This window comes from Halomonas sp. AOP25-F1-15, assembly GCF_052378675.1.
GTDB classification, from domain to species: Bacteria; Pseudomonadota; Gammaproteobacteria; order Pseudomonadales; family Halomonadaceae; genus Vreelandella; species Vreelandella casei.
The window spans coordinates 57672-114127 of the sequence record NZ_JBQSXV010000009.1 but is presented as its reverse complement, the minus strand read 5'-3'; the positions used below and the strand labels follow the sequence as shown (position 1 = coordinate 114127).

Here is a 56456-nt window from a genome sequence, read left to right as displayed (position 1 = left end):
CTAATTAAAAAGAAACAGGCATGACTGGGCGCGACGTCCAACCCTAGTTGAGCCAGCGCTTGAGCCATGCGCGGATGCTCACTGGCAAGCCATCGCTGAGTGCGTCGTGCAAAGGCATCGTCTGCGAGCAGCGGCGCTACCAGCTCGGCTGCCAAATGATTAACACTCCAGGGTGGCTGATGAGCCTCTGCCGCGCTAATGGTGGCTTCATCCGCCAGCAGATAGCCCATACGAAGTCCTGGCAAGGTATAAAACTTGGTCATTGAGTGCAGCAATATCAGATGCGGAAAGCGCGCTAACAAAGGTGCCAGCGAGGCCGTTTGCTGGGTGTCATCAACCATATCGATAAACGCTTCATCAACCACCACGCGACAACCAAGCGCCGCGGTGCGCTCCAACAAACTCAGCATGGTCGGGGTATCTATAAGCGTTGCTGTCGGATTATTAGGTCGACAAAGGAACAGCACATCGTGGTCGGCTAACGCCTCTAGAAGCGTATCACACGCCAGCGTAAAGTTCGGCGCGGCCAGTGGGAACGCTGTGACAGAAAGCCGATGAGCGCGACAAGCGCGGTCATACTCGCCAAAGGTGGGCGTAATGATGGCGGCTCGCTGGCCGGCATGCAGCGCGGCAGCGAGAAAAATTGCCTCGGCTCCGCCGTTGGTCAACAGCACTTGTTCGGGCTGAAGCTGATGATGTGTGGCAATCGCCTGACGGGCAGCGTGGTAATCGGGTGCTGGGTAGCATTCAACACCGGCCAGTTGCTCCATCAACCAATCGCGAGCCCACGCGGGCGGGCCCATGGGGTTAAGGTTGGCACTAAAATCTTCCAGGCGATGATCTGCGGGCAAATTGAAATGTGCTAACAGTGCCTCGGCTTGGCCGCCGTGGCTGGGCCATTCAAGCTCATTCATATTACCCCCGAGAAGATAGCCATCTTCATCGCTATCGGTACGATCATTAGAAGAACAAAGAGTAGCGTAAACAACAGCCACGCACCGTGCATTAAACGCACCGTGGCGCTGATGTGTGCAACCCGCAGCACGTTAATGGGTTCGCCTAGCGTCGCGCGGTGCGATGCTAGGCCTTGGTAGAAGCTCGTGCCGCCCAACTGCACACCCAGCAAGTGGGCAACCATTGCCTCCGGCCAGCCAGCGTTTGGGCTTAGGTGGCGCGGCGCATCGTGGCAGGTACTGCGCAGCGCACCTTTCCAGCGCACAGATAACACACCTGCAGTGCTTAATAGCAGGCCTGCAAGCCACAGACACAGCGCCGTTAAGCGCGCCGGTAGCCAGTTGGCGATATCGTCTAGCTTGGCAGAAAAAAATCCAAAATCGCTGTAGCGCTGGTTTCGATAGCCGACCATCGAATCCAAGGTGTTCACCGCCTTGTAAGCCAGCGCTAACGGTGCGCCGCCAATGAAAGCAAAAAATAACGGTGCAACAATGCCGTCTACGGTATTTTCTGCCACGGTTTCCACCGTGGCGCGAGTAATATCGGCTTCATTTAGCGGGTGGGTATCGCGCCCCACAATCATACTCAGCGCTTGACGCGCTGCGGGTAAATCACCGTTAGTCAACGGCACGACAACGGCGCGCGCCGCATCACCCAAGCCCTTAATAGCGAGCGTGGTGGAAAGCAGCAAAAGCTCAGCGATAAGCGCCAAGCCTGGGTGCAGCTGTGCTAATGCCCAAAGCAACAGCCAGCTGACACCCAATACGCCGCCCACCACGCTGACCGTTAGTAGCAATCCGCTAAATCTTCGCGCAGCAGCAGAGCCACGGTTCCAGCGCCGCTCAAATACGCTAATGAAGCGCCCGATCAACACCACCGGATGCGGCCACGAGCGCGGATCGCCGACGATTAAATCAATCATAATGGCCAGCATGATCAAACCTGCCCCACCGAGCGTGGCGTCAGCAATCATGGCTTCGCCTTGTCACTAACGCCCGCCGCGTCAAACGTGGCCATTTCGCGCATCATGGCGGTTGCCGCCTGTAGTAGCGGATACGCCAGCGCCGCACCGCTGCCTTCGCCTAGCCGCATGTTCATATCCAGTAGGGGCTTTGCTGCTAAGGCCGCTAACGCAATATCGTGCCCCGGCTCTTGGGAACGATGACCAAAAATGAGATAGCCACGCACTGCGGGGCAGAGTCGGCAAGCGGTCAGCGCGGCAACGGTTGCAATAAAGCCATCGACAATCGCCGGTAGCCGCTGGGCAGCCGCCGCCAAGTAAGCCCCCGTCATGGCGGCAATTTCCAGCCCACCCAGTTTAGCCAACACGTCAAAAGGTGCCTTAGGGTCAGCGCGACGTGCGGCAATAGCACGCTCAATCACTGTGATTTTATGCGCTTGCTGGACGCTGTTAATCCCCGTACCCGCGCCTACTAGGCCTGCCACTGATTCGCCGGTCAAGGCCGCTAACATCGCGCTACTGGCGGTGGTATTCGCAATGCCCATTTCGCCAATAATCAGGCAATGGGTGCCGGCGTTTTGGGCTCGTTCAACGGCCGCAATGCCCGCATCAATCGCGGCCAAGGCCTCATACGCTTGCATCGCGTCTTCCACCAGCATATTCCCGGTGCCATGGCGTACCTTGGCATTGACCACGCTGGGTTCAGTTAGATGGCTTGCCACACCAACATCGACTATCTCAACACGGGCGCCAATCTGCCGGGCGAAGACATTAATCGCCGCGCCGCCGTGTACAAAGTTGGCTACCATCTGCGCGGTTACCGCTTGAGGAAAAGCCGAGACGCCTTCCGCGGCGACGCCGTGGTCTGCCGCAAAGACAATCACTGCTGGTGCTGCAACGTTGGGCCTTAGCTCGCCCGTCATGGCGCTAAGCTGAATCGCCAGCGCTTCCAGCGCACCCAGGCTGCCGGCAGGCTTAGTCAGCGTATCTAAATAGCGACGCGTTTCCTCACCCGCTAAGAAATTAACGGGCTGAATGCGGTTAACAGTGGCATGCATGCGGGCTCCAGCTCAGGGATGGCTCATTCAATAATCAAATGCGAGGTATAAAAGGGTAGCAAAAGCCCGAGTGCTATACTTGCTATTTCACGGGCGGCGCTCACACTCCGTCTGGATTTTATGACGTCATGGAGGCCATTGCTGGCGATGTACTCCGGCCTAATTTGAGGTAATAAAACTACAAACAGTGTTTTTATTGCCGTAAAGTCTCTTATATCGACACCAAAGAATGTAAAATAACTACAAGTCTCACACACCGTCTCTATCATGCAGAGGTCACTATGCCGAGTTCAACACCTGCCCCATTAAACCCCATTGTTGCCGAAGTCACCCAGCGCATTCGTGAGCGTTCTGCCGAACGTCGTGCTCTCTATGAGCAGCGCATGGCTGACCAGCACAAGCGTGGTGTGCATCGAGGCGAGCTTAGCTGCGGTAATCTGGCTCACGGTTTCGCCGCCTGCAACCCGCGTGATAAGGGCGAGCTTAAGCTGATGAACAGCGCGAACCTGGGCATTATTTCGTCTTACAACGACATGCTCTCAGCGCACCAGCCGTTTGAAACTTTTCCTGAAACTATTAAAGCCGCCGCGCGTGACATGGGCTCGACCGCTCAATTTGCCGGCGGCGTGCCGGCGATGTGTGACGGCGTTACCCAGGGCCAGCCAGGTATGGAGCTGTCGCTGTTCTCCCGCGACGTGATTGCGATGTCTGCAGCCATTGGCCTGTCACACAATATGTTTGATGCCGCTCTTTATTTAGGCGTGTGCGACAAAATTGTCCCTGGGTTATTTATTAGCGCGGCGCGCTTTGGGCATCTGCCTGCCATGTTTGTGCCCGCAGGCCCAATGCCCAGCGGCTTGCCCAACAAAGAGAAGGCGCGTATCCGCCAGCTTTACGCAGAAGGTAAAGTGGGCCGAGCGGAGCTGCTTGAAGCCGAGTCCGACTCTTACCATAGCCCCGGCACCTGCACCTTTTACGGCACCGCAAACTCCAATCAGCTAATGATGGAAATGATGGGGCTACACCTGCCGGGCACGTCGTTCGTTAATCCTGGCAGCGACATGCGCGAAGCATTGACCCGCTACGCCACCGAGCAAGCCATTCGCAATACTGAGCCCGGCGGCAACTATCGTCCGTTCTATAAACAGATTGATGAACGCGCTATCGTTAACGCCCTGGTGGGATTGCTGGTCTCGGGCGGCTCGACCAACCATACGCTGCACCTGATCGCGATGGCCGCTGCTGCTGGAATCACCCTTAACTGGGACGACTTCACGGCGCTTTCCGCAGTGACGCCCAGCCTGATGCAGGTTTATCCCAACGGCCAAGCGGATATCAACCACTTCCAGGCCGCGGGCGGCATGAGCTACCTGTTCCGCGAACTGTTAGCGGCAGGCCTTATTCATGGCGATATTCCTACTGTCTTCGGCACCGATTTAACCGCCTATACCCAAGAGCCTTTCATTGATAACGGCAAAATTGTCTGGCGCGAAGGCCCTGAGAAGAGCCTTGACGAAGACGTTCTTCGCCCTGTCGCAACGCCGTTCGCACCCACTGGTGGCCTGACGGTAATGAAAGGCAACCTGGGTCGCGGAGTGATCAAAGTGTCGGCGGTGGCAGAAGAGCATCGCATTGTAGAAGCACCGGTCAAAATATTTGAAGACCAAAACGATTTGAAAGGTGCATTTGAGTCAGGCGAACTGGATCGTGACGTTATTGCCGTAGTACGTTTCCAAGGCCCCAAAGCCAACGGCATGCCAGAGCTTCATAAACTGACGCCGTTCTTAGGCGTGCTGCAAGACCGCGGCCACAAAGTAGCGTTGGTGACCGACGGACGAATGTCAGGCGCATCGGGCAAAGTACCTGCCGCTATTCACATTAGCCCTGAAGCCTTGGATGGCGGCCCGCTGGCCAAGCTGCGCGATGGCGACATCGTGCGCTTAGATGCGAATGCAGGCACGTTAGAAGCAAAGGTTGATCCCGCTATCTGGGCGAAACGTGAGCTGGTGGTCGCCAATTTAGATCATTACCACGTAGGCATGGGTCGTGAGTTGTTTGGCGGCTTCCGCCATTTGGCCATGCGCGGCGAAGAAGGCGCCGGGGTATTTGGTGGGTTTGAAGCCGATGATCTCGCTCGCCAGCAGGAGCACATTTCACAAGAGGATGCTTGATGCGACCGGCATTAATCGGCGACATCGGCGGCACCAACGCACGCTTTGCGCTGGTGCCGCCGGGTGAAATGGCCCCACGCGATATTTTAAACCTGCCCTGCGCCGATTACCCCGGCGTAGTAGACGCGATTCAAGACTACCTGAATCGCGTAGGCGTTAGCGCTGCAGGCGCACCTCAAGAAGCATGCTTAGCCTTCGCCTGCCCGGTTCACGCTGAGCGGGTCAAAATGACGAACAACCACTGGGACTTTATGAAAGGTGACGTTCAGCAAGCGCTGAACTTATCGCTATTTAAAGTCATTAACGACTTCACTGCTCAGGCGCTGGGCGTGCCCCACGTGGCGGCAGGTGATTTGGTAGAGATCCAGCCTGGGAACCCCCAAGCGCATTCAACCCGCTTAGTCATCGGGCCAGGCACAGGGTTAGGCGTTGCTGGCGTGTTTCCCGGTCAACATGCCTGGATTCCTCTGCCAACAGAGGGCGGTCACATTACCTTCGCCCCCACTGACGATACAGAACGCGCGATTTTAGATATTTTTAAGCAACGCCGTTCGCGTATTAGCGTTGAGCGCCTACTTTGCGGTCAGGGCTTATTAGAGCTTTATCAAGCCTACTGCGTTATTGAAGGTGTCGAGCCGCGCCTGACGACCCCTGCCGACGTCACAGCAGCTGCCAATGAAGGTGATAGCCTTTCCACCGCTGCCCTGCTGCGTTTTCTTAAGATTTTAGGCGATGTTAGTGGCGATGCCGCGTTAACCATGGGCGCGCGCGGCGGGGTTTATCTGTGTGGCGGCATTCTTCCACGGCTGCTGGAATGGCTGCCGAAAAGCGAGCTACGTACAGCCTTTGCGAACAAAGGCCGCATAGGTGCTTATAATGCGGATATCCCCATATGGGTGGTTACCGCCCCCTGGACAGGTCTGCTGGGCGCCGCAGAAGCGCTATATAACGAAGAAGTTTTCTAACAAATTCAATAAGAGGCAGCTTATGACGCCAGTCATCGCATTTGGAGAAGCGCTCGTTGATATGCTCTCCAATCGCTTAGGGGTTTCAACGGCTTCCCAGGAAACCTTCACACCCTATGCCGGTGGTGCCCCCGCTAATGTCGCCGTCGCCTGCGCACGTTTAGGTGTGCCCAGCCAGTTTTTAGGCATGCTGGGCGATGATACGTTTGGCCATTTTCTGGTGAGAGAGCTTAATAGCCACGGCGTAGACACGGGCGGCGTAGTATTCACAAAGCAAGCACGCACGGCGCTGGCTTTTGTTTCCCGTGATGAGGCTGGCGAGCGCACGTTTGATTTTTACCGCCCGCCCGCCGCGGACTTGCTTTACCGCCTTGAGCACCTACCCGCGGGCATTTTCGAGAACCCCGCCATTTTGCATCTCTGCAGTAACAGCCTTACCGACCCCGACATCGCCGCCGTCACCCTTGCGATAGCCACCATGGCTAAGCGGGCAGGCTGTTTGGTCAGCGTAGACGCCAACTTACGCCACAACCTGTGGCCTGAGGGGTCGGCGGATATCAGCCTTGTCACACAGCTGCTCGACAGCGCCGAGCTACTCAAGCTCTCCCAGGAAGAGCTTGACTACCTGCGTGCCGATCATGACGCTGAAGCGTGGCTAGCCCAACGGCTAGCGGCGGGAGTGAAAATTGTTTTGATCACCGATGGTCCCAACGACGTCGTACTCAAGGGCATCGATATTGATCAGCGCATTGCGCCACCCAACGTTGTCGCCATTGACACTACCGCCGGGGGCGACGCCTTTATCGGTGGTCTGCTGGCTGAACTCTCCGCTCACGGCATTCACGAAAACTGGCAGCGCGATAGCAACTTTCTTGCCCAAGCAGTCGATACCGCATGCCGCTGTGGTGCCTTTGCCGTGACCCGGCCAGGCTCCTATGCAGCGCTACCCACCCGGGCGGATATTATCTAGCATCCCTATCCAAGCATTAACCTATCGGCGCACCTGCATCAGGTGCGCCGTTTTACTGTTGCTAACACCCATGCTCTTACGCGCTCTTCCCCGTGGTGCCTAGCGCCCAGTCAACTAGGACTTATGTCTAAAGCCGTTTGGTTGTGGAAATGTCAGACATTTAATAAACTGGGCTAAATACGGTTATTAACGAGACGCGCCATGACGCTGGACACCCTGCCGCCCCACCCAGGTGGTGCCGAACATTTAGCACGCCTACTGGCGCAGGCATTGCTAGCAGGCCGTTGGCAGCCGGGCGACGCCTTTCCCCGCGAACTGGATATCGCTAGGCACTTTGCGGTTAGCCGTAATCAGGTGCGCAACGCACTAGCCACTCTCACCTCGGCGGGGCTATTAGAGCGCACGGCAGGCCGTGGCACGTTGGTTCGCGAAATGGGTGACTGGCACCTGCTCGATCCGCTAATGAGCAAGTGGATGACAGGCCTGGTCAACATTGACCCGCAGTTAGTACGCGCCATCTATGCCTTTCGCTACTCAGCCGAACCCATGGTGGCTGGGCTAGCGGCTCAGGCAGCCCTACCTGAAGATCTTGAACGCCTTGAAAGCGCCTTTGCCGGTATGGAAAAAACCGCTGCCAGCACTGATTTACGTGGCCAGCATGCCGAGTACGACGTCGCCTTTCACGATGCGACCTACCGGGCTACTCACAATCTCGTCTGGCGGCAAATGGGGCATCTGCTGCGCCCTTCTATCATGGCCCTTGTTTGGGGCTCGCAAGACCGCACAGGTACCTTAGACGACAGCCTTTCACGCCATCGCCAGGTGCTTGAAGCGATACGCAACCGAGACATCAACGCCGCAGAGTCCGCAGCGCGCGAAGTCCTTCGCCGTACGGCTATCGATCTTGGCATCGTCAGTTAATCATTAAGAGGAAGATTGAATATGAAAATCACCCGTCTCAAGACCTGGCAGGTTCCGCCGCGCTGGTTATTTCTGAAGATCGAGACTGACGAAGGCTGCTACGGGTGGGGCGAACCCGTCGTAGAAGGTCGCGCCGCCACGGTTGAAGCCGCCGTGCATGAGCTTTCTGACTATCTGATTGGCCAAGACCCACACCGCATCGAACATCTCTGGAACATGATGTATCGCGCTGGTTTTTATCGCGGCGGCCCGATTCTAATGAGTGCGATCGCGGGGATCGACCAGGCGCTATGGGATCTTAAAGGTCGCAATCTGGGTGTGCCTGTTCACCAGCTACTCGGTGGTGCCGTGCGCGACAAGATGCGCATGTACGCCTGGACCGGTGGCGATCGCCCAAGCGATGTAGGTGCGGGTGCTAAAGCGCTGGTCGAAAAAGGCTTTACCGCGTTCAAAATGAACGGCACACCAGAGATGCAGATTGTTGACTCGCACCGCAAGGTCGACGAAGCCGTGGCCCGGGTCGCAGAAGCCCGCAATGCCGTGGGCCCTGATGTAGGCATTGGTATCGACTTTCACGGCCGCGTACATCGGCCAATGGCCAAAGCGCTGCTACGCGAATTAGAGCCCTTCCACCCGATGTTTGTGGAAGAACCGGTTGCCCCGGAACACCTGCCCTGCTTGAAAGATATTGCAGGAGGTTTGGGTTATCCGCTGGCGACGGGTGAGCGCCTGCACACGCGTTTTCAGTTTCGCGACCTGCTCGCTGATGGCATGATTGATATCATTCAGCCCGATATCTCGCACTGTGGTGGCATCAGCGAAGGTCTTAAAATTGCCGCCCTGGCATCCGCCTACGATGTGGCGCTAGCGCCACACTGCCCGCTTGGCCCGCTGACATTAGCCGCCTCGCTCCAGCTGGACGCGGTGAGCCACAACGCTTTTATTCAAGAACAAAGCATGGGCATTCATTACAACCAGGGCAACGATGTACTCGACTACCTGGTTGATAAATCAGCTCTCGCCATTGAAGACGGTTTCTGCGCGATTCCCCAAGGTCCAGGGCTTGGCGTGGAAATCAACGAAGAGTTCGTTGAGGAGCGCTCCAAGGTTGGCCATCGCTGGCGCAACCCGGTGTGGACGCACGAAGACGGCTCTATTGCAGAGTGGTGAGCATGAGGTTAATTAAATGAAAACAACCGCTGCAGAAATAGCGCCTCAGTTAGCTTGGATTGCCGTGGACTGGGGCTCCAGTAACCTGCGCGCCTGGGGGCTGGATAAGCACGACCACGTGATTGCCCATGCCAGTAGTGAAAAAGGCATGCTGTCGTTAAAGGCCGATGAGTACGAAGCAGAGCTGCACCGACTGGTAGCTGACTGGCTGCCCGACAGCGGCCAGATCAACGTAATGGTGTGCGGTATGGCCGGGGCTCGACAAGGGTGGCGGGAAGCCGCTTATTTGCCGGTGCCCACGCGCCTTGATCAGCTTAGCCAGGGCGCTGTGATCCCTACGCTGTCTAACGACCGGCTGCGCGTGCATCTGCTGCCTGGCTTGAGTCAAACTCGCAGCGCATCCGCTCATTTTGATGTCATGCGCGGCGAAGAAACCCAACTGGCGGGCCTGGTGGCCGATAACGCCAGCTTTTCGGGCCTTGCATGCCTGCCCGGTACTCACGCCAAATGGGCGATGCTGGCATCCGGTGCCGTCACGCAATTTACTACCTATTTAACCGGCGAAACGTATCAGCTGCTGGCACGCCAATCGGTTCTACAGCACTCTATTGGTAGCGACGACTTAAACGATTCGGCTTGCCGCGACGCGTTTATAGCGGCAGTCAGCGAGATCCATAAAGCGCCAGCCACCTTTAGCAGCCGCCTTTTTGGCCTACGCGCGCAAGACTTACTCGACGGCACCTTACCACTAGGCAAGGCGCGCTCGGCAATACTCGCGGCAAGGCTTTCAGGACTGACTATCGGACTGGAGCTTTCAGGCGCTTGTCACGCATGTCCGGCGTCTGAGCCCATTACTCTGATTGGCAATCAGGTGCTTTGTCAGCGCTATACGCTGGCCCTGAATGCTATCGGCTATCAAACACAGTATGTGGATGGCGATACGGCCGTACTCGCAGGTTTACGCCTTGCGCATCAAGCGCTGAAGACTTGATGCACGCGCGAATCGCTTGGACCACTATCGGCATACTTAAGGTTGCAACAATTAACGTAAGGAGAGATTGGCTATGACGCTGCCTCTGATTGGTATTTTACGCGGTGTAACTCCCGATGAAGTCGTTGATATCGCGGCAGCGGTGCTGGCGGCGGGCATTACGCAAATCGAAGTGCCGCTCAACTCCCCCAGCCCGCTGGAAAGCATCCGCCGATTGATCGATGCATTTGGCGATCGCGCGGTGATTGGCGCAGGCACGGTGCTGACGCCGGCACAAGTGCGCGACGTCCACGCCGCTGGGGGGCGCTTGATTGTATCGCCTAACTGCCAGCCAGCGGTCATCGAAGAAACCCATCGGCTTGGCATGGCAAGCTGGCCGGGCATTGTCACGCCCTCCGAAGCCTTCGATGCGTTAGAAGCAGGCGCCACGGGGCTTAAGCTATTCCCCGCCGTTCAGGTAGGTTTAGAGGGCATGAAAGCCGTTCGCGCCGTGCTACCGGCAGGCACTCTGCTATATGCGGTAGGCGGAGTAGGCATCGATAATTTTGCCCAATGGCGCGCCGCTGGCGTTGACGGTGCAGGCCTGGGCAGCGCGCTATACAAGCCTGGCCAAAGCGCTTCCCAGGTGGGGCAACAGGCGCAAGCCCTTGCCGATGCGTGGTTGGCAGGAGAACAATAAGGGGAGCTAACAACAATGGGCGCAGGCATGCATGTTGCAACGTGGCAGGCAGAGTTAGCGGTTGATTGCCGCTGCACATTAGGTGAAGGTCCGCAGTGGGACGCTAAAAATAAGCGCCTTTATTGGTGCGATATTCTTGGAAAACAGCTGCACTGGCTATCCCCTCGCAGCGGGGATAGCGGCTATTATCCGCTTGATCATAGGGTATCGCTAGCCACTCCCCTTGAAGAAGGCGGACTGCTGTTAGTGGGTGAAAATCGCTTAAGCCGCTTCGACCCTAGCAGCGGCAGCGTAGAAACATTTTGTGACTTCGAAGCCGATAACCCACTTACCCGCAGCAACGATGCGCGGGTTGATCGCCATGGCAGCCTGTGGCTTTCCAGCATGGGTAAGGCTGCCGAAAAAGGCGCAGGCAGTCTTTATCGCCTGCATCGCGGCCAGCTCACACTTTTACGCTCGAACCTGACAGTTCCCAACGCCATTTGCTTCTCTGAAAACGGCGAGTTCGCCTGGTTTACCGACACCGCTGCCGGCGTAGTGATGCGCTGGGCGCTAGATCGCGATGGATGGCCAACGGGTGAGCCAGTGCCCTGGGCTGATTTCTCATCTGTACTGGGCAACCCAGACGGCGCCGTAATGGACAGCGAAGGCTGCCTGTGGCTCGCGCTTTGGGGGGCAGGCCAGGTGGTTCGCCTTGATCATGAGGGTCAGATCATTGCTCGCGTTGAGCTTCCCGTCAGCCAGCCCTCCTGCCCCGCGTTTGCAGGTCCTAACCTTACAACGCTATACATCACCACGGCCCAGGAAGGCTTTAGTGCCGCACAGCTTGCCCAGGAACCGACCGCTGGTTCACTTTACGCGGTAGACACCGGCATTGCCGGTTTGGCTGAGCTGCCGCTACGCCTGATATAACGCGAAGGCCCCGCCAGCATATGCTAGCGGGGCCTTGATGTTGCGGCTGAAGTATCTGATTTTCTAGTTACTCGATACCACCATTAACCCGCAAAGCTTATATACATCACGATCACTAACACCACCAAAACGATACCAGCGGGTACCGCGCCTTTCCACGGCGTTAGGTCAACATCACCGGTATGCTCCTGTACCCAGTCAGTCTCACGGGGACGCAGCTTACCAATAATTAGCATCGTCACCACCAATAGCACAAACACCAACGCCACAAAGTGGAACTCGTTCATGACCTGTGGCAGCAAGTTAAAGGGCGGTACAAAGTAGCCGGCAGCAATCAGCAAGCAGCCACCCACCAGCGCGATTTTAGCCGCCATGGGAGGAACGCGTTTCGTCAGTAACCCCACCAGCACGACGGCCAGAATGGGAATAAAATAGATCGCATTCATCTTCTGCAGATAGCCAAACAGACTCTCTTGACCTGCAAGCAGCGGCGCAATGATCATGGTAAGAACCGCCATGATCCAACCAAACACCTTGCCCGATTTTACGATCTGCGCTTCAGTGGCCTCTTTGTTAAACACACCTTTATAGATGCCTAAGCTGAAAATAGTCGTCGTGCTGTTAAGTGCCGAGTTAAACGATGACAAAATCGCCCCTACCATTACCGCGGCGAAAAAACCTGTTAAGTAAGGCGGCAATACGTTAAACACCAAGTGCCCATAGGCTTCATCAGCACGCACGCCCTGATCGGCATAAAGGTGATAAGCAATAATCCCTGGAAGTACCAGATAAAGCGGACCTAGAAGCTTAAATAAGCCGGTGAGCAAAACGCCTTTCTGGCCTTCAGCCAGGTTTTTCGCGGCAAAGGTACGCTGAATAATCTGCTGGTTGGTGCTCCAATAGAACAAGTTAATCAGGAATACGCCGGTAAACAGCGTGAAGAACGGCACCTGCTGATCACCGCCGCCAATCGAATTAAGCTTGTCAGGGTCACTCTCTTTAAGAATGCTCCAGCCTTCCATAATGCCTGTGCCACCGCTCACAGCCTGCAGACCGTAATAGACGATGACAAAACCACCAATTAATAGACCGACCCCGTTAAGAGTGTCAGAGACTGCGACTGTGCGCAGCCCGCCAAACAGTGCATACACGGCCCCGATGATGCCGACGATCCAGACCGTTAACCAAAGCAGCGTCGTGGAAGACTCAATGCCGGTTAACCCCTGCAGATCAAGCATGCCCTGCAGCCCTATCGCCCCCGAATAAAGGATGATTGGCAGTAGAATAACAGCATAAGCAAGCAGGAAAATAATGTTGGTAATCAGCTGTGTATCTTTATCAAAACGAATTTCAAGCAGCTGCGGCAGCGTTGCTATACCGCTTTTCAAAAAGCGTGGCAGGAAAAACAGTGCTAATGCCACCAGCGCGATAACCGCCACGACTTCCCAAGCCATGACGCTCAAGCCATCGGTGAAGGCCGCACCGTTGAGCCCTACCATTTGCTCGGTAGAGAGGTTGGTCATCAGCAATGAACCGGCGATCAGTGGAAACGTTAGGGTACGCCCCGCTAGAAAGTAGCCGTTGGTACTCGAGTGGTCATCTCGGCGGGTGATTCGCCAAGTGATAAAGGCGACAAATCCTGTAAAGAACAGAAAAGACGCCAGGGTCAACGCGTGCATAGGGCTCACCTCATCATCGTTATCAGTGATGCGCACGTCACAATCGATGCGCACTCAAAATGTCAGACATATCGGCTATCATTTTAGACGAGCTAAATATAACTTAGTAATAAGTCTTTGGTCTTAAATCCGCGTCAAAGCGATCAACAGGCGTCACGAAGCCATAAAAAAACCCTAACAGTTATTTAAAACAGTTAGGGCGCGTGTTGCTTCGCTAGCGGCTACCCGCCGAGGCAGCCTGATTAGTGGTGAAAACGCTCGGCCGCTTGACGGGCCAGCTCACGAATACCATCCCAGTCTTCCGCCTCTACCATGGCTTTCGGCGTTAGCCAGGAGCCACCGACACACATTACGTTGGGCAGCGACAGGTAGTCATCGGCGTTATCTACCGTGATACCACCGGTGGGACAAAAACGTGCTTCGGGAATAGGGGCGCCAAACGCTTTGATCGCTTTAGCGCCACCGCTAGATTCTGCCGGGAAGAACTTAAACCGGCGATAGCCGTACTGCCAGCCGGTCATTAGTTCAGACACTGTCGACACACCCGGCAACATTGGCACTGCGCTTTCAATGCCATAACGATACAGCGCTTCTGTCGCGCCCGGCGTCACGATAAAGTCAGCCCCCACCTGCTCGGCTTGGCGATACTGCGCCGGTGTTAGCACCGTGCCAACGCCAATGCTGGCACCCGGTAATGCTTCGCGCATGCGTTTAACCGCTTCTAGCGCGCAGTCGGTACGTAACGTGACTTCAAGTACGGTCAAACCGCCTTCGACCAAAGCACGCCCAAGCGGCACGGCGTCTTCCAAGCGCTCAACGGTAATCACCGGAATAACTTCGGCTTTTAGGCAGATGCTATCAAGCTCAGCGGTGCGGGTTGACGGTAATTGTTTTTCAATGGTCATGTGCGAGTCTCCAAAAAAATCTGTTATTGCCCGGCCGATGGATGGCTAAGCGCGAAGCGTTAAGGCGCCCAGTAAATCGCTAGTGGACAAGACAAAAAGGCTCGGATAGGCAGCTGGCGAACATCATCGCCATTTAAGGCCTTCGCCAGCACGGCTCGCTTATCTTCACCGGTAATGTGCAAGAAATGACGGCGCGCTTGATGTAAGCGATCCGCTGAAAAGGTAATTCGTGGCTGCAACTGGCTTGGCGTCCTTACCGCTACCAGCGGCTCGTCTGTCGCCAACGCTAGCGTAAGCTCAGGGCTGTCGGGGAATAGCGAGGCCGTATGGCCATCGCCGCCCATGCCTAAAATCACCGCGCTAGCTGGCCAAGCAAGCAAAGCAACCTGCTTAGCAACATGCTCCACGCCCTCCTCTGGGGTCTCTGCATCACAGGTTAACGGTAAAAAAGTGGCGGCCGCGGCGTTGCCTTGCAACAAGTGCTCACGCACTAACTTGGCGTTGCTGTCGCTGCTGTGTTCGTCTACCCAGCGCTCATCGGCAAGCGTGATGTCTACGCGCGCCCACGGCAGTGGCTTCGCCGCCAGTGCCGTAAAAAAAGGCAACGGCGTGGAGCCACCCGACACCACCAGCAAGGCCCGCTCGTGATGCGTTAAGTCTTCGTGCAGGGCTTGAGAAACGGCCTCTGCAAGCTGCTCAGCCAGCTGTTGGCGTGCTTGACTCATATCAATAATCCTCGTACCAGCTGCGGCCGTCTTGGGTAATCATCGCAATAGAAGCGACTGGCCCCCACGAACCCGCGGGGTAGCGGCGAGGCGGTGTTTCACGTTTTTTCCAACCGTCGATGAGCTGATCACACCAACGCCACGAATGCTCAATCTCATCGCGACGCACAAACAGATATTGCTGCCCTTTCATGACTTCTAATAGTAGACGCTCGTAGGCGTCGGGAATCCGCGATTTGGGAAAGGCGCTATTGAAATCAAGATGCAAAGGCCCGGGACGTAGGCGCATGCCCTTATCTAGGCCACTGTCTTTGGTCAGCACTTGCAGAGCGATGCCTTCTTCGGGCTGCAGGCGAATAATGAGCTTGTTTGATGCGATACCGCGCTGGTCTGGATCAAAGATATAGTGCGGCTGCTGGCGAAAGTGAATGACAATTTGTGAGAGTTTCTCCGGCATACGCTTACCCGTACGCAGATAGAAAGGCACCCCAGCCCAACGCCAATTAGCCACTTCCGTTTTCATGGCTACAAAGGTTTCTGTCTGGCTTTGTGTATTGGCATCCTCTTCTTCCAAATATCCGGGCACTGACTTGCCGTCGGTGTTACCGGCGATATATTGGCCGCGCACAACGTCACGCCCAAGCGCTTCGCCAACAAAGGGTTTAAGCGCTTTCAGCACCTTCACCTTCTCATCCCGAATCGCATCGGCATCCAAATTGGACGGCGGGTCCATGGCGATTAAGCACAGCAGTTGCAGCAAATGGTTTTGCACCATATCGCGCAGCTGTCCTGCCTCATCAAAGTAGCCCCAGCGCCCCTCAATGCCGACTTTTTCTGCCACCGTAATCTCGACGTGAGAGATATTATTCTGATTCCACTGGGTGCCAAACAGAGGATTGGCAAAGCGAAGTGCAATCAGATTCTGTACGGTTTCTTTACCTAAATAGTGATCGATGCGGTAAATCCGCGACTCGGGAAAAACGTCGCCAATGGCGTCGTTAATCTCAATCGACGACTGCAGATCGTATCCAATAGGCTTTTCAACGATGATCCGTGAGTTTTCGCTCACACTGTTACTGGCCTGAAGATTGCGACAGATATCGCCGTAAATACGCGCCGCTACCGAAAGATAAACCACCATCGGCTGCGACGAACCCTCCCGCCACTGACGGATTGCTTCAAAACCATCAACCTTGGTGAAATCCAGCTGCCGATAATCCAGGCGATTAAGAAAACGCTTTAGGCTCTCATCGTCCTGCTCATCTTTTTTAAGTCGTTTCTGTAGCGCGAGGTTAACCAGCTCGCGAAACTCAGCAACATCGTGCTCCTGGCGAGCCAGCCCCATAATGCGGGTGCTTTCAGGCATCAAGCCTTCGCGGTCTAGATGGTATAAGGCAGGGAACAGCTTGCGCATGGCAAGGTCGCCCAGCGCCCCGAACAGCGCCAGATCAATGGCGTGATCGGGGTCACCGAGGGGAATACTTTGTGAAGCACTAGACTGGCTCATCGTTGCTCCTATTAATATCTAAACAGCTACTTGTAGTTAGATTACCTAAAATTTACCGTAAAGCAGGCATTGTACGCAATAATTCATGTAATTTTACTACAAAAAACACAGTGACTGACAATCAACACCTGCCAGCCCCACGTTATCTGTTAATAGCCTTACATTTTTACAGACTTTTTATGGAAGGCCATGATCTCTTAGCGCATGCTTAAGGGTACTAAATGGCGAGCTGGGTATATGACATCGATGACACCGTGGTTTTATCGTAGCAGGGATGTGTACCGGCACTGGGCACCTGTTTTTAAAATCATTTCGATTCTGTGGGTGGTGCTAGCGCTGTTTATGCTGGTGCCGCTTGTCTTATTGCTCATAGAGAATGATCCCGATGCCATGGCCTTTGGTATTTCGGTACTGATCATACTAGGCGCTGCGGCGCTGATTTGGCTATTGACGTACCGCGTATCGTTGGAGCTAAAGCCGTGGCAGATGTTTATTCTCACTGCCGCCAGCTGGGTCAGTATTAGCGGCTTTGCCAGCCTACCGCTAGTGCTTGGCGCACCTCAGTTAACGCTCACAAATGCGGTGTTTGAATCAGTCTCGGCAATCACTACCACCGGGTCGACCATTCTGGTCGGCATTGAACATTTTTCCGATGGTTTGAAGCTTTGGCGCGGCCTGATGCAGTGGATAGGGGGCATCGGCATTATTGTGATGGGCATTGCGATTTTACCGTTTTTGAAGGTAGGCGGTATGCGCCTTTTTCATACCGAGTCATCCGACTGGTCCGATAAAGTGATGCCCCGCACGGGTGGAATTGCCAAAGCGACGCTAACGATTTATGTCAGCCTCACCCTTATCGCTAGCGTTAGCTATTGGTTTGGCGGAATGACGCCGCTGGACGCCATCGTGCACAGCATGTCATCACTTTCGACTGGCGGGTTTGCTAATTCTGATGCCTCTTTTGGCGCCTACGCCGACCGGCCGTGGCTGCTGTGGATGGCCAGTTTATTCATGCTCAGCGGTGCGCTGCCCTTTGTACTTTATATCCGCTTCATCCGCGGTTCAGGCAGTGCTTTATGGCAAGACCAGCAGGTGCGTGGCCTGCTTAAACTACTGCTGGTGGCGATCGTTATTTTGAGCGCATGGCGCGTGACTCACGGCAGCGCCCCTTTTGAAGCGGTCACTCACGTGACGTTTAATATTGTGTCAGTAGTGACCACCACTGGCTACGCCTCAGATGACTACACTCTTTGGGGCGCCCTACCGGTGGTAGCCTTCTTCTATCTTACGTTTATCGGTGGCTGTAGCGGCTCGACCAGCGGAGGGATGAAAATCTTCCGCTTTCAAATTGCCACTTTGATGCTGCGCAATCAGCTACGCTACTTAATCCATGCTAACGGGATCTTCACCACTCGCTATAATCAACAGCCGGTGACGAACGATATTTCGCGCAGCGTGGTGGCTTTCTCGTTCTTCTTTTTCATTACCATTGCCGTGTTGGCACTTTGCTTATCCGCGCTGGGGCTGGACTTAGTAACCGCCCTTTCAGGTGCCGCCACGGCGGTAACCAACGTGGGCCCCGGGCTTGGTGACATCATTGGCCCTGCTGGTAACTTTGCCCCGCTGCCTGACGCCGCAAAATGGCTGCTGTGCATTGGCATGCTGATGGGCCGATTAGAAATACTCACCGTAGTGGTACTAATGACCCCGATGTTTTGGCGACGTTAGCCGTTCACATATATTTACTCTTCTCTGCTGGTTACCGGATAACTATCATGCGCCTGTTAAAAATCGACTTAACATTCTTTTAACAGGCACATAGATACAGACTAAATCTCGACCGAGCGGCCGATGAATTCGATAGGCCCGGTTGGAAGTCCGGTAGATGAGCCCTTTTCATCTTCAAGCGTTAGCTCAAACAGCTGATTATCTTGCAGTGGTGGCAGCTCATCCAGGCGTAGCCGAATCGGCTTGCCGGGTTCGACTAAACCAAGCGAGACCGGTGCTTGCCATTCATCTGCTTTGGTCCAGAACTGAAGCGCTTTGCCTTCAGGCACTGTAAAGGTACCGAGAGGAATTAGCTCTATTTCTTGGCGTGATGATGCCTGCACCACCCAGCCAGCCGACTGAGTTTGCGGGGCTAGCAGCACCACCATGTACTCGGGAGTGGTTGGCGAATTTACTTGGTTTGTCAGCAGCACGCCCATAACCAGTGCAGCAGCTAACCCAAGCCCTGCAGCGCCGCGCCAAAGTGGCAGGCTGCGTAAAAAAGGACGCCGTGGTGAAGAAGCCAGCGGACGAGCAGCGATTGACGGTTTTTTTGATGCCGTCATGCTGCGCTCAATGCGAGGCCACAAATAGTCAGAAGGCGTTACTGGCGTCGTAATAGCGGTATAGGGCAAGAAACGCTCTTCCCATACCATAACGGCTTTTTGCAATTCAGGCTCATTGGGTAGCCGTGCTTCAAATGCTTGGCGTTGCGCTAACGACAGCGTGCCCAGCACGTATTCACCCGCCAAGGCATAGTCGTCTTCGTATTCATTTTGGCTGGGACGAGTCATGCCATACACTCCCTTAGACGCAGCAAGCTGCGTTTAATCCAAGCTTTCACGGTACCAAGCGGCGCGCCCGTATGGGCGGAAATTTCAGCGTGACTGAGGCCATCAACATAGGCATGGAGTACGCAGTTACGTCGCTCCGGCTCAAGTTGTTTTAAACAGTGATCCATTTGTTGACCGGTCTGCCAATCAAAGGCTTCTTCTGCAACAGAGGCGAGTTGGAAATGCTCATCGTGGGCTAATTCGGTCGGATCGTTGCTATCAAAGGTAATTTCACGATCACGATAGCGGATGGCATTTAATGCCAGGTGACGCGCTACGCTAAATATCCATGCTCGCGCGGATCCTTTATCAGGATCATAACTTCCGGCGCGCTGCCAAATATTAAGACAGGCATCGTGGACAATATCTTCAGCCATGCCGCGATCTTTGACGATTCTAAAAACTACGCCTAAAAGTCTTGCACCTTCATGAGCATAGAGTTGATGCAAAGCGTCATGATCGCCGCGAGCACACTTAATTAATGCGGCATCATGATCAAATTCATTAGCTATATCGGACACACCTTCGCTCCCTGATGACGCGTCGATCCCACTCGTCGCACGTCCAGACAGCATAGCGGCTAAGGGGTCGCGATACGACCCCTTAGCCTTACTGAACTCTAGCTTTGCTAAACTTAATTAGCAGTCCAGAAGATGTAATCGGCTTGATAAGTAACTACTGCAGTTGCGCCGTCGTGATCTGCATCACAAGTGACGTCAGGTGCCACGCCGCCTTCGGTGTTCAAGCGCTGAATGTAGCTAACGTCCATCATCGCGCCTTCGCCTTCAGCTGGGTTGGCTTCTACTAACTGAAGAGGAATGTTGCCATCACCGTTGGCAGCGGTGGCTAGCTGAGTACCGGTGATTTTAGAACCATCCAGCGCTTCCCAAGTAGCTGGGGGACCATAATAGCTACCTACTTGAGTGCCGTCGGTGTCATTAAGTGCAGCGTGTGGGCCTTTGAAAACCCAAGCCATGTCACCAGAGTCATTGGTTTCACACATATAAGTGATAGCGCCAACGCCAACGGTTTCAAGCGCTACGGTGTTGCCGTCTGGTACTTGTACGTCCGCTGGCGTTTCAGCCAAAGCGGCGTGACTGAAGGATGCAATCAGGGCTGCGGCCAGTGTAGTACGCGTCAGGTTTTGAATGGTCATTTCAGTCTCCTAAAAGGGTTGTTATCAACCACCTCAAATAGCGGCTGTATAGGGAATACCCGCGAGACCCTCTTTTGGATGCAGTGATGTTAAAAAAATGTAAAAAAAAGCCCTGAGCAGATTCTCAGGGCATTATTTAGGGGTAATACGTAAGCATTCAAAGCCTAACAATAACGATTAGGCCGTTGCCTGCATCGCAAGCGTGGTATCCAACATCCGGTTAGAAAAGCCCCACTCGTTGTCATACCAAGCCATCACTTTGACCAAACGGCCATTCACGCGAGTGTGATTGGCATCAAAGGTCGAGGAGTTGGCATCATGGTTGAAATCGATAGAGACCAGCGGCTCAGCGTTCACGGCCAATACCGGCGAGTTAGCGGCGGCTTTCTCAACAATGGCGTTGATCTCTTCCTTCGTCGTATCGCGGCTCGCGGTGAACGTGAGATCTACCAGCGAAACGTTAATGACCGGCACGCGCACCGCTAGGCCATCCAATTTGCCTGCCAGCTCTGGCAGCACCAACCCTACTGCCGCCGCTGCACCGGTTTTGGTTGGGATCATTGAATGGGTTGCGCTACGAGCCCGGTAGGGGTCGGTGTGATAAACATCCGACAAATTCTGATCATTAGTGTAGGCATGAACCGTGGTCATCAAACCGTTCTCAATCCCCACGGCATCGTTCAATGCTTTCGCAACCGGCGCTAGGCAGTTAGTCGTGCAGGAAGCGTTGGAGACCACTTTGTGATCAGCCGTTAAAACATGGTCGTTCACGCCATACACGATGGTCGCGTCGGCATCGGGGCTGGGCGAGGAAATCAGTACTCGCTTGGCGCCGGCGGTAATATGCTTGGCCGCCGCCTCACGCTTGGCAAATAATCCCGTACACTCCATGACTAAATCAATTTTCATGGCTTCCCATGGCAGATTCGCCGGGTCACGCTCAGAGGAGATCGCGATACGATCACCATCGACAGTGATGCTCTCGGCATCATGCTCTACTTTAAAAGGAAAGTGGCCATGAACGGTATCGTGACGCAACAGGTGTGAATTTAACGACGGATCGCCAAGATCATTAATGGCGACAACCTGAATGCGATCGCGGTAGCTATTTTCGTAAAGGGCGCGCAGTACATTGCGGCCGATACGGCCAAATCCATTAATCGCAACTCTTATTGTCATGATAGCTCCTCAATAAATCGGTGGTGAAAAGTAAGGCATGCTGTAAAAAAATTACCAAAAATACGTATTTAAACCTCAAAAAAGCTGCCAATAGCTACTTAATTGCCTTAAAAGGCTTATGAAAACTCGATATGTAGTAAAATTACTATATAAACACTATTGTAGTCCAATACTAAAAATTCAAAAGAGAGTGATGCCATGAGTGATGCGCAGCCGCCCCGCCAGACTATTCGTACACTACAAGCGCGTAAACGAATTGCCCTGATTGCTCACGATGGTAAGAAAGGTGAAATGCTCGAATGGGCGACTCGCTGGAAAGACACGCTTAGCCAGCACACCCTTTTGGGCACCGGCACCACTGCCGGGCGCTTAAAGACAGCTTTAGGGTTAAGCGTAGAAGGACTCATGAGTGGGCCGCTGGGCGGCGACCAGCAGATTGGTGCGCGTATCGCGGAACAGCGCCTGGATATACTGATCTTTTTTTGGGACCCCTTCTCGCCGCAACCACACGACCCGGATGTCAAAGCGTTGCTGCGTTTGGCCGCATTATGGAATGTGCCGGTCGCCTGCAACGCAGCCACCGCAGACTTTTTGCTTTCCTCGCCTTACTTGAACGAAAGCTACGATATGTCGATTCCGGATGCCAACGCCTGGGCTCAAGCGAGAACCGTTTAAGCACTATGCGTAGCGCAACACTATACAGAGCGGGTACGCAGGTGACGCGCCACCACTTGCCGTCCGCTGAGATAGTCGCCACTAGCCGCCGATAACGCACAGGTGAGGGTCAACTCGGCAATGCGGTCATAGTCCTGCAGCGCCGAGTTGACCGGCTGAGGGAGAAAATCCAGCAGCCGGTGGTCGCCAAAAGTGGCTAAATGAATATCTTCCGGCAATCCACCGCGCTCCAAGAACACATCAAACACTCCCTCCAGTAAAGCATAGGACGCCGTCACCAACGCATCCACACTGCCATGCTGATCCAGCAGCTGTGTGGCTAAGTGCGCGCCTTCGCTACGCTCGTAACTCGTACCACTCAGCACAATCGACTCAATGCCAGTGCCCGCCAGAGCATCCTGAAAGCCTGAGCGCCGCTCACTGCTGATGGATAAATCAGGCATCGCGTCAAGCCACGCCACGCGCTTGGTTACTTTGCTGATCACTGAGCGAGTCAGTAACGTCGCTGCTTCCTGATCATTGCTCACGACGCTGGCAAACAGCGCTGGATTTAAACCCCGGTCCATGCCCACTACGCACCAGCCCTTTTCCATCAGGTCGGTGTAGAAGGTGTCATCACTAGGCAAGCAGCTAGCGGTTATCAATACCTCACAGCGCTGGGCACGCAGTGACAGTGCCAGCGTTCGCTCACTCTCGGCACAATCATCTGAACTGACGATCAACAGCTGATAGCCCTTCTCCCGTGCACCACGCTCTAAGCGCTTGGCGAGGCGGGCATAACTGATGTTCTCCAAATCCGGAACGATAAGCCCCAGCAAGCGGCTCGCGCCTCGGCGCAGCGCTGCCGCCTGAGGGTCAATGTGGTAGCGATGATGACGCACCACCGCCATCACTTTTTCAATCGTGGCGGCACTGATACGTCGCTGCTCGGCCTGGCCATTCACCACATAGCTAGCGGTAGTGCGTGAAACGCCAGCTAGTCGAGCAATATCGGCGAGTGTCATGAGGGTTCCCCTTGGCGTGACCGGGCAGTTTATCAGCAAGTTAGCGCATGCAAGACCAAAGTCTAGAAGATCAAACCTTGTGTCATTAAGTGAATCGATTCAGCATAGCACTATACTTCGATGAAACGACAGGCATGACACGGTTAATCCAGCTAGGCGACATGCCACGATAACGATCAGTTTATGTACACGTCTCTGCGCTCATGGGCAGTGCTAACCTGCAGTATTCAGGGCAGCCAGGGCACGTTTACAGGAGAATACTATGTTGACACTCGGCCCCGATGACATCTTGCTAGGCCGCCACGCGGATAGCTGGCAAACCGCCTTGGACAGCGCCGCTGAAGCGCTGGTAGACGCCGGATTCGTTGAGGCTGAGTACCGCGACGGCCTGCATGCTCGTGAAGCACAGTCATCAACGTTTCTGGGCAATGCGATTGCGATACCCCACGGTACGCCAGAAAGCCGCCAGCATGTAAAACGCACCGGCGTTCGCGTACTGCAGTTTCCCCAGGGCATTGAGTGGCACGACGGCCAGAACGTGCATGTGCTGGTCGCTATCTCGGCACACAACGACGAGCATCTGGATATTCTGCGCCAGCTAACCCATGTACTCGACCGCGAAGGCGTGGCTGAGCAGCTTGCCAGCGCTACCTCTGCCGCGGATATTGCACAATTGCTTTCAAAGCCAGCGCTTGAACCGCGGCTTGATGCTGACACGCTATGTGTCAATTTTCCCGCTCGCGACCCACAAGAACTAGCCTTGGCTGCTGCCGCTCGCTTGCGCCAAAGTGGCTGTGTTGATAATACCTTTATCGCCGCCGTCGCGGACGCTCAGCCTATCTGGTTAGGCAAGGGTTTATGGCTGTCCAGCAGTTCACACGGCGTCAACCAGCCTGCCCTAGGTATCGCCACACCGGCTGAGCACACCCTGAAAAGCGCGGGTCACCCCGTGCATGCGCTGTTCTGTTTAGCGGCACATGGCGATGCCCACCGCCCACTGCTAGAGCAATTAATGGCACTTGTCGACAGCGGCGTCAGCGACATCCTCCTCACACGTACCAGTGATCAGTTGCTGGCACTGCTGGCCGGGGAAACCGCCAATACACACACCCGCCGCGTGCGGGTGCTTAATCCTCACGGCTTACACGCCCGCCCCGCGAAGCAGTTGGTGCAGGTGGCTCGCGCTCAGTCCATGCCGATTAATGTGCGCTTGGAAGAAGGCAGCGCCACGCCGGTTTCCGCAGCGAGCCTAACCAAAGTGATTGGCTTAGGGGCCCGGCGCGGCCAGTGGCTGGTGCTCTCCGCCCAAGGCGACGGTGCGCAGCAGGCGATTGAGCATCTGGCCGAAACGATAGAAGCCGGTCTGGGCGAAAAAGTGACGCCCTTTGAAGGTGGCCGCGATAGCGCCCAAATGCCCAAGGTAGCAACGGCAAACGTGGTTCCGCTGAGTGCGGATACGCCTCATGCAGGAGTGGCGGCCTCGCCCGGCTTAGCCATCGCCCCTGTGTTTGTTATCCGCCCGCTGCAGTTTGATTACCCTCAGCATGCGGACGACTCAGACCAGCAGATCACCCGGTTAAACAGCGCCATTCAAGAAGGCGCCGCGCAGCTACAGACACTGGTGCGTAATGCACAGGGGGGCGAGGTAGCGGATATTCTCTCAATGCACGAAGAGATGCTCGACGACCCCGAACTTCATCACGCGGCGACGGATGCCATTCGTGAAGGCCGCTCTGCGCAAGCAGGCTGGTGGGAGGCGATTGAAACCGCTGCCCACGCGCAGGAAATGCTCGCTGACCGCCTGCTTGCCGAACGCGCTGCTGATCTGCGCGACGTTGGCCGTCGGGTGCTTGGCGTACTCTGCGACGTGCAACTCCCTGAGCCCCCTAATCATCCTTACATTCTAGTGATGGACGATATTGGCCCGTCCGATGTCGCTCGCTTAGATACTTCCCGCGTGCGTGGCCTGCTGACCGTGCGTGGCGGCGCCACGGCGCATAGCGCTATTTTGGCACGCGCGCTGGGCATTCCAGCGGTGGTCGGCGCCGGACAAGCGGTGATGGCACTTAACAACGCTAGCATGATGATCCTGGACGGCGAGCGTGGCCGTGTAACCTCACAGCCATCTGAGGAGCGTTTACAGCGCGCCGAACAGCAGCTGCTCGATCATCAGCAGCGGGAAGCCGATGCCTGGGAAACCCGCTTTGACCTTGGCCAAACCCGGGATGGTCACCGTGTCGAAGTTGCCGCGAACCTTGGTAATACCGCCCACGCCGCCGATGCAGTAGAGCGCGGCGCCGAAGGCGTTGGCCTGCTGCGTACCGAATTTTTGTTTATGGCCCACGCCAGCGCACCGGATTTAGCGACGCAAATTGGCGAGTATCGCCAAGCGGTTGAAGCGCTGGGCGAGCGCCCGCTGGTAGCGCGCACTTTGGATGTGGGAGGCGACAAGCCCCTGCCCTACTGGCCGGTGCCTCAAGAGGACAATCCGTTTCTGGGTCTTCGTGGTATTCGTTTAGCGCTCACCCAGCCCGAGGTGCTCGAAACCCAGCTACGTGCGTTACTAATGGCAGCAGCGCCAGCGGTAGGCTCGAAAGATAAAAATCATCCGCTGCGCATCATGCTGCCAATGGTCAAAGACATTGCCGAGTTCCGTGCCGTTAAGAGCGTTTATGACCGACTACTGCAAGAGATTCCCTCCGCTCAGCGCGCCACCGACGTGCAGCTTGGGGTGATGATCGAAGTTCCCTCCAGTGCGCTTTTGGCGCCTAGTCTGGCCACCGAGGTGGACTTCTTCTCGATAGGTACCAACGACTTAACCCAGTACACCCTGGCAATTGACCGTGGCCATCCAGAGCTCTCGGCACAGGCCGATGGCCTGCATCCTGCGGTACTGCGCCTGATCCAAATGACCGTGGCCGCCGCGCATACCCAGGGCAAATGGGTGGGCGTCTGCGGTGAGCTGGCCTCAGATGCCGCGGCTATTCCGGTGTTGGTCGGTTTGGGCGTGGACGAGCTGTCGGTAAATGCGCGGCAGATCCCCTTAGTGAAGGCACGCCTGCGTGAGTTTGACCTTGCCGATGCCCAGGCCAGTGCTCAGCTTGCGCTAAGCAAAGCAACCAGTGATGAGGTGCGCGACGCCCTGGAGGCGCGTTAATGGCTCGCGTGCTGTGTATCACCCTGAACCCGGCGCTGGATTTAGCGTTTAACCTTGACGCTTTAGTACTGGGCAGCGTGAATCGCCCCACCAGTGCGCAGCTAGAAGCGGCAGGAAAAGGCGTCAACGTCGCCCGAGTGCTGGCTAGGCTTGGCCATCAGGTAACGGTCAGTGGCTTTTTAGGCAGCGAGAACGATGCCCCCTTTACGCTGGCTCTTCAGCAGACGGGATTGGTCGATGCCTTTGTGCGCGTTCCCGGTAGCACTCGCATTAATGCCAAACTGGCCGAACACAGCGGCCGCGTCACCGACATTAACAGCCCCGGCATGCCGATTGATGCCGCTCACCTGAAAGCGCTGATCGCAGCGCTGGATACCGAGCTTACCAGCGCCACGCCGCCACACGCGGTCGTGATGGCGGGCAGCCTGCCCCCAGGCTGTTCGCTGGACGATTTCAGCCAACTGCTTGACCACCTAAACGCCAGCGGCATTCCGCTCTGGGTCGACACCAGCGGGCCCGCCCTGAATAAAGCGATTGCGTCAGCTCCCGCAGGCGTCAAACCGAATGAAACAGAGCTCGCTGAATGGGCCGGTGAGCGCATCGATGGTACTCAGGCACGCCTGGGTGCCGCCCGGCGACTGCACGAAAGTGGCATCGCACATGCGCTTATCTCAGCGGGCAGCGAGGGAGTGCTATGGGTCAACGCTCAAGGTAGCTGGCACGCTACGCCGCCTAGCGTCACCGCCACCAACACGGTGTGTGCCGGCGATACGTTGGTAGCTGGCATGCTGCATGGCCTGCTCAGCCAGCACGACGCTGAACAAACCCTGCGCTTCGCCACCGCGCTTTCTGCTGAAGCCGTGCGCCACGTAGGCGTGGGCGACCCTCACGCGGCTGATTTCGACTCACTCCAACAACATACCCGGATACAGCGTCTTGACGACGCCATTACCGAGAGAGCCACGCTATGAATGTCATTCTGATTACCGCCTGCCCCAGCGGCATGGCGACGACCTTCCTCGCTGCCAAGCGCCTGGAGCAAGCAGCCCAGCGTCAAGGCTGGTCGGCTCACGTGGAAATGCACGGTGAAATAGCCCCCTTACACGCTGCTAGCGCTGAGCAGATCGCCAATGCTGATTTAATTGTGGTAGCCGCCGATCACGTGCCCGCGCCAGAACGGTTCGAGGGCAAGCGCCTATTTCAGGCACCGATTGCGAGCGCCCTACCCGACCCTAGCGGCTTTCTTGCTCAAGCGAAGCGGGAAGCGCCTATTTATAGCGCCCCCGTAACGTCTAGCGCACCGGCTGCTGCAAGTAGCGACGGCGGCAAGAGAATCGTTGCCGTTACCGCCTGCCCGACCGGCGTTGCCCATACCTTTATGGCCGCTGAAGCGCTAGCAGAGGCGGGCAAAGCCATGGGCCACGCCATTCGCGTTGAAACCCAAGGCTCGGTAGGTGCACAAGATATATTAACTGAAGATGAGATTGCTGGCGCCGACACCGTCGTACTGGCCTGTGACATTGACGTTGATCCTTCTCGGTTTGCAGGCAAACGCATCTACCGCACGTCGACCGGCAACGCGCTTAAAAAGCCGCGCCCCACCCTTGAAGCCGCGCTCAGCGAGGCCGCCATAGAGAGCGGCAACAGCAATGCGGGCACAGCCAATAAGAGCGTCAAAGAGAAAGGCGTTTACAAGCACCTGCTCACCGGCGTTTCCTTTATGCTGCCGATGGTGGTGGCAGGCGGCCTGCTGATTGCGCTCTCCTTTGTATTTGGCATTGAGGCCTTTGAGCAGGAAGGCACGCTGGCCGCCGCGCTCATGCAGATCGGTGGCGGTACCGCCTTTGCACTGATGATTCCCGTTCTGGCAGGCTATATCGCCTACTCCATCGCCGACCGCCCCGGCATCGCCCCGGGTATGATTGGCGGTATGCTGGCGGCCAATATCGGCTCCGGCTTTATCGGCGGTATTTTGGCAGGTTTCCTGGCGGGCTATGTGGCACTGGCGGTTACTCGCTACGTCAAACTGCCTTCTAGCGTTGAATCTTTGAAGCCGATTCTGATTATTCCGCTAGTGGCCAGTTTGGTCACTGGTCTGACCATGATCTACGTGATTGGCGAGCCGGTTGCTGCGCTGCTCAATGCCCTGACCAGTTTCCTGGAGTCCATGGGCTCCACCAACGCAGTACTGCTGGGTATTCTGTTGGGCGCGATGATGTGCTTCGACCTGGGCGGCCCAGTTAACAAAGCCGCCTACACCTTTGGCGTGGGTTTGCTCGCCTCCGAAACGTACGGCCCTATGGCGGCGATTATGGCGGCGGGTATGGTGCCAGCCATTGGTATGGGTATTGCCAGCTTTGTGGCACGTAACAAGTTTTCTGCGCCGGAACGCGAAGCGGGCAAAGCATCATTCGTGCTTGGCCTTTGCTTTATCAGTGAGGGGGCCATTCCGTTTGCGGCGAAAGATCCGCTGCGGGTCATCCCCGCCTGTATTGCAGGGGGCGCGTTAACCGGTGCCCTTTCGATGCTAGTGGGCGCAAAGTTAATGGCGCCTCACGGCGGTATCTTTGTACTGCTCATTCCCAATGCCATCACCCCTGCACTGCTTTACCTTGGCGCCATTGTCGCGGGCTCGCTGGTGACAGGTTTAAGCTATGCGTTTATCAAACGCGGCGCCGCCCAGGTCGCTGTCGCCAGCTAAACGCTCCGAAACAATAGACGATAGGCAGGCAAGTAAACCTGCCTATCGCTAAAAACACGTACTTTTACGCAGATAATTGCTTTAAAAGCTTCAACACGCTCCCCTTTATGCGCTTTTTTATGTAGTATTTTTACATAACGTCGATATAAGCCATTCCGCTTTTAACAGCCTCTTATAACAAACGGATCGCTCAATGTTTCAGCTGACTCGCAGTGTTACCTGGCAGGCGCTAGATCGCCTACGCGACAAAACAACGAACGACCGCATTCGTGACTACTTCACCCATGACCCCCAGCGTTTTGAGAAAATGAGTTTACGCGTGGGCGGCCTATTTCTTGATTACTCCAAAAATCACGTCTCTGATGAAGTACTCGCTAAGCTGATTGAACTGGCAGACCACTCCGCGCTAGTTCAACGCCGCGCGCAGATGTTCTCTGGTGACATTATCAACGTCACCGAAAATCGCCCGGTACTGCATACCGCGCTGCGTAATCTCAGCGATGACCCGGTGTATGTCGATGGCGAAGACGTGATGCCGGAGATCACGCGGACTCGCGAGCAGATCAAGCAATTCTCAGAAACGGTCCGTAGCGGCGAATGGAAAGGCTACAGCGGCAAACCGATCAAGGACGTGGTTAATATCGGGATTGGCGGCTCGGACCTTGGCCCTAATATGGCCGTGCGCGCGCTGCTTAAATATCGCCACCCCGAAATGCACTTTCACTTTGTCTCTAACGTGGACGGCACTCATATACAGAAGGTGCTTTCACGGCTTGACCCTGCCACAACGCTGTTCATTGTTTCCACCAAGACCTTCTCGACCCAGGAAACGCTGCTCAATGCCAAAACCGCACGGCGCTGGTTCCTGGAAAACGCCGGTGACGATGCCGATATAGGCGCCCACTTTGTGGCGGCCTCTACCAACCGCAAAGCAGCCATGGAATTCGGCATTCGCGAAGAGAACGTATTCGAATTCTGGGCCTGGGTCGGCGGGCGTTACTCCATGTGGTCGTCGATTGGACTACCGATAGCGCTTTCCATCGGCTTTGAGGGGTTTATCGAGCTATTGGAAGGCGCTCACGAGATGGATAATCACTTTATCCATGCGCCTCTATCGGAAAATATGCCGGTACTGATGGCACTGATCGGCATTTGGTACATCAATTTTATCGGCGCAGAAACCCAGGCCATCGTCCCCTACGACCAGGCGCTAAATCAGCTGCCCTCTTTTTTGCAGCAGTTGGATATGGAGTCAAACGGCAAGTCTGTGGATATATTCGGCCACCCGGTCAACTACAAAACCGGCCCGATTGTCTGGGGGCAAACCGGCTCAAACGGCCAGCATGCGTTCTTCCAGCTGCTGCACCAGGGCACGCGCTATGTGCCGATTGATTTTATCGCTTCACTCAAACCTGAACCGGGCATGGAAGACCACCACTTCGCCCTACTTACCAACATGCTCGCCCAGGCCAATGCTTTCATGGAAGGCAGCCAGGGAGATAGCCAGCAAGATCCATTCAGCTGCCCCGGTAACCGCCCTTCCAGTACGCTGCTACTAGATGAACTCACGCCCCGCAACCTGGGCGCACTGATTGCGCTTTACGAGCACAAAGTGTTCGTGCAAGGCGTGATCTGGAACATCAACTCGTTCGATCAGTGGGGTGTTCAGCTGGGTAAACGCATCGCCGGTGAGATCAGCGAACGTATCGATACTAACGCTGCGGATTTTGATGCTTCTACTCAGGGGTTATTGGAGTTGGTGCGGGCGCATTTTCCGGGTGGCGGTTCCGAGGAGAATGCCCAAGCTGAAAGTGGTAAGAAGATAAATAAGAAGAAGGGCTAGAAAGTTTTAGTTGTCGCAACAAGCAGTAAGCAAAAGCCCTGACCTAACAGCCGGGGCTTGTTTGAATAAGCAGGGCTGAGCCGATACAGGCAGCACAGCGGTGTGAGCTTGCGAACGTCTGGCGGCCAGCGGCCGCGTACAGCCACTTGTTAGCTTAACTTACTCTCCAAGTTAATCTTTACAGCAGGCCATTCACTTGAAATTATTGAATAAACTATGGTATCTCTGAGTGAGCCATCACGCATTATCTGATGGCTTCGAAGTACTCCATCCTGCTTTGCACCTAATCTTTCTATCGCAGTTCGAGACTGTTGATTGAAGAAGTGGGTGTGGAACTCCACCGCTATCGCCGATGATGCTTCAAATAGGTTTCTTAGCAGGATTAATTTGCACTCAGTATTTACGGAAGTCCTTCGAACTAAGCTCGAGTACCATGTGTAGCCTAACATTGCTCGCATATTAACCGGATCAACGTTGTAATATCTTGTTGTTCCTACAATTTTATCATGCTCTTTTGATCGCACAGCGTAAGCTATATTGCCTGTCTTCGCTTCTTCTATTGCTGATAATACATAATCTTCCATTTCGTCAGGTCCAGGAACATTTGCATACCATATTTTCCAAGGCTCACCATCAAGAACTGCTTCTTTTAACGGTTCGATATGACTTTTAGACAAGGGCTCTAGAGTCACATGCCTTCCAGTCAATCTGACTTCATTTATAAACATTAAACTTCCCCTATAGAGCTAACGCCCGCAGCACGCGCGGCTTTGTAGTGGCGGCGAAGCCGCAACGAAAAGACGTCGCAGTGCCTGCGATTGTTATGCATTTGCCGCAATTACGGTTGTGTTGAACCCTTCATCAGATGTGGGTGCAACAAAGTACTTGGTAACCAGCTCAAACATCTCTTCCGTATCAGTTGCCGCTCTCTCTGGCTGTTCTATCCGCCTTTTTTCGATTTGTCCCAAGCAAATCTCATTTGGCTGGTCGATGTAAATTAATTCATGTGGAGCCTGGATCTCTGAAAATATGGTTTTAAACCACTTTCGTTGTGAAATTGTATTTGCCGGAAAATCCATTACCACGCTGGTTCCAGACACCAAGATCGATTGAACCAGTTTTTTCATTTGAGGCTTAAGACGGCCAGAATATTCAATGTAATCATCTAAGGTATTTATGCTATTCGGATAAATGGATGGAAGCCACTCGTCTTCTGAGAGCAGTACGGCGTTTCGCTCTTGGGAGATCTCACAAGACTTTGTAGTTTTCCCTGCTCCCATTTTTCCACAGAAAAACGTCAATACTCCTTTGTTCATTTCTTACCCCGTATTGCATAACAGTGATTATATACCGGCTGCATAACCTCAATGAACGTGCTGTCGCGTTGATTGAGGTTATCTAGCCGCTTAGATCAAATCTACCTCATTGATTCTATTGCTAGCAAAGCAAATTCTGGCTGCCTATCCAAAATTCGCGTGCTTTCTCGCTTTGCCTGTAGCGCATATGATTAAGGGCTGCGATCAGCGTCCTACCTCCATGTAGGAGCAGTCGAGCCAGAGCCCTATTGATTAGCTACGTGGCCGGCTTAACAAATAGTTGAGATGTGCCTGCACTTCTGGCCACTCTCCCCTGTGCAGGCTATACATCACGGTGTCGCGAATAGTGCCATCTCGGCGCAGCTTGTGGCCGCGTATGACACCATCCTTTTTAGCCCCCAGGCGCTCAATGGCACGTTGGCTTGCGTAGTTGAAGTTGTCGGTGCGCCAGCCAACCACGTTACAACCCAACGTATCGAAAGCATGTGTTAACAGCAGCAGCTTGCAGGTGGTATTAATATGGGTACGCTGCGCGCGTTTGGCATACCAGGTGTGGCCAATCTCTACCCGTTTTACCTCAGGTAAGATGTCGTGATAGCTCGTCGTGCCCAGCACGGTACCGCAGGCCTCATCCATGACAGCAAAAGCAAAGCGGTGGCCTGCCTCACGGTCTTTCAAGGCGGTTTCAATAAAGGCGCTTGTTTCATCGGGCGAAGGCACCGATGTGACGCGTAGCTTCCACAACTCGCCATCGGCGGCAGCGGCGCGCAGGCCAGCTTCGTGATCGTGCGCTAATGGCTCAAGCTTTACACCGTGCGCGTTAAGGGTGACAGCGCTTACGTAAGTCATATCTATCCACACGCCTCTTATATTTGGCAGTCGAAAAACAGCAATTAGTCGATATTACTAAAATAAGATTCGAAATAGTCGATAATGTCTATTAATAACACGAAGAATTGGTCATGGCGGTCGGCATTTACACGTTGGGTTATTACAATGCTTTGCTTAGCCAAGCGCCACTGGTTGACGCGAGCAGGACCACTCGGTGATTGCCGGTACTCATATAAGCGTTTAATTTAGCCATGTCCAGAGACGCAGACGCCGGAACTATAGAGTTCCGGCGCCGGTGCAGTCAGATAAAAATTACTACTGGATGTTTAAGCCTAATGCTTAAAGCGTATTTTTATACGCCACGCCCCCTTTCATGATAAGCATCAGTTGCTCATCCGGCTCAGTAAGCACAGTGATATCGTCCAGGGGGTTATCTTTAAGGATAATCACGTCACCACGGGCGCCAGGAATGATTTCACCAAAATCGCCCGTATGGCCGTAGGCATCGGCCGCGTGACTGGTGGCCGCACGGATCAGCTCATCGGCAGGTACCACCGCTTTGCGAAGGTGGAACTCATTGAGCTGATGGCGCTGCATACGACCCAAAAGGTCAGAACCGTAGAGCATTTTCACCCCAAAGCGCTGGGCCATTTCAAGGGCTTTGCCGCCGGCCTCAAGCACTTCAAATACTTTTCGCTGCAGCTCTTCGGCCATCCCTGCTTCAACGCCTTCTTTCGCTAGCGCATCGTAAGTACACAGCGTCGGCGTCAAATAAGCATCATGTTCGAGGAACAGGCGGCAGCTCTCTTCGTCCATAAGGTTACCGTGCTCGATGGTTTTAACGCCGCGAGGCAGCAGTCGATTAATAGCACGCGCAGTATAAGCATGTGCCATGGTATGAATATTGGCAGCAATCGCCTCTTCTACAATGGCATCAATTTCTTCAAGTGAGAACTGCGTGCTATCGATACGATCCGTTGGCGATGATACGCCACCTGACGCCATGATCTTAATCTGAGTAGCGCCCTTGCGAATCTCATCGCGTGCGGCATGTCGTACTTCACTGACACCGTCACATACACGGCCCAGACCTGCGCAGCAGAAGCAGCCTTCAAAGGTTTGCTGGCCTGGCCCACGCATATCCCCGTGGCCACCGGTTTGCGAGAGAGCTCGCCCAGCGTACATGATGCGTGGCCCGGCCAGCGTCCCTTCGTCTACCGCTTTGGCAAGGCCGTAATCCGCGCCACCTGCATCACGCACAGTGGTAAAGCCGCGCATCAGCATGGCTTCAAGCAGCTCACTAGACTTGGCGCCCACGTAAAACGGCGAAAGCGTGCCTAGGAGCGCAAAGTTGGGCGTGATAGCGGTTACGTGTACGTGGGAGTCCACCAAGCCCGGCATCAAATAGCGACCTTTGACATCGATCACCTGATCGTCGTCGCCTTCAAGCGGCGTTGCGCTTACCGCGTCGATGCGGCCATCTTTAATACGCACCTGATGATTAGGGAGCACTTTACCGTTGCGTGAATCGATAACGTTGGCGTTGATAAAACGAATTGCTGTCATGTGTGTTCCTTATTGAGAAAGCGTCAGAACATTTTCTGCGGAAGATAAAGCGAAAGCGCGGGAATCAATACGATGAGTAATAGTGCGACGATGTCCATGACGATAAACCAGCTCACGCCCTTAAAAACTTCGCTAAGCGTAACGCTGTTGCCCAGGGCACCCTTGATGACATAAACGTTAAGGCCGATGGGCGGAGTCACTAGCCCGATTTCCAGGAGCTTAACCACGATAATGCCAAACCAAATCAAATTAAGGTCTGCACCTTCGACCAAAGGGAGTATCAGCGGCAGCGTTAGAAGCAGCAGACCAATTGAGTCGATAAACATTCCGAGCACAAGATAGATCAGCGCTACCGCCAGAATGATCCACCATGTTTCAGTACTGACACCCAGAATCAACTCAGCGAATGCAGCAGGTACACCGCTCATGGCCAAGAAACGGGTGAAAAAGAGCGACCCAATCAAGATAATGAAAATGCTCGCCGTGCTGACTGCGGTTTGCGTAACGGCTTCACGAACAGCTTCAAGGGTCAGGGTACGTCGAGCCAAGGCAATTAATGCGGCAATGGTAGTTCCTACCGCTCCAGCTTCGGTAGGTGAAAAGACTCCCAGGAAGATCCCCCCAAGCACGGAGCCAATGAGCAATGGCAGTGGCCAAATATGTTTGAATGCCTCCCATTTTTCATTCCACGTCGAGCGAATATCAGTATCACCCGCGAGCTTCGGATTCAGCTTGGTCCTCACCATAATCATGCCGATATATAACAGCGCAGAAACTACGCCTGGGATGAAGCCTGCCATAAACAGCTGGCCGACTGACACTTGGGCATAAACACCATAAAGCACCAGCAATACGCTTGGTGGAATCAGCGAACCCAGTGTCCCAGAAGCAGCTACGGTGCCAGTTGCCAGCCCCTTATCGTAATTATGCTTAAGCATCTCAGGTACAGCGATGCGCGACATGGCCGCTGATGTCGCTACACTAGAGCCAGACGCAGCCGCAAAAAAGGCAGAGGCCATCACGCTGGAAACGGCCAAGCCTCCCGGAAGACGCGCTAGGTAAAGACGCATGGCCTGAAATAAGCCTTGCGTCATATTGGTAGTGGTACACAAATAGCCCATGAATAAAAACATAGGCGCGGCGGTTAACTCCCAAGTGCCTGCAAAATCGAAAGGAGTGGCAGAAATCATCCCCCATGCCACGCGCATACTGGTCATTTCGCCTATACCGATAATCGATACTAGGCCAAGGGCAATGCCGATTGGCACCCGCAGGGCGATCAGGGCCAAGGCGATGGCGATACCCGCCACACCTATCTCGATGTTAGTCATTGATTAGCTCCTACAGCGCTTGGCGTTGCTGCACTGCCTTTATCATATTGGCGAGAATGGCCAGACACATGGCGGCAAAACCAACGGGTAATGCCCAACGACTAGGCCACAAATAGAACGTGAAGTTGGCCATGGCAGTTTCCATACGAACCGTGGCACGAACTGCATCGAGATAGCTCTGGTAACAAAGCATGCCAAAATACACAAGGCCCAGAGCACCGGCGAAGAGGTAAAACGCTAGCTGTATAGTAGGCGAACACCTGCCCACAAAAACATCAACGCTAATATGCTCGCGCTTTAATTCAACGTAAGCAATTGGCAGGAAAATCACCGCGACCATATAGTAGAAAGAGACGAACTCCAGCGTGCCGGCAAACGATTTTCCAAAGAAATAGCGCAATCCGACATCAAGTGAGACATGCAGTGCCATTAGTACTAAAAAGAAGGCAGCGAGTACCAACGTGCTCTTAGCGACCCACTGGGATAAGCGTTCAATACTGTTCGCGATCATGCTGTTCTGCCCCTCTCGGAATCTGTAGTCGAGAAACCAAGCTTCATAAGAGTTTCCTTCCAAAACAGCAACATATCACGATAAAGCTCAGGATCATCACGCCAAATGCTCTGTGCACCCATCCCTCTCATCATGCATAAAGTGGCGTTCAAGGCGACACGATTTTGATGAGAAGTGTGCTCAGCACTAGCGACTAACTGCTCCCATATATATTCAAGTGACGTGTTGAATTTGATCCCTAATGGAGCTAGAACTTTCATTAAGTTAGGGTCAGTTCGCGCATTGGTAAGATATTCTAGCGTCACCATATACAGGTCGCCCTTGAAGTGCTCATGCAAGGCTTTTAATAGACTATCAAAATCCAAGGCACCCTCTTTGATGCCATTAGCCATGATTCGAACGCTCTCAACCTCTCTGCTTAGCAGGTCTTCAAGCGCCGACTGCATTAACAGCGTTTTGGATGGGTAGTGATGTACGAGAGCACCGCGAGAAACGCCAGCTTGACGAGCGATGTCAACAGTCGATGTAGCACGGATACCATTTTCAAGAATGCATTCAATAGTCGCTTGTATAACGCGAGCCTGGGTATGACGTGAGCGCTCTTCCTGATTTTGTCGTTTAGTCATATAGCGCACCCTTTTATCGTATTAGCATTGGCTGCCCATTAGGGCAGCCAATGACGGCCAAAATTAATAAATGCCGTAGTCAGCGGGTAGCTTATTATAAATTTCTTGCATAGCTAGCTCGGCAAGCGCCCCTTCATCATTACGATCAACGTCGCTGAGTAAACTTTCCCACTTTTCGTAAGTGGCGAGGAAATCATCAATTAGCGCTTCTGGATCTTCCACACCGTATTGATCACGGGCCTTATCGTAAACATTTGCCAATGCCTCATCACGGAAAGCCACCACAGATGCCATTAGATCTTCTTCCGGCTCATAGATGTTATTGCCAAGCTTGATCGCTTCTTCGATAGCTGCCTCTGACGCATTAATATACTGCACAACCATACGCGTCATTGCATGAGCGGTAGCTTCTTTGAACACATCACGCTGCTCGTCATTAAGGCTTGACCAGAAATCTTCGTTGAAGCCCCACTGAGGGCCGGACCAGTACATGCCGGTGGGCAGCAGCGTGGTGTGCTCAGCCACTTCCCATAGGGAGCGATCAATCAAGTCATTAGCCGCGTTGGTTGCACAATCCAGCGAGCCTCGATCAAGGCCACTATACATTTCACTCGAAGGAACATTGACAGGCGTGCCGCCGGCTTGTTCGACCCAGGCAGACACCGTTGAGCCCGCAGTGCGGATCCGTTTACCGCGTAATTCTTCAAGGTTTCGAACCGGTTCGCGGCAGAACATGACATAAGGCGGGGTGCTGTAGGCGCCGAGATAAACGATATTCAGGCCTTCCCATTCGGCTAGTTGAATGGGGTTGTTAAGGCTGAAATCGGTAACGGCCAGTATGCTGACTAACGGATCATCGTAGTTAAAGCCCAGCTCCTGAACGGCATTCGCTACTGGCATTTCAGACGGAGTAAAAATAGCAGCATGATGCGCCACCTGAACGATATTATCCTGAATGCCCTGCAAATTAGCACGAGGTGCTAGCAGTACAGTCCCGGTATACACCTCGGGTTGAAGCTCCCCGTTAGACAGTTCTTTAACCATCTCTGCCCATTCGATATAGCCGTAACGAGAGAAAGGGTGTTGTTGATCATAAAACGAATTGGCAATAAATGAAGTTGAAGCTTGAGTAGAACTAGCTGTTACAGGTAAAGCTAAAGCTGTTACCGCCAGTGTTATTACATTGCGCTTGAAGTTCATATATCAGTCTCCTGACCGAATTAATCGGCTTTTTTTAGTGTTATATTATTTCATTATTTTTAATAACACATTGCCTAGCGGTGTATGTGTGCTGTTAAATCTAAACGCGAAGAATAATAAAAACAAGCACGACTGTTTGTTTTTATTATTCACTATCAAAAGATGCCTAGTAAGCTTATGAATAAAAGAGAAAATAAAATAAAATTGGATATGGCGGGTACATGGCGAGGTATTCTCATGATGCTGCCTTTGGCCACTTTCACGGTGGCCTTTGGCCTAGCCTTCGGCGTAGCAGCTATCCATGCAGGCATCACTCATTGGGAAGCGATATTAATGAGCATGTTTGTATTTGCTGCTCCCTCACAGTTTGCGGCACTTGAACTATGGACAACGCCGCTGCCCCTTCTGGCCCTAGCAATGACGACCATGGCCATTCATACCCGACACCTATTAATGAGTGCATCGCTTTATCCTTGGCTCAAACCATTACCTCTACTGCAGCAATTTGGCGTCATTTTCATGTTAACGGATTCCAATTGGGCCATGGCACTGGGCGAATATCAGCGCGGAGAGCGCAATATTGGCATTCTCCTAGGAGGAGGTATCGCGTTATGGACTGCCTGGGTAATAGGTACGGGTATCGGCTTGGCATTTGGCGGTGGTATCCATCAACCTGAACGCTTTGGTCTTGACGTGATCATGCTATGTTTTCTGCTTGTGATCGTGATAGGTGGTAACCCAAAGCTAGTAATGATTCTTCCATGGTTAGCAGCAGCCCTCAGTGCGCTGCTAGCCTATTGGTGGCTACCGCCCTATCTACATGTACTGGTCGGCGCACTGACAGGAGGAATGGTCGCCATATTACTTCCCAAACGCTGGTATAAGGCGGGTATTTTGTGAGCTCATCACCATTATGGCAATCGCTATTAGCCATCATGATGATGGTAGCTATAGGCTACGGGTCTCGAATTTTGGGGCTCCTCATTATGGCCCGTATACCATTAAGCCCTAACATTCGCCTGTTTATTGATGCCATGTCTAGCTCGGTGCTTATTGCCATCATCACCCCCATCATTGTGCATGGTGACGGAGGAACCCGGTTTGCCGCTTTAATGGCAGGTGCTGTCGCTATTATCTTAAAAAGTCCTTTAGCATCAATTGCCGTTGGCATTATATGTGCGGCAAGCTGGCGCTGGTGGTTTGTAACATAATGAATTGCTAGACGGATTCAGGGCACGGCACAATGCTCGATAATGTCACCAGAAGTGCCGTCAGCCAGATGGCTGAGCAGTATACTCTCAGACCCTGAGCCAGAGCCTTTTGTCCACCACTCTAAATCGTCACTCACATAACGCGCACCGCTGCCAGAAACTGCAATTTGCATACTGTAGCTTCGGCCTTTGTACTGCACTCTCGCCGTGTCTGCTGAGGGGTAGGCGGCGGCTATCGTTTCACCGCTCTCGCACTCATAGCTATGCATAATAGATTCTGGAAGTGTCGCGGCAGATGCTTGAGCATCAACTTGATTTTGGGCTGAATTTGCACAGCCCGAAATGAACAAAATTGAAGTAATCGTTAGCGGAACGAAGATTTTCACATGAGCCTCCCGGTTGTTGAGATGCGGGCTAATCCACACTATATAATACTGTAGCCAGTGCGGGAGTGTTACCGCCCGCCCGCCACATCAATAAATGATCCCGTCACATAAGAAGCTTCCTCCGAAAGCAACCATGCGATGCTATTCGCCACCTCCTCAGCGGTACCGCCACGCTGCATAGGAATCTGCGGTGCTAAACGGTCAACACGACCTGGCTCGCCCCCATCGGCATGCATATCAGTGTAGATAGATCCAGGGCGAACGGCGTTGACACGAATACCCAAGGCGGCAACTTCTAAAGATAAGCCTTTAGTCAGCGTGTCCATGCCTCCTTTCGAGACGGCGTAGTCAACGTACTCAAAGGGCGAGCCTGTTTGTGAGGCACGCGAAGAGACATTGACGATCGCACTGCCTTGCCCAAAGCGTCGGATAGCTTCTCTGCAACACAGAAAACAGCTGTCCACGTTACTACCCATCACCTGTTTGAAGCGTTCAAAGTCAATATCAACAAACCTGGATTGCGTAAACAAAATACCCGCATTGTTAACCAAGTGGGTCACACTGCCAAAGTGAGCCTCTGCCGCATCAAACAAGCGGATGACATCGGCTTCCTTGCTGACATCGGCTTGATAAGCAAAGGCCCTGCCCCCGCCACGTATAATGGAATCAACCACTTCACGTGCTCGCTCTTGGTTAGTAAGATAGTTAACGCACACCGCATAGCCTTTAGCGCCTAGCAGTAATGAGGTCGCTGCCCCAATACCACGGCTGCCTCCTGTCACGATGACTACTTTCGACATAATGCTTCCTCAGTAACGCGTTAATGGTCAGTTCATTCAAATACCTTAACGTCGTAATAGCGACTTGGGTAGCGTCGTGTTCCCGGCATCATACGCTCAGCAACTAGCTGGCTATTGATTTCTTTTCACTCCGCAACTACTGTATATAAAATCACTAAAGGGGTGAAAGCATGGCATCTCTTGGCCAGCCTTTCCAGCCAACTACCTACAAGGGCCGCGGCGCAACGTATGATCCGCACAATCGCTTCGCGCCAACCCAAAGCATTGCAGACGACGACGGCTGGTGGCGCGAGGAAACCTCCACGACCATTGCCACGGAAGTGCGGGAAGAAGTGAGCAAGAGTGCGCTGTCGTGGAATAAATCGCCGGACTTACCCTTTGATCGCTCGTTAAACCCTTATCGTGGCTGCGAGCATGGCTGTGTTTACTGCTATGCACGACCTTCCCATGCCTACTGGGACCTATCGCCTGGGTTAGATTTTGAAACCAAGCTGATTGCCCGCAGCGGTTTGGTTGAGCAATTATCGGAGGAGCTTTGCCACCCCAACTATGTGTGCAGGCCAATTAATCTTTCTGGCAATACAGACTGTTATCAACCCTTAGAAGCTACCCAACAAACCACCCGCCGGTTGTTGGAACTACTATTAGCATGCCGCCACCCCGTCACAATTGTGACTAAAAGCACCTTAGTGCTGCGTGATTTAGAGCTATTGGCCGAGATGGCCGAGCACCGTTTAGTACGTGTTTTTGTCAGTTTAACTAGCCTAGATGCCAACTTAAAACGCACCTTAGAGCCACGTGCGGCGTCGCCCCAGGCACGTTTGAGAGCGATACGTGAACTGAATACGGCGGGCATTCCAGTGGGAACGTTGATTTCGCCGGTGATACCAGGGCTTACTGATCACGAAATCGAAAAACTATTGGAAGCGGCCAGCCGCGCCGGTGCACGCACCGCGGCCTGGATGTTGCTGCGCCTGCCCTATGAAGTCGCACCGCTGTTTGAAGCATGGTTGGAAACACACTACCCAGAGCGGGCCGCTAAAGTCATGAGCCTAATGCGCCAATGCCGGGGCGGGAAGATATACGACGCTCAGTTCGGTAAACGCTTTCGCGGTGAAGGCGTCTTTGCAGATTTGATCGCGCAACGCTTCGCTCGCGCCAGCCGCCAATGGAAGCTGCAGGATCGCACGGAGCAGGGCTTAAACACGCGCGATTTTCGTCCACCACGGGCGCAAGGGGATTTATTCATTTAAGCTAGCTAGCAACGCCAATACGTTTGCTACCAAGGAAGCCCCATGCCCGACCTTAGTAAAACTAAATCAAGCTTTTATAGACGTTTATACGTGGCCCATTTGATCAAACAGGGCATTGCCAGTGTACCTGCCATAATAGAGGCCACCGGCATGCCGCGACGCACTGCTCAGGACACGATAGCATCGCTTGCCGAACTGGATATTGAGTGTGTCTTTACTAAAGATGAGGGCCAACGCCATAACATTGGCCGCTACCAGATTCGAGATTGGGGCGCGATTGACCCCTGCTGGGTAGCCACGCATGCTGAGCGGCTAAAACAAGTGCTTGGCTATACAGGTTAGCGTAGCGACCTAACTCACTTGAACCTCATAACCCGTGAATTTACGCAGGTTAATCACGCCGCTATCGAGTATCAAATACTGTCCTTTAACCCCCTGTAGCACGCCTTCCACCAGCGGCTGCTTATCAAAGTTATGCGACGCAACTTTTTGTGGGAAAACACTAACCGGGTAGTGAAAATGATGCGCTGGCTGGTCTAACGTGCGAATAGCGTCCACGCCATGAGTATCACGTAGCTGGCTCAAGCCATCAGACAACAGGCTAAGCAAACGGTCACGCTCGGCGCTTAAATCCATTACGTCGATATCACCTTTAAGCATAGCGCGCCAGTTAGTGCGGTCTGAAACCTGCTCTTTGAACAGCATTTCGACGAACCCTGACTGCTGGCGAGTATCCACTTCAAGAATAGGCAGCGCCTGAATCGCGCCTTGGTCTAACCAACGGGTAGGCATCTGTGTTTTGCGCGTGATGCCTACCTTGAGGCCGGAAGAGTTGGCCAAATACACCGTATGAGGCTGAAAACAATGGCGCTCGCCCCATTCGGGCTCGCGACATGTGCCTTGAAAAAAGTGGCAGGTTTCCGGCTTCATAATACAAGTATCGCACTGCGCTAATCGTTTGAAGCACGGATAACAGTGGCCCTGAGCAAAACTTTTTTTCGTGGCTCGACCGCAGTGAGTACATGCAATGGCGCCTGTCCAACGTAGGCTGATCAGCTCACCAATGCGCTCATTAAGCGCAACGCGGTGCTCACCGGCACGTAAATGGTAGACCACTTGGTCATCTTGGTGGCCTGGTACCGCGACCGCCATTTTACTTAAACAGCCTTGCACTGCCGCTTCAATCACGCGTTGCATCCCGAGCCAAGCCAGCCATTTCTGGCGTTACGCCTGCGCCCGTCGCCGCCGCACCGCAGGTGCGCTGCTCTAAATACCCCACCCGATTCTCTTCCGGCACGTTATTTTCAGCCTCAAAACGCATCACGGCTTCCAAGCACAGATCGGTCTGTTCTGGCGTTAGACGGCGGCCATCGGGCCACTTGCGCAGCGACACCGCCTGTTTCAGGCTCTCATAGATCGCCGGGGTCATTTGATTAATCATTTTATCGAAGGTCATTTCGCTCATTGCAGGCCTCTTAACTATTTTTCAAACGGCGGGATGAATAATACCAGCCTGTGACAAGGCCCACGAGTAGCCCGCCCAAATGCGCTTCATTAGCGACATTGCCAAAGCCAACGCTGCCTGCTACCCCTGTCATGGTAAATACCATCCAACCCAGCATAAATACCACTAACATTTGGGGCACAAAAAAGCCGCTTTGGGGTACTCGCCGCGACATTAGCCAAACATGCGCTAACAAGGCATACACCACGCCTGACATACCGCCAAACAGCACGGTACCGGTCATATATTGAGCGATGTTCGCACCGATACCGGCAACAATAAGCAGCAACAGCATGGTACGGCTGCCTTGCAAGGCTTCAACCTGACGACCGAAGTACCATACCCACATCAAGTTAAAGATGAGATGCATCAAGCCAAAATGTAGAAAGGCCGGCGATAGCAATCGCCAAACTTGTCCTGAGGCAAGCATTTGCGACAGGTTACCAAACGACAGCTCACCACCAGAAATGCCAACGGGCACAATAGTTAAGGCAACGATTAGCTGATTGCCCAACACTTCGATCAGGGCAAACACCACCAGGCTAAAAACAATCATCAGCGAGGTAACCGGCACTTGGCGCAGCGATGCAAAAGAATGGGCCATAGAACGCGGGTGCTTAGTCGTTTGTTGAAGCGCTAGAGGTTCACCCTGTTTCCACTGTTCGACAAGCGCGGTGAGTTCACCCTGCTGGCGAGGGTCGGCGATCCATAATAGCTGGCCGTCGGCCTCGTCGGTAATCCGGTGACCAATACGATGGCGCCATAATGCTTGGCGCAGTTCGCTGGTATCCGCGTGATCGGGTAAAAGCATCACTGGATGCATAACATCCCTCTAATCAAAGCGCTCGCGGCATATTGACCGCAGCGGGTAGGTGTTCATTGCAACGATGGTAACTAACGCGCTGGAAAGCCAACAGACAGGCAAAAAAAACCGGCGGTAAGGACCGCCGGAGAATAAAAGCAAGGGATCATTCAAGGGAACACTTACTCTGATAGCCGACAGCAGGGTTAGTTCATCTGATTTGCAAAAATTATGTAAAGATATGTAAATTTTAAAAAAAGGCACTAATCGAAATCTATTTCCCATGGCTTGGGAAGCATCCGCTCCTCTCTAGGCACCTTGACCCAAGCAAAGTGATCGGCACTTAACGTCGCCTCTCCACTCCAGCGGTAAGCTACCAAACGCCCATATTTAACCGCGCTATAGTCTAAACAGGCGATATTGTGGGCAGGCAATGCTGGTATACCCTCGCACCAATAATGCCCAATAAATAACGGAGGCTGCTCAGGACCATAATAACTAAGTTGCCGGCGCTCCTGGGCTGATAGTTCGCGAGTTTCGAGATCGCCGGGTAAGTTATCCGGCTGAAAGACGACATCCCCCCACTGCTGCGGCGCCTGAGCCCAAAAATGGGCGCGAAAACTTTGCCGAGTAAATCCGTCACCTGAGTGTATTGCAATGCCGTCAGGTAACGAGACATGCGGGCCTCGGGTCAAGCGATCTAAAATACGAAACGCCTGGGTAGAGGGATCCGTTGATTCCACTAAAAATTGCGTATCCATACAGCAGTCAGGACGGCGTTGTTTAAGCTCGGCAATCAGCTGCTGGTCCCAGCAAGCATGCACCACGCGGATGCCTTCTAACTCTAGGCATAGCGGAATAGTTTTAAACCACGCCAGCGTATCGTCCCACTCATTGGTGTAATCGCTGTACTGCGCCAGGGTATCTTGAATAATACGGTTATGCCTGGGCGTATGCTCGCGCAGCCACCGTTTATGACTGCCCGCAGGCCCTGGGTGAGTATATGCTAAGGCATTATATTCGTGATTACCCATCACAATATATGCCTCGCCCTGCTCCACCATCCGGCGGGCGATAGTCACCGCTAGGCGAATACGCGGCCCGCGATCAATCAAATCACCTAAGAAAACAACTTTTCGGCGCGGGTGGCGATAAACGCCGCGGCTTTGATGATAGCCCAGTTTTTCTAGTAACGAGGCAAGCGTAACGCCGCACCCATGCACATCACCAATCAGGTCGTAGCCTTCTAACGGGGGCTTGCCCTGCGTTTGACGCTGCATGCTTAATCCCCCAACCGATGGCTCCAGCCTAATTTGCTGCGCAGTACTTCGTAGAAATTATGGCCGATAGGGTGTACCAGCTGCACTCGCTCAGGCTTGCGTGTAATGACCAGCACATCGTTGGGCTTGGCCACCGCCCGAGTCTGGCCGTCGCAGCTAATATGCGGATAGGTCTGGTTCGTTTCGCCAATGTGAATGCGAATTTCGCTAGCAGCATCAATAACAATGGGCCGACTCGACAGCGTATGAGGAAACATCGGCACCAGCGTCACCACATCAAGCTTTGGATGCATGATCGGCCCGCCGCCCGATAGCGCATAGGCCGTTGAGCCGGTTGGCGTGGCAACAATTAAGCCGTCGCTGCGCTGGCTATAAACAAACTGGCCATCAATAAACAGCTCAAACTCAATCATGCGTACCGCTTTACCCGGATGAAGTACGACTTCATTCAAAGCATCGCCATTACCGACAGCGATCCCGTTACGATAAAGCACCGCATCGAGTAGAAAGCGCTGCTCAATCTCAAACTCGCCTGCCAGCACTTCACCAACGCGGGTTTCCAATTCGTCCGGAGAAATATCGGTTAGAAACCCCAACCGCCCACGGTTAACGCCCAAAATAAGCGTGCCGCTTCGGCACAGTGTGCGCGCCGCACCCAGTAAGCTGCCATCGCCACCGACAACAATGACCAGATCACATAGCTCTCCCAATACGCGACGGCTAGCTTCTGGTTGGCCATGCTTGGGCAAGGCAGTGGCTGTGCGGTCTTCTACCAGCACGCTGTAGCCATGCGCGACAAGGTACGTCACCAGCCGCTGAAGGGAGTCGACCACTTTATCGCTACCTAAACGACCAATCAGCCCAATCGTCTTAAAGGGTTTGTCTGATGGGCCGCCTGCAGTAGGCATAGTGTCTGGTAGTAACGCGTTGCTCATGGGCCGACTCTCGCTAGCATAAGTCGCCATTATGAAGACACCTTACTTGCCGGGCAAATAGGCTTAAGCCTTGTTTGACAATTAGCTGGCCGGCGCTGTCTGCCGACGCTGGCACCACCAGTGGTTTAACCAAAGTGATGCGGCCATAATCAGCGCACCTATCACCAAGCGCGGAATATCCGCATCGCGGTTCCAAATCACTAGGTTAACAATGAGTCCCGCGGGCACTAGCGCATTGTTCATAATGGCTAGGGTGCCCGCATCTACCTTAGTGGCGCCTTGATTCCAAGCAAAGTAACCCACGCCAGAAGCGACAAGGCCCAACCAAGCCAACACGCCCCACTGCACCGGTGTGCTTGGCAGTGCCGCGCTGTTGCCAAAGAGTAAGTACGCCGGTAGTGCCACAATCATCGCACCAATAAAAAACCAGCCAAACACATTGTGCCATGCGAGCGTAGGCGGCAAATCAGCCGCTAAACGCCGATAGCCCACTTGACCCAAGGCAAAGCAAAGATTGGCCCCTTGCACAACTAAAAAGCCCGTCCAAAAACCGCTATCGATACCGTCATAGCGGATAACGCCCGCTCCAATAACCGCGAGCAGCGCCGTCACAATATAAATCGGCGTAAAGCGGCCAAACAGTAAGTCATCAAGCAGCGCGATATAAATAGGTGTAAAGATGGTGAACAGCAGCACTTCCGGCACTGATAGCAGTAAAAAAGACTGGTAGAAGAAGGTATACATCACTCCCAGCTGCACGGCACCTAACGCCATTAGCGCCAAACGCTGTTTACCTCGTAACAAGCTTGGACGTAAAAAGGGCAGAAATATCAGCATTGCCAGCGATACCCTTAGCAGCACCGCAAAGTAGCTATCGACCTGCCCTGCCAGATAAACACCTATTAGCGAAAAGGAAAAAGCCCAAAGCGCTGTAACGCCAACCAAATACCCCATCGTAAACCCCATTATTGAAATAAGTTTACGCGGATTATACCCAACTACGTCGGCCTGCCAAGCAGTAAACATGCCTCATACAAAAAGGTTAACGTCGCTGCAGCCACCAAAATGCATAGGCAACGCCGGGCAGCCAGCCCGCCACTGTTAACAGCACCGCAATAGCGACACGTTTAGCGCCACCTTGAGTTAAGCCTACCGCTAAGGGCGGCAGCAAAATCGCCAGCGCTTGATAGGCCAGCGCTAAACCCGCGATTGGCGGGGCTACCTGTTCAGATATTGGGTTCTGCGGCTGCTCCCTGGCGGCGACTAGTGGTGGCGTGAAGTGTTCAACGTCAGCAGAGGCTGGGCGAGCGCGAACCTGTGCCGCCGGCTCTTGAGAAAATCGATGCGCATCTTTGTCAATTTTCTGCTCTAACGTCTCGGCACCTTCCGCAAGATCATCATGGTGGCGCTCCCAATCTTCCCAATCATGGGGCGTCCCGGATTTAGGCCGCTGATCACCGGCACCGCGCGCGCGTTCCCAGGCTTTTTCTTCCAAAGTGTTGGGGCGATCAGGGTCCCGCTCAACGCCTACCCCTTTCCGGTTTAAATACTCACGTGCATCCATCAGAGGGTCCTTTCAGAGTTAAATAATAATTCTTTCATGATGAGAGCCGTGACAGTTTATAAAATTCACTGCTCAAAACGTTGAATAGCACCAGCCTTCCACCGGCGCATAAAAAGCTAATTCAGCTACAGTTTCAACTACAGTCAATAGAGCCGATGATACATTAAGGCCAAGCACGAAGGATTGCCCTTTAACAGCAGTGGCGCTGCACGCGATGAAAAAGGAGTGGCTACGATGAGTACAACCACCATGCATACCTTATCTATGAACAAAACAACTATAAAAAAAGCAACGATGAAAGCAGCACATCCCAGTACCGTTCGCGACATTATGTCTCGGGATTGCTACCGAGTAACACCAGACGCTTCAATTACTACGTTAGCCAAAGGGTTAGCACTGCACCGTTTACCCGGTGCACCGGTGGTTGACGCAGCCGATCGGCTAATAGGCTTTATCTCAGAACAGGACGTTCTAGGGCGAGTGCTCGACAGTATTTATCATGACCACGAAGCACCGCTGGTCAAAGAGCTAATGCGCCATGAAGTACTCAGCGTCTCGCCTAATAAAAGCATTACCGACCTGGCGCAAGAAATGCTTGGTGCCAAGCCAAAAGTGTATCCGGTGGTCGAGCAGCAGCGGTTGGTGGGAATCGTCACCCGGCGTGATATCCTGGTGGCATTGCTGAGCATTCGATGCCACTAACCCGCTATAAAATGTCGGGAGGCACAGAACATAGACAAAAAAAACCGTTACTCGAAGAGTAACGGAAGCAAGGGATCAAAACATATAGAGCCAGAACAACTTTAGCGACTGCTATCGCGATGTTGCCTGTACTAACTCAGACACGCTGTGAAGGAAAAGTTCGCAAAAAAGTAAATTTTCCGTGTAAAGACCACCAAGCGTATAGTTAAGTGACGATTTATTGACCGGCTACGCCTAGTCGCATAAAGCCTACTCGCATAGATAGGAGCTCAGAAAATGGCGCTGTATTTATTAGTGTTCGCGGTGTGCCTACTGGTGATTGGCGCGGTCATTCTCGTGTTAATGTCGTCAAGCACGCCGCGCTACCGCACTGAGCCAAAAGATTTGATCGCTTTGTTCGATAAGGCGCTTAACAGCCAAGTAAGCGAAACAGAGTGGAATGCTACGATCGGCTATCCAATCCGCCATAATGAATATTTGGAAAGCATCCGGCGACGCGGCGAACACTTAATGGAGCGGCATGGAAGGCGCTGGATGATTGCCCAGGGCAAGCCACTGCTTAACCAAGAGGGCCAAGAAGAGCTCAAGGCTCTGCGCGATCATTTGTCCGCTCATACAGCCCTCCGTCAGCAGTAGAGACTGTTCAAAAAAGACTGTTTAAAAGAGCTATGGCGGCTCAGGAGCCCGATTATGCCCAGCACGATTCGTCAGATTCCGCTAGCCAGCGCTACGCATCACCACACGCACGACTTTCATCAGATCGTGATTACGCTGTGTGGCTCATCGGAGTTTGAAATCGAAGGGCTCGGCGGCCGCGTCAATGCATTTTCAGGCTGTATTGTTCCGGCGCACCACGAGCACTACTATTCAGGTTACGGCCATAATCGACAGCTAATCTTTGACCTCCCAGAAGATGCCCCCGCATTGACCGGAGAAAACCGTGAGCTGGTGGCGCTATTTGATGCACCGCGCTTTTTTGGCTTAGATAACGCGCTACGTCACTACCTCGCCTTTATGCAAAGCGAGCTTGCTCAAGAGTTTGATACTTCGGCTAATTCTTTTCAGCAAGATCGCTTAGCGGCGACAATGCTGGGCGCACTTAAGGCGCGACTGGGCAAAGACACTCATACCAGCCCGAAGCGCTTAAACCTGACACGCATTGATCGCTTCATCCGCCAGCATCTCGCCGATGACATGCGCGTTGCCGATTTAGCGCAGATTGCATGTTTAAGCGAAGCGCATTTCTCCGATTGTTTTCGTGCGCAAACGGGACTCTCTCCCTGGCAATACGTTAAACGGCAGCGGTTGCATGCGGCGCGTGAGCTGATTTTACAAAGTAGGCTTCCTCTTACAGATATCGCGATGCAAACAGGTTTTGCCAATCAAAGTGCGCTTTCACATGCGTTTCGCAGCAGTTATGGATTGTCGCCACGCAAGTTGCGCCAGAGCGATATGGCGCCAGTGAATGTTAGCTCGTCAAATCCCCCATCAGGGCCACTAGCAGGACATTAAAAACTCTACTAAAGTCTTAAAGACTCAGCGCTTGCCGGGGAATTGACACGTTTTACCTTGAAACCAGCATGCACCCAACGTGGTCGCGCTCTACATTCGCTTATTCGCTTGGGCCTAATGCCCTGTTACCCATTCGTTCTGTTCAGACTTCCGGGGGCTTCAATGCTCAATGCTAAGAAAATGCGTGACCCAGCCATCTGGCAAACTGATCTCGACACACTCATGGCTCGCGTTAGCGATCACTATTTAGTGGATGAAAGCGCCTACGTCAGCGAACTGATCAAGGTGCTGGATACGGGCCACGATGACTTTGCCCGCATTGAAGCCAACACGGCGGCGCTGGTTCAAGATGTCCGGAAGATGGATACAGCCGTCGACACCATTGATGAGCTACTGCAGCAATACAGCCTGGACACTCACGAAGGGCTAATGCTGATGTGTCTAGCGGAAGCCATGCTGCGGATCCCCGACAAGGCGACGGCGGATGCATTGATTGAAGACAAGCTGGGCCCTGCCGACTGGCAAGCCCACGTGGGCAAAAGCGATTCTTGGATGGTCAATGCCTCTACCTGGGGCTTATTGATGACCGGCCGTGTTCTCAAAATGGATCATCCTAAAGAGGGCCAGCCCGCCAGCTTCATCAATCGCATGGTTAATCGCATGGGCGAGCCGGTTATTCGCCGCGCAATGTACGAAGCGATGAAAATTATGGGTAAACAGTTCGTGCTGGGCCGGGATATCAATGAAGCCCTTAAGCGCTCAAAACCGCTGTTCAATAAAGGCTATACCTATTCTTACGACATGCTGGGCGAAGCTGCGCGCACACGCGATGATGCCAAACGCTATTTGGATGATTACGCTCGTGCAATCGAACAAGTCGGCAAAACCTGTAAATCCTTAGGTGATAAAACGCCGGCACCCTCGGTGTCTATTAAGCTTTCGGCGCTACATCCGCGCTATGAATTTGGCCGCCGTGAGCAGGTGCTCATCGAGCTCGTCGACACCGTTATCCAACTGGTTAGCAGAGCCCGTGAGCTAGAAGTGGCGGTCACTATCGACGCCGAAGAAGTGGATCGCCTAGAGCTTTCAATGGAAGTTTTCCGCGCGGTTTATGAAAGTGAAGCGGTCAAAGGCTGGGGGCACTTCGGCCTGGTGGTTCAGGCGTACTCCAAACGTGCGCTGCCGGTATTGCACTATATCAACCGGCTAGCCGAGCAACAGGGTGATGAAATTCCGCTGCGCCTAGTCAAAGGCGCTTACTGGGATACCGAAATTAAAGAGTCCCAGCAGCTGGGGGTCGACGGCTACCCGGTATTCACCCGTAAAGCAGGCACCGATGTAGCGTACCTCGCCTGCGCTCAGTTCCTGCTTTCTAACGATACCCGCGGGCGTATTTTCCCGCAGTTCGCGACTCACAACGCTCACACTGTGACGACTATTTTAGAGTTCGCCAACGACGACAGCCGCCCGTTTGAGTTTCAACGCCTGCACGGAATGGGCGAAGCCCTCTACGATGCCGCTCTGGAACGGGCGCCTGAAGGCACCTACTGCCGTATTTACGCCCCGGTAGGCGCACATAAAGATCTGCTGCCTTACTTGGTGCGCCGCCTACTTGAGAACGGCGCTAACTCGTCGTTTGTCCATCAACTAGTGGACCCTGATGTTCCGGTTGAGTGGCTGTGCCAGCATCCTATCGAAACGCTGCGTCAGCAAAAAAGTTTGATCAACATGAATATTCCGCTGCCTAAAGATATTTACGGCCCCAAGCGGCTCAACTCTCGTGGTGTGAATCTCAACATCCGCAGTCACTACTACCCGCTGATGGAACAGATGGCTACGTTTATGGACAAGCAGTATCCGGCTAAGCCGCTGCTCGCCTTTGATGTTGCCGATGATGCAACCCTTACCCATAGCGTTACCAGCCCTTTTGATCGCCGACAAACGGTGGGCAGTATACAGTGGACTAGCAAAGAGCAGGCCACCCAGGCCCTTGACGCTGCCTGGGCAGCATTCCCCCGCTGGGATGCAACGCCCGTGGCTGAGCGCGCGGCCATTGTGCGGCGCCTCGGCGATTTGATGGAAGAGCATATGCCGGAGTTAATGACTCTGTGCTCTCGGGAAGGCGGTAAGCTGCTTACCGACGGCGTCGATGAGATCAAAGAAGCCGTCGATTTCTGTCGCTTTTATGCTATGCGCGCTGAAGAAGATTTCGGCGAAGTCACCGTACTACCTGGCCCCACCGGTGAATCCAATCGTCTAATCATCGGCGGCAAAGGCGTATTCGCAGCTATCAGTCCCTGGAACTTCCCCGTCGCGATCTTCTGCGGTCAGGTGGTGGCGGCCGCAGTATCGGGTAATACCGTCCTAGCCAAACCGGCGGAACAAACCTCGATTATCGCGCATCGTGTCATTGAACTGCTTTACGAAGCCGGCATGCCCCGCGACGTTGTGCAGCTTTTACCCGGCGATGGCCCCACCGTAGGCAGCGTGTTGACCTCCGACCCACGGATTACTGGCGTGGTATTTACCGGCGGCACCGACACTGCTCACATTATCAACCGCGCCCTTGCGGCACGTGAAAATGCCCCGTTGGCGACGCTGATTGCTGAAACTGGCGGCATGAATGCGATGATTGTCGACTCCACTGCCCTGCCTGAGCAGGTTGTGGTTGATGTGGTGCAATCCGCGTTTCAAAGTGCCGGGCAGCGCTGCTCCGCGTTGCGCGTGCTCTATCTTCAGGATGACGTCGCTGACCGAGTGATTGAAATCCTTAAAGGTGCAATGAACGAGCTGCGCATTGGCGACCCTCGTGACTTGGGTACCGATGTCGGCCCCGTTATCGATGAAGATGCGCGTAAAAGTTTGCTGGAACATATCGAAAAGCTAAAGGCTGAAAATCGCCTGGTGGCGGAAACGCCGATGGCTGCCGAGCATACTCAAGAAGGTACTTTCGTCGCGCCGGTAGCGTTCACTATCGATAGCATTGATGCACTTACTCGTGAGCAGTTCGGGCCGGTGCTACATATTGTGCGTTACAAAGCCAGCGAGATTGATAAAGTCATTAACGATATCAATGGCCGCAACTATGGCTTAACGTTTGGTGTACATAGTCGAAACGAGTCTTTTGCCGCTGAAATAGCGCAGAAAATGCGCGTCGGCAATGTTTATATTAATCGTAATATCATCGGTGCCGTCGTGGGTGTTCAGCCATTTGGTGGCCAAGGGCTATCGGGCACAGGCCCCAAAGCCGGTGGGCCCCACTACCTGCAGCGCTTTGTGACCGAGAAAACGATTACCAATAATACTGCAGCTTTAGGAGGGAACGCGTCGCTATTGGCGCTTGGTGATGAGTAAACAGCTCATACAATACTAATAACCTGTCGGAGCTATATCCGGCCTCAGAACTAAGAATAGGGAGACGTTTTATGGCTATTGGAGTTTGGATCAGCCTTTCCGCTTACTTTGCGCTTATGATCGGCATTGGGCTTTATGCTATGCGCACATCCACGTCCACGTCTGAAGATTATATTTTGGGCGGCCGAACACTTAGCCCACAGGTGGCGGCGTTGTCGGCCGGCGCTTCCGACATGAGCGGCTGGCTGCTGCTGGGGTTGCCCGGCGCAATGTTCGTATCCGGACTGGGCTCGGCCTGGATCGGTATCGGCCTGTTCGTGGGTGCCTTCTTCAACTGGGTTTTGGTTGCACCTCGTCTGCGTGAACAGACTGTTCACTACGGTAATGCAATCACCATTCCAGCCTTCCTGGCAAATCGATTCCCAACGCGGGCGCTGTCGTTAAGAACGGTTTCCGCTGTCGTTATCGTCGTTTTCTTCGCGGTTTATACTGCGTCAGGCCTAGTCGCCGGCGGTAAACTGTTCGAAAGCGCGTTTTCCGGCATTGTCAGCATTGGCAGCCTAAGCGATTACACTGTTGGCATCATTATCACACTAGGCGTGGTACTGGCTTATACCGTCGTCGGCGGGTTCTTGGCCGTAAGCCTGACAGACTTCGTACAGGGCTGCATCATGATGCTGGCACTGGTAATCATGCCAGCCGTTGTCCTCTTTGGTGAAGGCGGCGGCGGCTTCAGCCAAGCGTCACAGACACTGAACGAGGTCGACCCAACCCTGCTGTCTTGGACCGAAGGACTGACCTTCATCGGCTGGCTGTCTGCGGTAACATGGGGCCTGGGATATTTCGGGCAGCCGCATATTATCGTGCGCTTCATGGCGATTCGAACGCTGAAAGATGTACCGACTGCTCGAAACATTGGCATGAGCTGGATGGCCATCTCGCTGATCGGCGCCGTTTCTCTAGGTATCTTCGGCCGCGCCTATGCAATTCGCAATGGCATGGACGTCCAGGATCCGGAGACGATCTTTATCATTCTGGCGAACCTGCTGTTCCATCCGCTGGTAACCGGCTTTCTCTATGCAGCGCTGCTTGCCGCTATCATGAGCACCATCTCTAGCCAGCTTCTGGTGGCGTCGTCATCACTCACCGAAGACTTCTACCGTCTGTTTTTGAATAAGCAGGCAACGGAGAAACAAACGGTTGGCGTAGGCCGTATTAGTGTCGTTCTAGTGGGTTTGGTAGCGGCCGTTATTGCGTCTGACCCGGACTCACAAGTGCTAGGATTAGTGAGCAATGCTTGGGCAGGATTTGGCGCAGCATTTGGCCCGCTGATTATTCTCTCGCTGATGTGGTCGCGCACCAATGGCGCCGGTGCTATTGCGGGGATGATAGTCGGTGCTCTTACCGTGATGATCTGGATTTCGCTGGGCTGGAGTGGGGAGTTCATGGGTGGCCCCGGCGTTTACGAGATTATCCCTGGTTTCATCGCCTCCTTCATTGCCATTTTGGTAGTTAGCAGCGTGACTGCCGATGCCGGTGAATACCAGCATATCGAACGTTAATTCAGTATGAGTGCAGTCAATTGATGATGCTTGTGTAGTCCACAAAGCCTGCCTTTCGGCAGGCTTTGTGCGTTTCAAGGTCTAGCCAGCCAAAATCAGCTGTCAGTCACTATCTGGTCAACCGTTTCTACTGCCCGAACAACCAGCACTAAATGATGGGCAGGCACTTTCTCCTGCAGCAAATAGGCCGCCACCGCTGGTGCCACTTCGCATTTAGCCGGCATAGCAGCACCTGTTTCAATTAACGTATTCAAGCGCGCAACAAACACGAACCGTATCCATTGAGGAAGCGACATTGTATCGATGCAAAAAGGCTGCTGGCTGGCCAGCGCGTCAGCATCCGGTGTTGGCATACGCCATAAGTCAGCGGCTTTCATCGATGCTTCAAGTTCAAGAAGCGCTGTTTGTAGCGTCTGGTAAGTGCTCATAAATACCTTGGTTAGGTGGTAAAAGTGTTTATCTAGCAATTATCCCAACTCAAACGCTTGCTTACCACAGGTCATCGCTTTTTGGCATGGCTCATAGACCCACAGAAAACGTGCACGAGCCTGTGGATAAACTATGGAAAGGTGTCGCATCCTCAACGCTCATGCACCTTTCACCTTGTTGTTTAATTTTTAACCGCCCTGTCATTAACGCTATGCTTTATTACCCACTACCTTTTATTACCCGCTACGGCTGACAGTGTTACATCAGCAAGGTAGAGTGCGGTCTTGCAAAGCGGAAGGATGTCATGCAACCAATTAAAACGCTTGATGAGTTTTTTACCCGTAGCGGTGCGGAGGTCTCCCTCTATCATATGGGCCGCCGTGTTATTCCCTGCCCACGGGAATCACTCGCCGTATTTGAGCGGGGCGAAATAGCGTGGGCGGAACCTTGGCAAGGACAGGCGCGAGTGGCCATTGTATTTCGCCTGGGCGATATGCCTGAGCCTGCGATTTGGTTTTTAGCCCTGCCGCTGGATGAGCGAGGCCTGCTGGCACCCGCTCAGCGCGATGCATTTTTAAATCGACTGCTGGAGACATTAGGTCGTAATGTATCGCAAGTAGGTCGTGAAGAAACTGCAGACGTGGATCATTTAATGAAGGATAATCCCCTCGCCTTCACGCCTAACATCACCTTTCAAGCAATGCTTAATGCGCGCGCCACGAGCGATATGGGGCTATCTGCAAGCCAACATTTCGAACCCGTTGAGGCTTATTTTAGCGGTCAACAAATGATTGACTGGCAGTCATTGGGACTGCAGGGAATCGCTGATTATATTGTTCGTATGCAAGCAAATGAGAGCGCATCGCTAGCACAACTATTTGAGTCACTGCCTACCGCC

At 53.7% G+C, this 56456-nt stretch carries 54 protein-coding genes (2 of these 54 cut by a window edge); 24 read left to right on the top strand and 30 right to left on the bottom strand.

The features are described from left to right. The 3 genes in view from cobD to cobT are tightly spaced (each overlapping or abutting the next) and all read right to left on the bottom strand, a layout consistent with a single transcriptional unit that may run on beyond the window. A protein-coding gene (cobD, locus tag ACT3TF_RS16015) for a threonine-phosphate decarboxylase CobD (RefSeq protein ID WP_444672529.1) crosses the window boundary here: on the bottom strand, positions 1-914 show its 5' portion. The gene continues 181 nt to the left of window position 1, outside the view; only the first 914 of its 1095 coding nucleotides appear in the window; it begins with the start codon at positions 912-914; its stop codon lies off the left edge, out of view. Continuing rightward, a complete protein-coding gene (gene cbiB, locus ACT3TF_RS16010) occupies positions 911-1927 on the bottom strand; it encodes an adenosylcobinamide-phosphate synthase CbiB (RefSeq protein ID WP_444672528.1) in 1017 nt (338 codons plus the stop codon). Before cbiB ends, cobD begins: the two co-directional genes overlap by 4 nt. After that, positions 1924-2973 (bottom strand): nicotinate-nucleotide--dimethylbenzimidazole phosphoribosyltransferase, encoded by a 1050-nt coding sequence (gene cobT, locus ACT3TF_RS16005; RefSeq protein ID WP_444672527.1) that lies wholly within the window; start codon positions 2971-2973, stop codon positions 1924-1926. The genes cbiB and cobT overlap by 4 nt, the downstream gene beginning before the upstream one ends. A 281-nt stretch (positions 2974-3254) precedes the next feature. Here cobT and edd point away from each other — a divergent pair, with 281 nt between their 5' ends. The 8 genes from edd to ACT3TF_RS15965 all read left to right on the top strand — a co-directional run bounded on the left by edd (position 3255) and on the right by ACT3TF_RS15965 (position 11752). Beyond that, on the top strand, positions 3255-5144 hold the full coding sequence (gene edd / locus ACT3TF_RS16000) for a phosphogluconate dehydratase (protein ID WP_444672526.1): 1890 nt from the start codon (positions 3255-3257) through the stop codon (positions 5142-5144). Beyond that, entirely contained in the window at positions 5144-6109 is a 966-nt protein-coding gene (glk, locus tag ACT3TF_RS15995) for a glucokinase (protein WP_096279405.1), read from the top strand. The genes edd and glk overlap by 1 nt, the downstream gene beginning before the upstream one ends. Before the next feature lie 22 nt (positions 6110-6131). Then, entirely contained in the window at positions 6132-7079 is a 948-nt protein-coding gene (locus ACT3TF_RS15990; protein ID WP_444672525.1) for a carbohydrate kinase family protein, read from the top strand. Between the two features lie 201 nt (positions 7080-7280). Beyond that, positions 7281-8000, top strand: a complete 720-nt coding sequence (locus tag ACT3TF_RS15985; RefSeq protein ID WP_444672524.1) for a FadR/GntR family transcriptional regulator — start codon at positions 7281-7283, stop codon at positions 7998-8000. Positions 8001-8021: 21 nt separating this feature from the next. Beyond that, entirely contained in the window at positions 8022-9170 is a 1149-nt protein-coding gene (gene dgoD, locus ACT3TF_RS15980) for a galactonate dehydratase (protein WP_444672523.1), read from the top strand. 16 nt (positions 9171-9186) lie between these two features. Beyond that, entirely contained in the window at positions 9187-10161 is a 975-nt protein-coding gene (locus tag ACT3TF_RS15975) for a 2-dehydro-3-deoxygalactonokinase (RefSeq protein WP_444625684.1), read from the top strand. Positions 10162-10234: 73 nt separating this feature from the next. Continuing rightward, the gene (locus ACT3TF_RS15970) at positions 10235-10840 is read left to right on the top strand and encodes a 2-dehydro-3-deoxy-6-phosphogalactonate aldolase (protein WP_444672522.1); all 606 of its coding nucleotides are present in this window, start codon (positions 10235-10237) and stop codon (positions 10838-10840) included. A gap of 27 nt (positions 10841-10867) precedes the next feature. Next, positions 10868-11752, top strand: a complete 885-nt coding sequence (locus ACT3TF_RS15965; protein WP_444672521.1) for an SMP-30/gluconolactonase/LRE family protein — start codon at positions 10868-10870, stop codon at positions 11750-11752. Positions 11753-11835: 83 nt separating this feature from the next. On the opposite strand, the gene ACT3TF_RS15960 is transcribed toward ACT3TF_RS15965, so the two are convergent. The 4 genes from ACT3TF_RS15960 to zwf form a co-directional block, all read right to left on the bottom strand. Beyond that, positions 11836-13431 carry a solute:sodium symporter family transporter gene (locus ACT3TF_RS15960; RefSeq protein WP_444672520.1) on the bottom strand — a complete coding sequence of 532 codons (1596 nt, stop codon included), beginning with the start codon at positions 13429-13431 and terminating at the stop codon, positions 11836-11838. A gap of 242 nt (positions 13432-13673) precedes the next feature. Next, entirely contained in the window at positions 13674-14336 is a 663-nt protein-coding gene (locus ACT3TF_RS15955) for a bifunctional 4-hydroxy-2-oxoglutarate aldolase/2-dehydro-3-deoxy-phosphogluconate aldolase (protein WP_096279391.1), read from the bottom strand. Positions 14337-14395: 59 nt separating this feature from the next. Then, positions 14396-15061 (bottom strand): 6-phosphogluconolactonase, encoded by a 666-nt coding sequence (pgl, locus tag ACT3TF_RS15950; protein WP_444672519.1) that lies wholly within the window; start codon positions 15059-15061, stop codon positions 14396-14398. A 1-nt stretch (position 15062) separates the two neighbouring features. Further along, entirely contained in the window at positions 15063-16568 is a 1506-nt protein-coding gene (gene zwf / locus ACT3TF_RS15945) for a glucose-6-phosphate dehydrogenase (protein ID WP_444672518.1), read from the bottom strand. Positions 16569-16805: 237 nt separating this feature from the next. On the opposite strand from zwf, the gene ACT3TF_RS15940 reads away from it, so the two are divergent. After that, a complete protein-coding gene (locus tag ACT3TF_RS15940; RefSeq protein ID WP_444672517.1) occupies positions 16806-18296 on the top strand; it encodes a TrkH family potassium uptake protein in 1491 nt (496 codons plus the stop codon). 101 nt (positions 18297-18397) lie between these two features. Here ACT3TF_RS15940 and ACT3TF_RS15935 read toward each other — a convergent pair whose 3' ends face one another. From ACT3TF_RS15935 to gap, 4 genes are all read right to left on the bottom strand, one after another. After that, the gene (locus ACT3TF_RS15935) at positions 18398-19129 is read right to left on the bottom strand and encodes an anti-sigma factor (protein WP_441683804.1); all 732 of its coding nucleotides are present in this window, start codon (positions 19127-19129) and stop codon (positions 18398-18400) included. Then, positions 19126-19689 carry a sigma-70 family RNA polymerase sigma factor gene (locus tag ACT3TF_RS15930; protein WP_444672516.1) on the bottom strand — a complete coding sequence of 188 codons (564 nt, stop codon included), beginning with the start codon at positions 19687-19689 and terminating at the stop codon, positions 19126-19128. Before ACT3TF_RS15930 ends, ACT3TF_RS15935 begins: the two co-directional genes overlap by 4 nt. 113 nt (positions 19690-19802) lie before the next feature. After that, on the bottom strand, positions 19803-20324 hold the full coding sequence (locus tag ACT3TF_RS15925; RefSeq protein ID WP_096279379.1) for a DUF3455 domain-containing protein: 522 nt from the start codon (positions 20322-20324) through the stop codon (positions 19803-19805). Between the two features lie 177 nt (positions 20325-20501). Next, positions 20502-21503, bottom strand: coding sequence for a type I glyceraldehyde-3-phosphate dehydrogenase (gene gap / locus ACT3TF_RS15920; RefSeq protein WP_096279377.1), 1002 nt, complete (start codon positions 21501-21503; stop codon positions 20502-20504). 198 nt (positions 21504-21701) lie between these two features. On the opposite strand from gap, the gene ACT3TF_RS15915 reads away from it, so the two are divergent. Continuing rightward, positions 21702-22178 carry a methylglyoxal synthase gene (locus ACT3TF_RS15915; protein ID WP_096279375.1) on the top strand — a complete coding sequence of 159 codons (477 nt, stop codon included), beginning with the start codon at positions 21702-21704 and terminating at the stop codon, positions 22176-22178. A gap of 20 nt (positions 22179-22198) precedes the next feature. Here the strand turns inward: ACT3TF_RS15915 and cra are convergent, their stop codons facing one another. Then, positions 22199-23182: a catabolite repressor/activator gene (gene cra, locus ACT3TF_RS15910; protein ID WP_444672515.1), complete on the bottom strand. Its 984-nt coding sequence runs from the start codon at positions 23180-23182 to the stop codon at positions 22199-22201. Between the two features lie 262 nt (positions 23183-23444). On the opposite strand from cra, the gene ptsP reads away from it, so the two are divergent. The 4 genes from ptsP (at position 23445) to pgi (ending at position 30883) form a co-directional block, all read left to right on the top strand. After that, a complete protein-coding gene (gene ptsP, locus ACT3TF_RS15905; protein WP_444672514.1) occupies positions 23445-26339 on the top strand; it encodes a phosphoenolpyruvate--protein phosphotransferase in 2895 nt (964 codons plus the stop codon). Further along, positions 26339-27310, top strand: a complete 972-nt coding sequence (gene pfkB / locus ACT3TF_RS15900) for a 1-phosphofructokinase (RefSeq protein ID WP_444672513.1) — start codon at positions 26339-26341, stop codon at positions 27308-27310. Before ptsP ends, pfkB begins: the two co-directional genes overlap by 1 nt. Continuing rightward, a complete protein-coding gene (locus ACT3TF_RS15895; RefSeq protein WP_444672512.1) occupies positions 27307-29040 on the top strand; it encodes a PTS fructose-like transporter subunit IIB in 1734 nt (577 codons plus the stop codon). The genes pfkB and ACT3TF_RS15895 overlap by 4 nt, the downstream gene beginning before the upstream one ends. 193 nt (positions 29041-29233) lie before the next feature. Beyond that, positions 29234-30883 (top strand): glucose-6-phosphate isomerase, encoded by a 1650-nt coding sequence (gene pgi, locus ACT3TF_RS15890; RefSeq protein ID WP_441683816.1) that lies wholly within the window; start codon positions 29234-29236, stop codon positions 30881-30883. A gap of 149 nt (positions 30884-31032) precedes the next feature. Here the strand turns inward: pgi and ACT3TF_RS15885 are convergent, their stop codons facing one another. The 8 genes from ACT3TF_RS15885 to ACT3TF_RS15850 all read right to left on the bottom strand — a co-directional run bounded on the left by ACT3TF_RS15885 (position 31033) and on the right by ACT3TF_RS15850 (position 38108). Further along, positions 31033-31611, bottom strand: a complete 579-nt coding sequence (locus ACT3TF_RS15885; RefSeq protein WP_441683818.1) for a GNAT family N-acetyltransferase — start codon at positions 31609-31611, stop codon at positions 31033-31035. A gap of 93 nt (positions 31612-31704) precedes the next feature. Continuing rightward, complete coding sequence (locus ACT3TF_RS15880; RefSeq protein WP_441683820.1) at positions 31705-32199, bottom strand: AAA family ATPase; 495 nt, start codon at positions 32197-32199, stop codon at positions 31705-31707. 252 nt (positions 32200-32451) lie between these two features. Beyond that, entirely contained in the window at positions 32452-33048 is a 597-nt protein-coding gene (locus ACT3TF_RS15875) for a GNAT family N-acetyltransferase (protein ID WP_444672511.1), read from the bottom strand. Positions 33049-33369: 321 nt separating this feature from the next. Next, positions 33370-34596, bottom strand: coding sequence for a metal-dependent hydrolase family protein (locus tag ACT3TF_RS15870; protein WP_096279359.1), 1227 nt, complete (start codon positions 34594-34596; stop codon positions 33370-33372). Between the two features lie 23 nt (positions 34597-34619). Continuing rightward, positions 34620-35927 carry a TRAP transporter large permease gene (locus ACT3TF_RS15865; RefSeq protein ID WP_441683826.1) on the bottom strand — a complete coding sequence of 436 codons (1308 nt, stop codon included), beginning with the start codon at positions 35925-35927 and terminating at the stop codon, positions 34620-34622. A gap of 10 nt (positions 35928-35937) precedes the next feature. Further along, positions 35938-36438: a TRAP transporter small permease subunit gene (locus tag ACT3TF_RS15860; protein WP_444672510.1), complete on the bottom strand. Its 501-nt coding sequence runs from the start codon at positions 36436-36438 to the stop codon at positions 35938-35940. Next, entirely contained in the window at positions 36435-37064 is a 630-nt protein-coding gene (locus ACT3TF_RS15855) for a TetR/AcrR family transcriptional regulator (protein ID WP_444625694.1), read from the bottom strand. Before ACT3TF_RS15855 ends, ACT3TF_RS15860 begins: the two co-directional genes overlap by 4 nt. Before the next feature lie 63 nt (positions 37065-37127). Next, positions 37128-38108: a C4-dicarboxylate TRAP transporter substrate-binding protein gene (locus ACT3TF_RS15850; RefSeq protein ID WP_444672509.1), complete on the bottom strand. Its 981-nt coding sequence runs from the start codon at positions 38106-38108 to the stop codon at positions 37128-37130. 393 nt (positions 38109-38501) lie between these two features. Between ACT3TF_RS15850 and ACT3TF_RS15845 the strand changes: the two genes are divergently transcribed. Beyond that, positions 38502-39164 carry an AzlC family ABC transporter permease gene (locus ACT3TF_RS15845; protein WP_096279348.1) on the top strand — a complete coding sequence of 221 codons (663 nt, stop codon included), beginning with the start codon at positions 38502-38504 and terminating at the stop codon, positions 39162-39164. A gap of 35 nt (positions 39165-39199) precedes the next feature. Then, on the top strand, positions 39200-39475 hold the full coding sequence (locus tag ACT3TF_RS15840; protein ID WP_225734499.1) for an AzlD domain-containing protein: 276 nt from the start codon (positions 39200-39202) through the stop codon (positions 39473-39475). Positions 39476-39492: 17 nt separating this feature from the next. Here ACT3TF_RS15840 and ACT3TF_RS15835 read toward each other — a convergent pair whose 3' ends face one another. Together ACT3TF_RS15835 and ACT3TF_RS15830 are read right to left on the bottom strand one after the other, a co-directional pair. Next, positions 39493-39861 carry an MliC family protein gene (locus ACT3TF_RS15835; RefSeq protein ID WP_441683835.1) on the bottom strand — a complete coding sequence of 123 codons (369 nt, stop codon included), beginning with the start codon at positions 39859-39861 and terminating at the stop codon, positions 39493-39495. Between the two features lie 68 nt (positions 39862-39929). Beyond that, complete coding sequence (locus ACT3TF_RS15830) at positions 39930-40661, bottom strand: SDR family oxidoreductase (RefSeq protein ID WP_444625695.1); 732 nt, start codon at positions 40659-40661, stop codon at positions 39930-39932. A gap of 170 nt (positions 40662-40831) precedes the next feature. Here ACT3TF_RS15830 and ACT3TF_RS15825 point away from each other — a divergent pair, with 170 nt between their 5' ends. Both ACT3TF_RS15825 and ACT3TF_RS15820 read left to right on the top strand, forming a co-directional pair. Continuing rightward, a complete protein-coding gene (locus ACT3TF_RS15825) occupies positions 40832-41914 on the top strand; it encodes a PA0069 family radical SAM protein (protein WP_441683839.1) in 1083 nt (360 codons plus the stop codon). Between the two features lie 42 nt (positions 41915-41956). Beyond that, the gene (locus tag ACT3TF_RS15820; protein WP_444672508.1) at positions 41957-42256 is read left to right on the top strand and encodes a winged helix-turn-helix domain-containing protein; all 300 of its coding nucleotides are present in this window, start codon (positions 41957-41959) and stop codon (positions 42254-42256) included. 9 nt (positions 42257-42265) lie between these two features. Here ACT3TF_RS15820 and ACT3TF_RS15815 read toward each other — a convergent pair whose 3' ends face one another. The 7 genes from ACT3TF_RS15815 to ACT3TF_RS15785 all read right to left on the bottom strand — a co-directional run bounded on the left by ACT3TF_RS15815 (position 42266) and on the right by ACT3TF_RS15785 (position 47999). Beyond that, positions 42266-43111: a DUF2797 domain-containing protein gene (locus tag ACT3TF_RS15815; protein WP_096279338.1), complete on the bottom strand. Its 846-nt coding sequence runs from the start codon at positions 43109-43111 to the stop codon at positions 42266-42268. Next, complete coding sequence (locus ACT3TF_RS15810) at positions 43095-43379, bottom strand: YeaC family protein (RefSeq protein WP_096279336.1); 285 nt, start codon at positions 43377-43379, stop codon at positions 43095-43097. Before ACT3TF_RS15810 ends, ACT3TF_RS15815 begins: the two co-directional genes overlap by 17 nt. Positions 43380-43389: 10 nt before the next feature. Then, positions 43390-44241 carry a rhomboid family intramembrane serine protease gene (locus ACT3TF_RS15805; protein ID WP_096279334.1) on the bottom strand — a complete coding sequence of 284 codons (852 nt, stop codon included), beginning with the start codon at positions 44239-44241 and terminating at the stop codon, positions 43390-43392. Positions 44242-44483: 242 nt separating this feature from the next. Continuing rightward, positions 44484-45500, bottom strand: a complete 1017-nt coding sequence (locus tag ACT3TF_RS15800; RefSeq protein WP_444672507.1) for a metallophosphoesterase — start codon at positions 45498-45500, stop codon at positions 44484-44486. A 2-nt stretch (positions 45501-45502) separates the two neighbouring features. Continuing rightward, positions 45503-46435 (bottom strand): NAD(+) kinase, encoded by a 933-nt coding sequence (locus tag ACT3TF_RS15795; protein ID WP_225734493.1) that lies wholly within the window; start codon positions 46433-46435, stop codon positions 45503-45505. 81 nt (positions 46436-46516) lie between these two features. Beyond that, the gene (locus ACT3TF_RS15790; RefSeq protein WP_096279329.1) at positions 46517-47389 is read right to left on the bottom strand and encodes a carboxylate/amino acid/amine transporter; all 873 of its coding nucleotides are present in this window, start codon (positions 47387-47389) and stop codon (positions 46517-46519) included. Between the two features lie 88 nt (positions 47390-47477). After that, positions 47478-47999, bottom strand: coding sequence for a YqaE/Pmp3 family membrane protein (locus ACT3TF_RS15785; protein WP_444672506.1), 522 nt, complete (start codon positions 47997-47999; stop codon positions 47478-47480). Positions 48000-48293: 294 nt separating this feature from the next. Between ACT3TF_RS15785 and ACT3TF_RS15780 the strand changes: the two genes are divergently transcribed. The 5 genes from ACT3TF_RS15780 to putP all read left to right on the top strand — a co-directional run bounded on the left by ACT3TF_RS15780 (position 48294) and on the right by putP (position 55129). Then, positions 48294-48701 (top strand): CBS domain-containing protein, encoded by a 408-nt coding sequence (locus ACT3TF_RS15780; protein ID WP_096282334.1) that lies wholly within the window; start codon positions 48294-48296, stop codon positions 48699-48701. 276 nt (positions 48702-48977) lie between these two features. Continuing rightward, positions 48978-49337, top strand: coding sequence for a hypothetical protein (locus ACT3TF_RS15775; RefSeq protein WP_096279325.1), 360 nt, complete (start codon positions 48978-48980; stop codon positions 49335-49337). A 54-nt stretch (positions 49338-49391) separates the two neighbouring features. Further along, positions 49392-50213, top strand: coding sequence for a helix-turn-helix domain-containing protein (locus ACT3TF_RS15770; protein WP_444672505.1), 822 nt, complete (start codon positions 49392-49394; stop codon positions 50211-50213). 162 nt (positions 50214-50375) lie between these two features. Continuing rightward, the gene (gene putA / locus ACT3TF_RS15765) at positions 50376-53567 is read left to right on the top strand and encodes a bifunctional proline dehydrogenase/L-glutamate gamma-semialdehyde dehydrogenase PutA (protein ID WP_444672504.1); all 3192 of its coding nucleotides are present in this window, start codon (positions 50376-50378) and stop codon (positions 53565-53567) included. Between the two features lie 71 nt (positions 53568-53638). Next, positions 53639-55129 carry a sodium/proline symporter PutP gene (gene putP, locus ACT3TF_RS15760; RefSeq protein ID WP_096279319.1) on the top strand — a complete coding sequence of 497 codons (1491 nt, stop codon included), beginning with the start codon at positions 53639-53641 and terminating at the stop codon, positions 55127-55129. Between the two features lie 95 nt (positions 55130-55224). Here the strand turns inward: putP and ACT3TF_RS15755 are convergent, their stop codons facing one another. Further along, positions 55225-55557 (bottom strand): YqcC family protein, encoded by a 333-nt coding sequence (locus ACT3TF_RS15755; protein WP_096279317.1) that lies wholly within the window; start codon positions 55555-55557, stop codon positions 55225-55227. A 305-nt stretch (positions 55558-55862) separates the two neighbouring features. Between ACT3TF_RS15755 and ACT3TF_RS15750 the strand changes: the two genes are divergently transcribed. Then, positions 55863-56456: the 5' portion of a DUF3549 family protein gene (locus tag ACT3TF_RS15750; RefSeq protein WP_444672503.1), read on the top strand. 444 nt of this gene lie beyond the right edge of the window; only the first 594 of its 1038 coding nucleotides appear in the window; it begins with the start codon at positions 55863-55865; its stop codon lies beyond the right edge, outside the window.

What these genes read in the sequence shown, in the direction of transcription:
- glk (WP_096279405.1), top strand. Translation starts at nt 5,144, where the DNA reads ATGCGACCGGCATTAATCGGCGACATCGGCGGCACCAACGCACGCTTT.
- ACT3TF_RS15970 (WP_444672522.1), top strand. Translation starts at nt 10,235, where the DNA reads ATGACGCTGCCTCTGATTGGTATTTTACGCGGTGTAACTCCCGATGAA.
- ACT3TF_RS15985 (WP_444672524.1), top strand. Translation starts at nt 7,281, where the DNA reads ATGACGCTGGACACCCTGCCGCCCCACCCAGGTGGTGCCGAACATTTA.
- ACT3TF_RS15795 (WP_225734493.1), bottom strand. Translation starts at nt 46,435, where the DNA reads ATGAGCAACGCGTTACTACCAGACACTATGCCTACTGCAGGCGGCCCA.
- pfkB (WP_444672513.1), top strand. Translation starts at nt 26,339, where the DNA reads ATGGCTCGCGTGCTGTGTATCACCCTGAACCCGGCGCTGGATTTAGCG.
- ACT3TF_RS15975 (WP_444625684.1), top strand. Translation starts at nt 9,187, where the DNA reads ATGAAAACAACCGCTGCAGAAATAGCGCCTCAGTTAGCTTGGATTGCC.
- ACT3TF_RS15855 (WP_444625694.1), bottom strand. Translation starts at nt 37,064, where the DNA reads ATGACTAAACGACAAAATCAGGAAGAGCGCTCACGTCATACCCAGGCT.
- ACT3TF_RS15860 (WP_444672510.1), bottom strand. Translation starts at nt 36,438, where the DNA reads ATGATCGCGAACAGTATTGAACGCTTATCCCAGTGGGTCGCTAAGAGC.
- ACT3TF_RS15960 (WP_444672520.1), bottom strand. Translation starts at nt 13,431, where the DNA reads ATGCACGCGTTGACCCTGGCGTCTTTTCTGTTCTTTACAGGATTTGTC.
- ACT3TF_RS15870 (WP_096279359.1), bottom strand. Translation starts at nt 34,596, where the DNA reads ATGACAGCAATTCGTTTTATCAACGCCAACGTTATCGATTCACGCAAC.
- ACT3TF_RS15790 (WP_096279329.1), bottom strand. Translation starts at nt 47,389, where the DNA reads ATGGGGTATTTGGTTGGCGTTACAGCGCTTTGGGCTTTTTCCTTTTCG.
- putP (WP_096279319.1), top strand. Translation starts at nt 53,639, where the DNA reads ATGGCTATTGGAGTTTGGATCAGCCTTTCCGCTTACTTTGCGCTTATG.
- edd (WP_444672526.1), top strand. Translation starts at nt 3,255, where the DNA reads ATGCCGAGTTCAACACCTGCCCCATTAAACCCCATTGTTGCCGAAGTC.
- ACT3TF_RS15990 (WP_444672525.1), top strand. Translation starts at nt 6,132, where the DNA reads ATGACGCCAGTCATCGCATTTGGAGAAGCGCTCGTTGATATGCTCTCC.
- ACT3TF_RS15820 (WP_444672508.1), top strand. Translation starts at nt 41,957, where the DNA reads ATGCCCGACCTTAGTAAAACTAAATCAAGCTTTTATAGACGTTTATAC.
- ptsP (WP_444672514.1), top strand. Translation starts at nt 23,445, where the DNA reads ATGTTGACACTCGGCCCCGATGACATCTTGCTAGGCCGCCACGCGGAT.
- ACT3TF_RS15830 (WP_444625695.1), bottom strand. Translation starts at nt 40,661, where the DNA reads ATGTCGAAAGTAGTCATCGTGACAGGAGGCAGCCGTGGTATTGGGGCA.
- ACT3TF_RS15800 (WP_444672507.1), bottom strand. Translation starts at nt 45,500, where the DNA reads ATGCAGCGTCAAACGCAGGGCAAGCCCCCGTTAGAAGGCTACGACCTG.
- ACT3TF_RS15965 (WP_444672521.1), top strand. Translation starts at nt 10,868, where the DNA reads ATGCATGTTGCAACGTGGCAGGCAGAGTTAGCGGTTGATTGCCGCTGC.
- ACT3TF_RS15955 (WP_096279391.1), bottom strand. Translation starts at nt 14,336, where the DNA reads ATGACCATTGAAAAACAATTACCGTCAACCCGCACCGCTGAGCTTGAT.
- ACT3TF_RS15785 (WP_444672506.1), bottom strand. Translation starts at nt 47,999, where the DNA reads ATGGATGCACGTGAGTATTTAAACCGGAAAGGGGTAGGCGTTGAGCGG.
- ACT3TF_RS15845 (WP_096279348.1), top strand. Translation starts at nt 38,502, where the DNA reads ATGATGCTGCCTTTGGCCACTTTCACGGTGGCCTTTGGCCTAGCCTTC.
- ACT3TF_RS15935 (WP_441683804.1), bottom strand. Translation starts at nt 19,129, where the DNA reads ATGACTCGTCCCAGCCAAAATGAATACGAAGACGACTATGCCTTGGCG.
- ACT3TF_RS15825 (WP_441683839.1), top strand. Translation starts at nt 40,832, where the DNA reads ATGGCATCTCTTGGCCAGCCTTTCCAGCCAACTACCTACAAGGGCCGC.
- ACT3TF_RS15895 (WP_444672512.1), top strand. Translation starts at nt 27,307, where the DNA reads ATGAATGTCATTCTGATTACCGCCTGCCCCAGCGGCATGGCGACGACC.
- ACT3TF_RS15755 (WP_096279317.1), bottom strand. Translation starts at nt 55,557, where the DNA reads ATGAGCACTTACCAGACGCTACAAACAGCGCTTCTTGAACTTGAAGCA.
- cra (WP_444672515.1), bottom strand. Translation starts at nt 23,182, where the DNA reads ATGACACTCGCCGATATTGCTCGACTAGCTGGCGTTTCACGCACTACC.
- dgoD (WP_444672523.1), top strand. Translation starts at nt 8,022, where the DNA reads ATGAAAATCACCCGTCTCAAGACCTGGCAGGTTCCGCCGCGCTGGTTA.
- putA (WP_444672504.1), top strand. Translation starts at nt 50,376, where the DNA reads ATGCTCAATGCTAAGAAAATGCGTGACCCAGCCATCTGGCAAACTGAT.
- ACT3TF_RS15850 (WP_444672509.1), bottom strand. Translation starts at nt 38,108, where the DNA reads ATGGTTAAAGAACTGTCTAACGGGGAGCTTCAACCCGAGGTGTATACC.
- cobT (WP_444672527.1), bottom strand. Translation starts at nt 2,973, where the DNA reads ATGCATGCCACTGTTAACCGCATTCAGCCCGTTAATTTCTTAGCGGGT.
- ACT3TF_RS15805 (WP_096279334.1), bottom strand. Translation starts at nt 44,241, where the DNA reads ATGCATCCAGTGATGCTTTTACCCGATCACGCGGATACCAGCGAACTG.
- ACT3TF_RS15810 (WP_096279336.1), bottom strand. Translation starts at nt 43,379, where the DNA reads ATGAGCGAAATGACCTTCGATAAAATGATTAATCAAATGACCCCGGCG.
- ACT3TF_RS15775 (WP_096279325.1), top strand. Translation starts at nt 48,978, where the DNA reads ATGGCGCTGTATTTATTAGTGTTCGCGGTGTGCCTACTGGTGATTGGC.
- ACT3TF_RS15875 (WP_444672511.1), bottom strand. Translation starts at nt 33,048, where the DNA reads ATGACTTACGTAAGCGCTGTCACCCTTAACGCGCACGGTGTAAAGCTT.
- pgl (WP_444672519.1), bottom strand. Translation starts at nt 15,061, where the DNA reads ATGAGTCAAGCACGCCAACAGCTGGCTGAGCAGCTTGCAGAGGCCGTT.
- pgi (WP_441683816.1), top strand. Translation starts at nt 29,234, where the DNA reads ATGTTTCAGCTGACTCGCAGTGTTACCTGGCAGGCGCTAGATCGCCTA.
- ACT3TF_RS15840 (WP_225734499.1), top strand. Translation starts at nt 39,200, where the DNA reads ATGATGATGGTAGCTATAGGCTACGGGTCTCGAATTTTGGGGCTCCTC.
- ACT3TF_RS15940 (WP_444672517.1), top strand. Translation starts at nt 16,806, where the DNA reads ATGACATCGATGACACCGTGGTTTTATCGTAGCAGGGATGTGTACCGG.
- ACT3TF_RS15925 (WP_096279379.1), bottom strand. Translation starts at nt 20,324, where the DNA reads ATGACCATTCAAAACCTGACGCGTACTACACTGGCCGCAGCCCTGATT.
- zwf (WP_444672518.1), bottom strand. Translation starts at nt 16,568, where the DNA reads ATGAGCCAGTCTAGTGCTTCACAAAGTATTCCCCTCGGTGACCCCGAT.
- ACT3TF_RS15885 (WP_441683818.1), bottom strand. Translation starts at nt 31,611, where the DNA reads ATGTTTATAAATGAAGTCAGATTGACTGGAAGGCATGTGACTCTAGAG.
- ACT3TF_RS15815 (WP_096279338.1), bottom strand. Translation starts at nt 43,111, where the DNA reads ATGCAACGCGTGATTGAAGCGGCAGTGCAAGGCTGTTTAAGTAAAATG.
- gap (WP_096279377.1), bottom strand. Translation starts at nt 21,503, where the DNA reads ATGACAATAAGAGTTGCGATTAATGGATTTGGCCGTATCGGCCGCAAT.
- ACT3TF_RS15915 (WP_096279375.1), top strand. Translation starts at nt 21,702, where the DNA reads ATGAGTGATGCGCAGCCGCCCCGCCAGACTATTCGTACACTACAAGCG.
- ACT3TF_RS15770 (WP_444672505.1), top strand. Translation starts at nt 49,392, where the DNA reads ATGCCCAGCACGATTCGTCAGATTCCGCTAGCCAGCGCTACGCATCAC.
- ACT3TF_RS15880 (WP_441683820.1), bottom strand. Translation starts at nt 32,199, where the DNA reads ATGAACAAAGGAGTATTGACGTTTTTCTGTGGAAAAATGGGAGCAGGG.
- ACT3TF_RS15780 (WP_096282334.1), top strand. Translation starts at nt 48,294, where the DNA reads ATGAAAGCAGCACATCCCAGTACCGTTCGCGACATTATGTCTCGGGAT.
- ACT3TF_RS15865 (WP_441683826.1), bottom strand. Translation starts at nt 35,927, where the DNA reads ATGACTAACATCGAGATAGGTGTGGCGGGTATCGCCATCGCCTTGGCC.
- cbiB (WP_444672528.1), bottom strand. Translation starts at nt 1,927, where the DNA reads ATGATTGCTGACGCCACGCTCGGTGGGGCAGGTTTGATCATGCTGGCC.